The sequence below is a fragment of the Acinetobacter sp. YH01019 genome (assembly GCF_013420285.1).
GTDB lineage: Bacteria > Pseudomonadota > Gammaproteobacteria > Pseudomonadales > Moraxellaceae > Acinetobacter > Acinetobacter gandensis.
Genome location: NZ_VOYM01000006.1, coordinates 1 through 57671, shown reverse-complemented (window position 1 = coordinate 57671; position 57671 = coordinate 1). Strand labels below are relative to the sequence as shown.

53 protein-coding genes and 2 pseudogenes (1 of these 55 running past the window's edge) are annotated in these 57671 nt (G+C 38.6%); 36 read left to right on the top strand and 19 right to left on the bottom strand.

The features are described from left to right. From FTT84_RS02935 to FTT84_RS02910, 6 genes are all read right to left on the bottom strand, one after another. Positions 1-322, bottom strand: the 5' portion of a protein-coding gene (locus FTT84_RS02935) for a dienelactone hydrolase family protein (protein WP_180079854.1). The gene continues 419 nt to the left of window position 1, outside the view; only the first 322 of its 741 coding nucleotides appear in the window; it begins with the start codon at positions 320-322; its stop codon lies beyond the left edge, outside the window. Between the two features lie 193 nt (positions 323-515). Beyond that, entirely contained in the window at positions 516-1208 is a 693-nt protein-coding gene (locus tag FTT84_RS02930) for an FKBP-type peptidyl-prolyl cis-trans isomerase (protein WP_180079856.1), read from the bottom strand. Positions 1209-1262: 54 nt separating this feature from the next. Continuing rightward, positions 1263-1976, bottom strand: coding sequence for an FKBP-type peptidyl-prolyl cis-trans isomerase (locus tag FTT84_RS02925; protein WP_078191625.1), 714 nt, complete (start codon positions 1974-1976; stop codon positions 1263-1265). A gap of 246 nt (positions 1977-2222) precedes the next feature. Continuing rightward, complete coding sequence (locus FTT84_RS02920) at positions 2223-4415, bottom strand: polysaccharide biosynthesis tyrosine autokinase (RefSeq protein ID WP_180079858.1); 2193 nt, start codon at positions 4413-4415, stop codon at positions 2223-2225. 16 nt (positions 4416-4431) lie between these two features. Then, entirely contained in the window at positions 4432-4860 is a 429-nt protein-coding gene (locus tag FTT84_RS02915) for a low molecular weight protein-tyrosine-phosphatase (RefSeq protein ID WP_180079860.1), read from the bottom strand. Then, entirely contained in the window at positions 4860-5936 is a 1077-nt protein-coding gene (locus tag FTT84_RS02910) for a polysaccharide biosynthesis/export family protein (RefSeq protein WP_180066617.1), read from the bottom strand. Before FTT84_RS02910 ends, FTT84_RS02915 begins: the two co-directional genes overlap by 1 nt. A 399-nt stretch (positions 5937-6335) precedes the next feature. Between FTT84_RS02910 and tviB the strand changes: the two genes are divergently transcribed. The 32 genes from tviB to FTT84_RS02750 all read left to right on the top strand — a co-directional run bounded on the left by tviB (position 6336) and on the right by FTT84_RS02750 (position 40580). After that, positions 6336-7613, top strand: coding sequence for a Vi polysaccharide biosynthesis UDP-N-acetylglucosamine C-6 dehydrogenase TviB (tviB, locus tag FTT84_RS02905; protein WP_180066608.1), 1278 nt, complete (start codon positions 6336-6338; stop codon positions 7611-7613). Positions 7614-7627: 14 nt separating this feature from the next. Next, entirely contained in the window at positions 7628-8653 is a 1026-nt protein-coding gene (locus tag FTT84_RS02900; protein ID WP_180079862.1) for an NAD-dependent epimerase/dehydratase family protein, read from the top strand. 10 nt (positions 8654-8663) lie between these two features. Continuing rightward, on the top strand, positions 8664-9836 hold the full coding sequence (locus FTT84_RS02895; RefSeq protein WP_180079864.1) for a lipopolysaccharide biosynthesis protein: 1173 nt from the start codon (positions 8664-8666) through the stop codon (positions 9834-9836). Then, positions 9836-10429, top strand: coding sequence for a DapH/DapD/GlmU-related protein (locus FTT84_RS02890; RefSeq protein WP_180079867.1), 594 nt, complete (start codon positions 9836-9838; stop codon positions 10427-10429). Before FTT84_RS02895 ends, FTT84_RS02890 begins: the two co-directional genes overlap by 1 nt. A 120-nt stretch (positions 10430-10549) precedes the next feature. Further along, positions 10550-11098, top strand: a complete 549-nt coding sequence (locus FTT84_RS02885) for an acyltransferase (protein ID WP_180066601.1) — start codon at positions 10550-10552, stop codon at positions 11096-11098. 31 nt (positions 11099-11129) lie between these two features. Further along, the gene (locus FTT84_RS02880) at positions 11130-12248 is read left to right on the top strand and encodes a glycosyltransferase (protein WP_180079869.1); all 1119 of its coding nucleotides are present in this window, start codon (positions 11130-11132) and stop codon (positions 12246-12248) included. Next, positions 12245-13339, top strand: coding sequence for a glycosyltransferase (locus FTT84_RS02875; RefSeq protein ID WP_180079870.1), 1095 nt, complete (start codon positions 12245-12247; stop codon positions 13337-13339). Before FTT84_RS02880 ends, FTT84_RS02875 begins: the two co-directional genes overlap by 4 nt. Continuing rightward, positions 13336-14475 (top strand): glycosyltransferase family 4 protein, encoded by a 1140-nt coding sequence (locus FTT84_RS02870; RefSeq protein WP_180079872.1) that lies wholly within the window; start codon positions 13336-13338, stop codon positions 14473-14475. The genes FTT84_RS02875 and FTT84_RS02870 overlap by 4 nt, the downstream gene beginning before the upstream one ends. Before the next feature lie 32 nt (positions 14476-14507). Beyond that, positions 14508-15047 (top strand): serine O-acetyltransferase, encoded by a 540-nt coding sequence (locus FTT84_RS02865; protein ID WP_180065144.1) that lies wholly within the window; start codon positions 14508-14510, stop codon positions 15045-15047. A 154-nt stretch (positions 15048-15201) separates the two neighbouring features. Then, positions 15202-15810, top strand: a complete 609-nt coding sequence (locus FTT84_RS02860) for a sugar transferase (protein WP_180079874.1) — start codon at positions 15202-15204, stop codon at positions 15808-15810. Beyond that, a complete protein-coding gene (locus FTT84_RS02855) occupies positions 15803-16459 on the top strand; it encodes a NeuD/PglB/VioB family sugar acetyltransferase (RefSeq protein ID WP_180079876.1) in 657 nt (218 codons plus the stop codon). The genes FTT84_RS02860 and FTT84_RS02855 overlap by 8 nt, the downstream gene beginning before the upstream one ends. A 35-nt stretch (positions 16460-16494) precedes the next feature. Continuing rightward, the gene (locus tag FTT84_RS02850; protein ID WP_180079878.1) at positions 16495-17679 is read left to right on the top strand and encodes a DegT/DnrJ/EryC1/StrS aminotransferase family protein; all 1185 of its coding nucleotides are present in this window, start codon (positions 16495-16497) and stop codon (positions 17677-17679) included. A 38-nt stretch (positions 17680-17717) separates the two neighbouring features. Further along, positions 17718-19562 carry a nucleoside-diphosphate sugar epimerase/dehydratase gene (locus FTT84_RS02845; RefSeq protein WP_180079881.1) on the top strand — a complete coding sequence of 615 codons (1845 nt, stop codon included), beginning with the start codon at positions 17718-17720 and terminating at the stop codon, positions 19560-19562. A 120-nt stretch (positions 19563-19682) separates the two neighbouring features. Next, positions 19683-20963, top strand: coding sequence for a flippase (locus FTT84_RS02840; protein WP_180079883.1), 1281 nt, complete (start codon positions 19683-19685; stop codon positions 20961-20963). Positions 20964-20982: 19 nt separating this feature from the next. Continuing rightward, positions 20983-22110 carry a polysaccharide pyruvyl transferase family protein gene (locus tag FTT84_RS02835; RefSeq protein ID WP_180079885.1) on the top strand — a complete coding sequence of 376 codons (1128 nt, stop codon included), beginning with the start codon at positions 20983-20985 and terminating at the stop codon, positions 22108-22110. Then, positions 22107-22826, top strand: coding sequence for a 2-C-methyl-D-erythritol 4-phosphate cytidylyltransferase (locus FTT84_RS02830; protein ID WP_180079887.1), 720 nt, complete (start codon positions 22107-22109; stop codon positions 22824-22826). Before FTT84_RS02835 ends, FTT84_RS02830 begins: the two co-directional genes overlap by 4 nt. 2 nt (positions 22827-22828) lie before the next feature. Continuing rightward, positions 22829-23884 carry an NAD-dependent epimerase/dehydratase family protein gene (locus FTT84_RS02825; RefSeq protein WP_180079888.1) on the top strand — a complete coding sequence of 352 codons (1056 nt, stop codon included), beginning with the start codon at positions 22829-22831 and terminating at the stop codon, positions 23882-23884. Beyond that, the gene (locus FTT84_RS02820; protein ID WP_180079890.1) at positions 23877-24701 is read left to right on the top strand and encodes a phosphorylcholine transferase LicD; all 825 of its coding nucleotides are present in this window, start codon (positions 23877-23879) and stop codon (positions 24699-24701) included. The genes FTT84_RS02825 and FTT84_RS02820 overlap by 8 nt, the downstream gene beginning before the upstream one ends. 183 nt (positions 24702-24884) lie before the next feature. Continuing rightward, on the top strand, positions 24885-25358 hold the full coding sequence (locus FTT84_RS02815; RefSeq protein WP_180079892.1) for an adenylyltransferase/cytidyltransferase family protein: 474 nt from the start codon (positions 24885-24887) through the stop codon (positions 25356-25358). Between the two features lie 99 nt (positions 25359-25457). After that, positions 25458-26537 (top strand): CDP-glycerol glycerophosphotransferase family protein, encoded by a 1080-nt coding sequence (locus tag FTT84_RS02810; protein ID WP_180079935.1) that lies wholly within the window; start codon positions 25458-25460, stop codon positions 26535-26537. 13 nt (positions 26538-26550) lie between these two features. After that, a complete protein-coding gene (locus tag FTT84_RS02805) occupies positions 26551-27864 on the top strand; it encodes an O-antigen polymerase (protein WP_180079894.1) in 1314 nt (437 codons plus the stop codon). Between the two features lie 16 nt (positions 27865-27880). Beyond that, entirely contained in the window at positions 27881-28894 is a 1014-nt protein-coding gene (locus FTT84_RS02800) for a glycosyltransferase (protein ID WP_180079896.1), read from the top strand. A 2-nt stretch (positions 28895-28896) separates the two neighbouring features. Continuing rightward, the gene (locus FTT84_RS02795; RefSeq protein WP_373684985.1) at positions 28897-29934 is read left to right on the top strand and encodes a polysaccharide biosynthesis protein; all 1038 of its coding nucleotides are present in this window, start codon (positions 28897-28899) and stop codon (positions 29932-29934) included. A gap of 1 nt (position 29935) precedes the next feature. Continuing rightward, positions 29936-31048, top strand: a complete 1113-nt coding sequence (locus tag FTT84_RS02790; RefSeq protein ID WP_180079898.1) for an NAD-dependent epimerase/dehydratase family protein — start codon at positions 29936-29938, stop codon at positions 31046-31048. A gap of 11 nt (positions 31049-31059) precedes the next feature. After that, a complete protein-coding gene (wecB, locus tag FTT84_RS02785) occupies positions 31060-32190 on the top strand; it encodes a non-hydrolyzing UDP-N-acetylglucosamine 2-epimerase (protein ID WP_180079900.1) in 1131 nt (376 codons plus the stop codon). 16 nt (positions 32191-32206) lie between these two features. Then, positions 32207-33391 (top strand): glycosyltransferase family 4 protein, encoded by a 1185-nt coding sequence (locus FTT84_RS02780; RefSeq protein WP_180079902.1) that lies wholly within the window; start codon positions 32207-32209, stop codon positions 33389-33391. Positions 33392-33407: 16 nt separating this feature from the next. After that, positions 33408-34028 carry a sugar transferase gene (locus tag FTT84_RS02775; RefSeq protein WP_180079904.1) on the top strand — a complete coding sequence of 207 codons (621 nt, stop codon included), beginning with the start codon at positions 33408-33410 and terminating at the stop codon, positions 34026-34028. A gap of 94 nt (positions 34029-34122) precedes the next feature. Beyond that, entirely contained in the window at positions 34123-34998 is an 876-nt protein-coding gene (gene galU / locus FTT84_RS02770; protein ID WP_180079906.1) for a UTP--glucose-1-phosphate uridylyltransferase GalU, read from the top strand. A gap of 12 nt (positions 34999-35010) precedes the next feature. After that, entirely contained in the window at positions 35011-36264 is a 1254-nt protein-coding gene (locus FTT84_RS02765) for a nucleotide sugar dehydrogenase (protein WP_180079908.1), read from the top strand. After that, positions 36264-37937 carry a glucose-6-phosphate isomerase gene (pgi, locus tag FTT84_RS02760; RefSeq protein WP_180079910.1) on the top strand — a complete coding sequence of 558 codons (1674 nt, stop codon included), beginning with the start codon at positions 36264-36266 and terminating at the stop codon, positions 37935-37937. Before FTT84_RS02765 ends, pgi begins: the two co-directional genes overlap by 1 nt. After that, positions 37930-38946 (top strand): UDP-glucose 4-epimerase GalE, encoded by a 1017-nt coding sequence (gene galE, locus FTT84_RS02755; protein ID WP_180003583.1) that lies wholly within the window; start codon positions 37930-37932, stop codon positions 38944-38946. Before pgi ends, galE begins: the two co-directional genes overlap by 8 nt. A gap of 176 nt (positions 38947-39122) precedes the next feature. Further along, positions 39123-40580, top strand: a complete 1458-nt coding sequence (locus FTT84_RS02750) for a capsule assembly Wzi family protein (RefSeq protein ID WP_180079912.1) — start codon at positions 39123-39125, stop codon at positions 40578-40580. A gap of 102 nt (positions 40581-40682) precedes the next feature. Here the strand turns inward: FTT84_RS02750 and FTT84_RS02745 are convergent, their stop codons facing one another. From FTT84_RS02745 to FTT84_RS02705, 9 genes are all read right to left on the bottom strand, one after another. Beyond that, positions 40683-42053 (bottom strand): phosphomannomutase CpsG, encoded by a 1371-nt coding sequence (locus FTT84_RS02745; RefSeq protein WP_180079914.1) that lies wholly within the window; start codon positions 42051-42053, stop codon positions 40683-40685. A gap of 57 nt (positions 42054-42110) precedes the next feature. Further along, complete coding sequence (glmS, locus tag FTT84_RS02740; protein ID WP_180079916.1) at positions 42111-43949, bottom strand: glutamine--fructose-6-phosphate transaminase (isomerizing); 1839 nt, start codon at positions 43947-43949, stop codon at positions 42111-42113. Positions 43950-43961: 12 nt separating this feature from the next. Further along, a complete protein-coding gene (glmU, locus tag FTT84_RS02735) occupies positions 43962-45326 on the bottom strand; it encodes a bifunctional UDP-N-acetylglucosamine diphosphorylase/glucosamine-1-phosphate N-acetyltransferase GlmU (protein ID WP_180079918.1) in 1365 nt (454 codons plus the stop codon). Between the two features lie 21 nt (positions 45327-45347). After that, complete coding sequence (locus FTT84_RS02730) at positions 45348-45824, bottom strand: phosphatidylglycerophosphatase A (protein WP_180056358.1); 477 nt, start codon at positions 45822-45824, stop codon at positions 45348-45350. Between the two features lie 22 nt (positions 45825-45846). Further along, positions 45847-46764, bottom strand: coding sequence for a thiamine-phosphate kinase (thiL, locus tag FTT84_RS02725; RefSeq protein WP_180079920.1), 918 nt, complete (start codon positions 46762-46764; stop codon positions 45847-45849). A 20-nt stretch (positions 46765-46784) separates the two neighbouring features. Then, positions 46785-47234 carry a transcription antitermination factor NusB gene (nusB, locus tag FTT84_RS02720; RefSeq protein WP_067765594.1) on the bottom strand — a complete coding sequence of 150 codons (450 nt, stop codon included), beginning with the start codon at positions 47232-47234 and terminating at the stop codon, positions 46785-46787. A 4-nt stretch (positions 47235-47238) separates the two neighbouring features. Next, a complete protein-coding gene (gene ribE, locus FTT84_RS02715) occupies positions 47239-47709 on the bottom strand; it encodes a 6,7-dimethyl-8-ribityllumazine synthase (protein WP_067765591.1) in 471 nt (156 codons plus the stop codon). A gap of 11 nt (positions 47710-47720) precedes the next feature. After that, positions 47721-48842, bottom strand: a complete 1122-nt coding sequence (gene ribBA / locus FTT84_RS02710) for a bifunctional 3,4-dihydroxy-2-butanone-4-phosphate synthase/GTP cyclohydrolase II (RefSeq protein ID WP_067765588.1) — start codon at positions 48840-48842, stop codon at positions 47721-47723. 333 nt (positions 48843-49175) lie between these two features. Continuing rightward, entirely contained in the window at positions 49176-49730 is a 555-nt protein-coding gene (locus tag FTT84_RS02705) for a TetR/AcrR family transcriptional regulator (RefSeq protein WP_180079922.1), read from the bottom strand. A 152-nt stretch (positions 49731-49882) separates the two neighbouring features. Here FTT84_RS02705 and FTT84_RS02700 point away from each other — a divergent pair, with 152 nt between their 5' ends. Together FTT84_RS02700 and FTT84_RS02695 are read left to right on the top strand one after the other, a co-directional pair. After that, positions 49883-50626: an SDR family oxidoreductase gene (locus FTT84_RS02700; RefSeq protein ID WP_180079925.1), complete on the top strand. Its 744-nt coding sequence runs from the start codon at positions 49883-49885 to the stop codon at positions 50624-50626. Between the two features lie 48 nt (positions 50627-50674). Next, positions 50675-51268 carry a 2-hydroxychromene-2-carboxylate isomerase gene (locus tag FTT84_RS02695; protein WP_180079927.1) on the top strand — a complete coding sequence of 198 codons (594 nt, stop codon included), beginning with the start codon at positions 50675-50677 and terminating at the stop codon, positions 51266-51268. Positions 51269-51361: 93 nt separating this feature from the next. On the opposite strand, the gene FTT84_RS02690 is transcribed toward FTT84_RS02695, so the two are convergent. Further along, positions 51362-52873 (bottom strand): aldehyde dehydrogenase family protein, encoded by a 1512-nt coding sequence (locus tag FTT84_RS02690; protein ID WP_067765576.1) that lies wholly within the window; start codon positions 52871-52873, stop codon positions 51362-51364. A gap of 221 nt (positions 52874-53094) precedes the next feature. Here FTT84_RS02690 and FTT84_RS02685 point away from each other — a divergent pair, with 221 nt between their 5' ends. Continuing rightward, a complete protein-coding gene (locus FTT84_RS02685; RefSeq protein WP_067765573.1) occupies positions 53095-54279 on the top strand; it encodes a transcriptional regulator in 1185 nt (394 codons plus the stop codon). Positions 54280-54322: 43 nt separating this feature from the next. On the opposite strand, the gene FTT84_RS02680 is transcribed toward FTT84_RS02685, so the two are convergent. Beyond that, complete coding sequence (locus FTT84_RS02680) at positions 54323-55285, bottom strand: alpha/beta hydrolase (protein ID WP_180079929.1); 963 nt, start codon at positions 55283-55285, stop codon at positions 54323-54325. A gap of 245 nt (positions 55286-55530) precedes the next feature. Further along, a complete protein-coding gene (locus tag FTT84_RS02675) occupies positions 55531-56742 on the bottom strand; it encodes an iron-containing alcohol dehydrogenase (RefSeq protein WP_180079931.1) in 1212 nt (403 codons plus the stop codon). Between the two features lie 422 nt (positions 56743-57164). Between FTT84_RS02675 and FTT84_RS02670 the strand changes: the two are divergent. After that, positions 57165-57554 (top strand): annotated as a pseudogene (locus tag FTT84_RS02670) (NAD-dependent malic enzyme); the annotation flags it as partial. 17 nt (positions 57555-57571) lie between these two features. On the opposite strand, the pseudogene FTT84_RS02665 reads toward FTT84_RS02670, so the two are convergent. Next, a pseudogene (locus FTT84_RS02665) lies at positions 57572-57671 on the bottom strand (IS1 family transposase); the annotation flags it as partial.

Below are 57671 nucleotides of genomic sequence, written 5' to 3'. Positions count from 1 at the left end.
GTGCCAAAGTGGTTAAAGCGGCAGACGCACGGGTCACAATTGTGTCTGCATGATCAAAGGTTTGCATCATCCATTCATAAGCTTGCTTGGCATCTGTGGTGACTTTTTTGTCACCATACATATCCAAAGCGAAAGCAGCATAGCCTTGTTCAGCCAATTCGCGCGCACGTTGTTCGGTATATTCATTGCGTCCCCACCATTCAGGGGCAACTAACACACCTGCGATCGCAGTGTCTGACTCTGGTGCGGCAAAATAGCCAAAAAGTTGAGTTCCATCAGCTGCTGTATATTGAATTTCGCGAGTCTTAATTTTAACGGTCATGGTCAAATCCTTATGTGCGGCTACGCAGTTGATGAAGATTTAAAATAAATGGAAATTGGTTTTTGTGAAATAAATATAAGATATCAATGTGAATTTTAAGTCAAATCAATCAAAAAAATTGTAAAAGAAAATAATGGAAAGAAGAAATATTGAGGAGCACCGAGATTTGTCGATGCTCCTGAAGGGAGTCTTGTTATTTCGGGAGCACTTCAATGAGTTCTACATCAAAAATCAGCGTGCTGTTTGGCTCAATGACGTCTGCTGAACCAATTTGCCCATAGCCCAAGTTTGCAGGAATGAAGAAGCGATATTTTGCACCTTCTTTCATCAACTGGAGACCTTCTGTCCAACCCTGAATGACTTGGCTTACCTGGAACATCGCAGGTTGGTTGCGTGCAATTGAACTATCAAAAACAGTGCCATCAATTAAGCGACCTTCATAGTGAACTTTCACTGTTGAATTGGCTTTAGGTGACTTACCTTTGCCAGCTTGAATGACTTGATACTGCAGGCCAGATTTCGTGACCTGAATGCCCGGTTTTTTGGCATTTTCAGCAAGGAAAGCTGAACCAATGGTGGCATTCGCATCCGCTTTTTGCTTCAGTTCAATCAGTTGTTTCGCTTCGGTTTGCTTTTTATATTGGGTTAAGGCACGGGTCATTTCTTCATCTGTTAATGACGAAGCTTGACCTTTAGATGCTGCCTTTAAACCTGCAACAAATGCATCAATATCCAAATCCTTAATGGATTCAGCATTACTGCGTCCCATTAAATAACCAAAACTATAACCCACTTGTTCTGCAGCACTACTTTTATTACTGACATCTTTGGCAAATACAGTGCTTGAGCAGAGTGCCAAACACAATATACTGATCTGTAATTTCATGACCGAGTCTCAAAATAAAGCAGGAGAGCGAAAAGCTCTCCTGTACCGGTTTTATTATTTAACTTCAATGAGTTCTACATCAAAAATTAAAGTACTGTTCGGTGGAATCGTTCCTGGAACACCTTGAGCACCATAACCTAAGTTTGAAGGAATATATAAAGTGGCTTTACCGCCTTCTTTCATTAACTGTAGACCTTCAGTCCAACCTGGAATTACTTGGTTCAATGGGAATTCAATTGGCTCGCCGCGCTGTACTGAACTATCAAATACTGTGCCATCCACTAACTTACCTGTGTAGTGAACTTTAACAACTGATGTGGCTTGCGGTTGTTTACCTGTACCTTCTTTCGTTGTTAGGTACTGTAAACCAGAAGCAGTGGTTTTAACCCCAGCTTTACTTTTGTTTTCTGTTAAGAAATTATCGCTGCTACTTTGTGCTTGCTTATTGCTTTCGAGCTGCTTGTTTTGCATTTCTTGCTGGAACTCAGCATATGCTTTTTGTAATTCTTCTTCAGTATATGCAGGTTTTGCACGAGCATGACCCGCACGAACGCCAGTGACAAAGCTATCAATATCTAATTCTGGAGGCGTTTGATGGGCAACTTCATAACCAAGTGCATAACTGATTTTAGCGACAGCAGAAGCATTTGCAGCTGGTTGAGTTGATGTTGCTGATTGCGTAGCAGGTGTTTTAGTTGCATAGTAAACAGGAACAAGTGCGGCACCGCCGAGTAATACAGCGACAGCGATAGGTAGGGCCTTACTCATATATTTTCCCACAATTATTTTATATGTAAAAAGTTGCTGAAATTCTAGCAGACTTTTCCTGTTCAGCGCTTACCTATCTCTATGATCAGGTAAGGTGCAGGAAAGATCATCATAGTCATGTTCTTATTTTTATACTATAACGGTATGAATATATAAAACATTTTTTATACAGAATGATGCATGCAACATAAATTTCGAAAATAAAAAAAACCACCGTATTCGGTGGCTTTTTTGAATAGGCTTGAATTAGTCTTGGTCTTTTGAAGCTTTATAACCATAAGAATAGTTATAGCCATAACCATAACCATAACCAGCTGAGCTACGTTGAATGTCGTTTAAAATAATACCATTGACCTTCACACCCACTTGTTCAAAGCGGTTCACGGTTAACTCTAGTTCTTTCAACTGAGTTTTGGCATAACGAGCAATCACCAAATTCACACCAGCATATTGCGAAATAATGATACCGTCTGTCACCGCAAGTACAGGAGGGGTATCAATGATCACATGATCAAACATCGGTGAAATCAAATCTAAGAATTCTTTGAATTTACCAGAACTTAAAAGCTCAGATGGATTAGAAGGGCTTTTACCACGAGTAATCACACTCAAATTTGGAATTTCAGTGGTTTTAATGATGCTGTCTAGATCACGCTGACCATTTAAATACTCAGAAAGACCTGGTTGGTTGTCATGATTGAAGTATTTGTTCAAATAACCACGACGTAAATCGGCATCAATAATTAAAACACGTTTATCGCTTTGCGCAAGAATCGTAGCTAAATTGGTTGAAATAAACGATTTACCAACTTCTGGTGCTGGCCCCGAAATCATGATCAGGTTATTTTTTGCAGATGTCAGTGCAAAGTGAATGGCAGTACGCATACTGCGCAGGCTTTCAATTGCAATATCATCGCTATTTTTAACCGCAAGTACAGGAATGGTCTTTTTCTTCTTCAGTAACTTGATGCGACTTTCCTGAATAGGGGAACGTGGCACAGTGGCATAAACCGGAAGATCAAGGGTGTTCTCAATTTCTGAAGAATCTTTGATTCCTGAGCGTAGCATGTTACGTAGTAGTGCAAGTAATGTACCGAGGAAACCACCAAGAAAAATTGAAAGTATCAAGATTTGTAGTTTTTTTGGTGCAATTGGTTCAATAGGCTCTACGGCAGTATCCACAATACGGACATTACCAATTTCACCAGCTTTGGCAATACGAAGCTGTTGGTAAGAATTCAACAACGCTGTATAAAGTTGTTGTTTCACTTCAACTTCACGATAGAGCTGTAAATAACGACGTTGTAGGTCTGGTAATTTTTTTAAGGTGGCATTTAGTTCAGCAATTTTGCTATTGATTGCACCCAATTGAGCATTCATTTGTTGCATCACTGGATGCTCACTGGTGTACTTCGCAGAAGCTTCAGCAACTTTTTGCTCTAATTCAGCTTTTTGAGTTTCAAGAGTGACACTTTGAGTTAAATAGAGTTCAGATTCTTTAGTGACATCGACAGTATTAAACTCTTGACGGAATTTGTTAAATTCACGTTCTGCGACATCAAGCTGTTGTTTTAATTCAGGGAGTTGTTCGTCTAGGAATTTTAATGTTTGTGCACTTTCAGCCGAACGTCTTTCAATATTTTGATGGCTGTAGGCTGCTAAAATGGCATTTAAAACTTTTGTAATATGTTCTTTATCTTGGCCCTGATAGTTAAGGCCAAGCACGCCCGTCATTTTTCCTTTTTCAGCAACCGAATAGTTTGCCAAAATGCTGTCCACAGCAGCTGGTAAAGATTGCTTTTGAATCAAATAATGATCATTGAGTTGGTCACGGGTGTAAATAGCAATATCCCACTGTCCGTCAGCGGTGCGTAATGAATTATCTTGGTTTAATTTACCCGTTAAAATGATTTGCTCAGTTTTAAGATCAGTTAATGTAAACTGATTATCTTTAAAGCTGAGATCAATATTTTTATCTCGATATACTGCTGGAATATTAAACTGTCGAATATCAAAACTTTTTTCATTGTCTTTGAAAATGACTGATTTATTTTTATATTCAGTCACATAATCATGTGGAGAAAATAGGCGATCAATAAATGAATTCTCTGTACCCGAAACTTTAAGATCAAGATGCAAATTTTGAATCACAGTACCTAGAACTAAGCGTGATTTTAAAATTTCAATTTCTGCTTGAGCTGGTTGCTTTTGATCAATCATGCCTGATAGATCACCCAAGAGTGCTGCTGAAGTTCCTTTACTTTCTTCAACCTGTACCAGTGCATTTACTGCGTAGGTATCAGGCGTGGTTCTTAAATAAAGTAGGGCACAAACGAGACTTAAAATTACACATAAAGCAATTAACTTCCATTGTGCAATCAGAGAGAAAAATAATTCTTTTAAATCAATTGTATCTTCTGTATTGGTATTTTGGCTCATAATCGTACATCAAAAGTTAAATATGTTTAGTCCAATCTGCAACGCAGGATTGGATCAGTTCTGAGGTTTGGTCAAAAAAGGCTTGATCGTGCTGGTATGGGTCAGGCACATTTTTACCTTGCCAATGACCTAAACGAAAAGTCTTACCCTTTGCAAATGGCCATGTTTGTTCAATATGCTTTTGTTGATTTGAACTCATGACTAAAATTAAATCTGATTTTTTGATCAGTTCAGCATTTAATTTTTGGGCAATATGTCCACTCATATCGACGCCAATTTTTTGCATACAGTATTGGGCTTTATCGTCTGCTGCGTGTCCAATCATCCCTGCGATTCCCGCTGAATAAATATTCAGATTGGGATGATTTTTTTTCAGAAGATATTCTGCCATAGGGCTTCGGCAGATATTACCTACGCAGACCACCAAAATATTTTTAAATAACATTATTGGCCCAATCTGTCCATGTTGTAGATCATATTTGAGAAAGGAATCACTTGATTGATCACACGCTGCCAGCGAGCTAAACCAGATGCATCAACATACACAATATCGTTGCTACGCATTTTGAACTGGTTTGCGAGCCCAAAGTCACCGATACTGGTTAAATCTAAATGGTAAATTTCAGTCATTGGGCTATTCATATCGCTACGCACTACGTAGATTTTACCTCGACTTGCTGAAAGCGAATTTAGCCCTAGGCTCTCTCCGAGCACATCACTGAGGCTCATGCCTTGATCCCGCATAGGGACAGGTTTATTTTGACCAGATTCACCCATCACATATATTTTTTGATTTTCGCGTGAATTGACATAAATCGTATCATTAGGTTGGATGAGCAAATTATGTAGTGAATAGCCCGCTTGTTCTAATTGGATACTGTTTAAGTTATAAGTTTGCCCCTGGCGTACTAAGGTAATAGACGTATTGTCACCAAGTTGCGTATTTACGCCGCCAGCAAGACCAAGTGCAGTGTATACACTGGTTGGTTGGTCGGTCAGATTAAACTGACCACCTTTCATCACATTACCTTGGACCGAAAAACGTTGGCCTTGATAGGATAGGACGCGAACAATCACATCTGGGGTTTTTAAGTAACGAGCAAGTTGGCTGCGTAATTCCTGATTGACTTGTGTCAGCGATTTTCCTGCAGCTTTATATCGGCCAATAATAGGGAATTGGATATAGCCACTTTGATCAATTTGGTAGCCGTTTGATTTAATCGCTTCTTCATTGCTTATTGTATTTGTGGGTGGGGTTATTTCAGGGTATGCCCATAAATAAATAGATAAAATATCACCTGAGTTTAGACGATAATTTTGTTGTTGTTGATTGAACAGATGGGCAAAATTTTGCTGATTTACTTGGGCGGGTTGAACAGCTACTAAATTTTCTTGAGTCAGTTTAATAACATTGACTGTCGAGCCTAAATCAGTCTGAAATGTACCTTCTTTAGGAAGGTCATAGGTTTGTAAGCCTGAAGTAATGGCACAACCCGTCATACTTAGACTCAAAGCTAACATACAGCTATAACGATAGTAACTCACTCGAATACAAATCCTATTTATAAAATTTTTGAATCATTAAAATGCGGGTTTAAGTACCCAAATTACTCATTTTAGAATGTTAAGTTTATACTATTCACCTTGTAGAATATAGCTTTACATTTGTTTTAAATCGTAAGTTTAATCAAGACTTGCATGTATGAATATCTTTTAAAGATCTTGTTGTTAGTTGATTTTTTTTTAAATGAGTAATGTTTGTTTTATAGGGGAAATTGTTTAATCCTATAAATATTCTTGATTAAAATTACAGTCGTCATAGAACATCATTACACAATCGAAATTTGATTTTCTGATATAATTTAACGCTATTTACAACATAACGATGATTGATAGTTCATCGATGACATAGGCTTCAGTATGTTACAACTCTCCGAATTAAAAATTGCCATAATCGGATTAGGTTATGTCGGTTTACCTCTAGCTGTTGAGTTTGGAAAAAAAGTTCCCGTGGTGGGCTTTGATATTCATCAGAAGCGTATTGATGAATTACGTAGCGGACGTGATCATACTTTAGAAGTCTCTCCTGAAGAGTTAGCACAGTCGGCTCAGTTAAGTTACAGCGCAAATTTAGAAGACTTAAATGACTGTAATTTTTTTATTGTTACTGTTCCAACTCCTATTGATGAATATAAACAGCCAGATTTAACCCCATTGGTAAAAGCTTCAGAAAGCATTGCTAAAGTGCTGAAAAAAGGTGATGTGGTTGTCTACGAGTCAACAGTTTATCCGGGTGCAACAGAAGAAGTCTGTATTCCTGTTTTAGAGAAGAACTCAGGCTTAATATTTAATCAAGATTTTTATGCAGGCTATAGCCCTGAACGAATTAACCCAGGCGATAAACTGCACCGTGTGACGAATATTTTAAAAATCACCTCGGGTTCTACGCCTGAAGTCGCTGATTATGTTGATGCAGTTTATAACCTGATTATTGAAGCAGGTACACACAAAGCAGCCAGCATTAAAGTTGCAGAAGCAGCCAAGGTGATTGAAAATACCCAGCGCGATGTGAATATTGCCTTAATTAATGAATTGGCGTTGATTTTCAATAAAATGGGCATTGATACCGAAGCGGTATTACAAGCAGCGGGAACAAAATGGAACTTCTTACCGTTCCGTCCAGGTTTAGTTGGCGGTCACTGTATCGGTGTTGACCCGTACTATTTAACGCATAAAGCCCAAGCGATTGGCTACAACCCTGAAATTATTTTAGCGGGTCGCCGTTTAAATGATGGTATGGGGGCTTATGTGGTCACTCAGTTGGTGAAAGCCATGCTGAAAAAACGCATTCAAGTAGAAGATGCCAAAGTTTTAATTTTAGGTTTAAGCTTTAAAGAAAACTGTCCGGATATCCGTAATACCCGCATCATTGATATTGTGAAAGAATTGAAAGAATATCATATTGATGCCGATATCTATGACCCTTGGGTGGATGGAGCTGAGGCTGAACATGAGTACGGTATTAGCCCTGTGCAAGCGCTGGAAAATGCCAAATATGATGCTGTAATTTTAGCAGTTGCCCATCACCAGTTTAAAGATATGGGCGTAGATGCGATCCGTGCTTTGGGTAAAGCTGATCATGTGCTGTATGACTTGAAATACGTCTTATCTCAAGCTGAATCTGATCTTCGTTTATAAGAGGGCATACCATCATGAATCAATATCAACAGGTATGTGAAAACCTTAAAACAGCGCCTAAAACATGGCTGGTAACAGGTGTTGCGGGCTTTATTGGCTCAAACCTTTTAGAAACCTTACTCAAGCTCAACCAAACCGTAGTGGGTTTAGATAACTTTGCCACAGGTCATCAGTACAATCTTGATGAAGTACAAAGCTTAGTGACGGCTGAACAATGGGCGAAATTCAGTTTCATTGAAGGTGATATCCGCAAATTAGAAGATTGCCAAAAAGCCTGTGTAGGTGTGGATTATGTGCTGCATGAAGCAGCTTTAGGTTCTGTACCGCGTTCGATTGCCGATCCAATTTTGACAAACAGTGCAAATATCACTGGTTTTTTGAACATGATGGTCGCTGCGCGTGATGCCAATGTATCAAGTTTTACTTATGCTGCCAGCAGTTCGACTTATGGTGATCACCCCGCATTGCCAAAAGTAGAAGAAAACATCGGTAAGCCATTATCTCCATATGCAGTGACGAAGTACGTCAATGAATTATACGCAGACGTATTTGCAAAAACGTATGGCTTTAAAACGATTGGCTTGCGTTACTTTAATGTCTTTGGTCAGCGCCAAGATCCGAAAGGGGCTTATGCGGCGGTGATTCCAAAATGGACTTCATCGATGATTGCTGGTGAAGACGTGTTTATTAATGGTGATGGTGAAACCAGCCGTGATTTCTGTTTTATTCAAAATGTTGTGCAAGCGAATATTTTAGCTGCGACAACGCAAAGCGATGAAGCAAAAAATCAAGTCTATAACGTGGCTGTGGGTGACCGTACTACGCTGAATGAGTTATATCGTGCTATTCAAGAGGCACTTGCTGAAAATGCGGTGAACTTTGAGCGTGATCCTGTGTACCGTGAATTCCGTGCAGGCGATGTACGTCATTCACAAGCCAGCATTGCCAAAATTGAGCAAGGTTTGGGTTATGCACCGCAGTTTAAAATTGCCGAAGGCATTCAATTGGCGATGCGTTGGTATGTCAACAATTTAAAATGATCTTGAACCGATGATTGCGAAACTCTTCGCAAAGTATCAGTCTATTGGACTGATTACCTTAAGTTTACTGGCAGGTGCGATAATGACATTTATCGCACTTCCTGTTTTAACACGCCTATATTCTGTTGTTGATTTTGGCGCGTATGGCATTGCTTTGGCGATTGTCAGTGTACTTTCAACAGTAGCCAATTTGCGTTTGGATCAAGCGCTGTTGGTCGCTGAGGAACAAGATAAAAAGAGTCTGATCTTTGAAGGGGTAGTATTTTCAACAGCAATCGCTGTGATGAGTGGCATTGTCATCAGCGTGATTTTAAATGTTGAAATGGCGTTTGCTGTGGCAACGGGTGTGCTTGCCAATACCTTGCTTCAGAGCGTTTATAATTATCAATTTGCTGCGCACAAAGAATATTTTTGTGCAGGCTTGAATATTTTTAGAAGTGCGATCGTCGTTGCGGTGCAATTGAGTTTGCCCCTGTTCATGCAGATCAGTCTGGTCAATAGCTACAATGTCAGTTCGATCCTGATGATCGTGGCGATGTTGCTCTACCTATTGAAGTATCAGCTCTTTCAAGTCAGTTGGCAGGCGTTTAAAAATTATCAAGATTTTATTTATGCCAATACCCCGCATGCCTTGCTGAATAGTTTTTCACATAACTTGCCATACTATGTGGTGTCGCATTTTGTGGGTGTGCAGGCGATGGGTTTCTATGCCATTGTCGAGCGGACTTTACGTGTGCCGATCAATCTGATTTCACAAACCTTACGTCAGTTTTTTATCCGTAAGTTTAAAACTACAGATTCAAATAAAAATGCCTTAAAGGCAAGTGTGCTTTTAAGCTTGTTGTCACTGCCTCTTTTTGCAATTTTCTTTATCTTACCTGAATCGCTATATCTCTGGATTTTCGGTTCTGAATGGGTTGGCATCTCAACTTATTTCCAAATTTTGGCTTTGGGCTATTGGGCGATTTTCTGTAATCCGCCAAGTTCGGCCTATTTAATTGCCAAGCGCAATAGCCAAGTATTATTTAAACTGCAAATCGTAGAGCTCATGATTAAGTTTGCTTTATTTGCAGGCTTATATGTTTTATGTGCCGATAAAATTTATATGCTCTTGGCGGTGCCTGTGGCGCTGATCATTTATAACTTTGCCATTTTATATGTGGTGTGGAGAAACAAAAGCTGATGTTTTTTAAACTGTTAAAACTGATGAATTGGTTCACTGCACAATGCCGTCAGCAATTTTATAACCTGGCTTTTGGTACGAAATTTCGTTATTTCGGTAAAGCCTGTACGGTCGAAATTAGTGGACAAGTGAAGATTGGTCAGAATGTTTATATTGGCGATCATGTCAGTTTAATTGTCGAGCAAGGTGCAAGCTTAGAAATCGCAGATAACAGTTTTATAGGTGAAAGTTGTTATATCAAATGCTTTGGTGGCAAGGTTTCGATTGGCAAAGACGTCAGCATTAACTCGAAGTCATTTATCAATGGTTGTGGCGGTGTGAGCATTGGCGATAACACCCGCATTGGCACGCAAAGCATCATCATTGCCAGTAATCATAAATTTGGTGAACCTGATGTGTTGGTGAAAGATGCGATTACCAAACAAGGCGTGAGTTTGGGTGAAAATATTTGGCTTGGTGCACGGGTGACGGTACTTGATGGTGTGAAAATTCCAAGTGATTCGGTGATTGGCGCGTGTAGCCTCGTCTCGAAACCTTTGGATGAATCAGGTGTCTATGTCGGTAGTCCTGTTAAAAAAATCAAATCGCTCTGATCTTTTTTTTCATCCTGTATCGTGACTGCGGTTTCCATATCGTAAAGTAGATTTTCAGCGTAAAATATTCAGCTTAATTTTCTCCCTTTTGATTTTCTGATCCTGACATAGGTCATGCGTATGGCATTTATAGTTTCTGCTTTTCGACAGCTGTTTGATCTTGCTTATTTTATGGCGAAGGGCAGTGTGGCTTATGCACGCAAAAAAGGTGTGAAAGTCGGTGAAAACTGCCGAATCTATATTAAAAGTTGGGGCTCAGAACCGTTCTTGGTTAGCATTGGCGACCATGTGACGGTCACTTCAGGGGTGAAATTTATTACCCATGATGGCAGTACCTGTCTAGTCAAAGATGAGCAAGGGAAGCGCTATCAACGCTTTGCCCCAATTCAAGTTGGTTCGCATGTGTTTATTGGGGTCAATACCATTGTAATGCCAGGCGTGAGCATTGGCTCAAATGTGGTGATTGGTGCAGGCTCAGTGGTGACAAAAGATATTCCTGATCATAGCGTGGCGATTGGTGTGCCTGCCAAAGTGGTATCCAGTTTTGCTGATTATCAAGCCAAAATTCAAAGCACCTGTGCCAGTGACAGTGAGCTTGCTGGCATCACGGATTATCGTGAGCGTGTTGAGCGTGCCATGGCGATTCAAGCCTCAAAAACACTGCATTAATATTCTCCCATTTTAAAATTTAGGTCTGCATATGTTGAATAAAGTCATGTTCTTTTTGCCGAGCTTGGGCGGTGGCGGTGCAGAACGTACAGTCATTCAACTCGCCAACAGCTTTGCGGAACAAGGTCTAAATATTCATTTGGGCGTGTGTAATGTCACAGGTGATAAAGCTAAGCTGTTGCCTGAAGTCAGCCCGAAAATTCAATTGGTGAATTTTAATTGCGGTCGGGTGATGAATAGCATCACGCCTTTAAAAATAAAAATGAAAGCTGAGCAATACGACTGCTTAGTCGCAACGCAAACCCACACCAATATTGTGGCAGGTATTGCGAAAAGACTAGCAGGTGTTAAAACGCGATTAATCTTCCGTGAAGTATCTACGCCGTCCAAAAACTTAAAATTGCAAGGTCTTGCCAAATTTTTGCTGAAAACTTTGGTGAATTGGACTTATCCCATAGCACAGCAAGTGGTCTGTGTCTCGAAAGGCGTAGAAACAGATTTTCGTGAATACTACAGCTATAAGAAAAATAACCTGAGCACCATTTATAACCCTGTATTGGACGATGCCTATTTTGAAAAGCTCAAAGCACCAGTCACACACAAATTTTTGAACAGTGACCATAAAGTGATTTTGGCAGTGGGGCGTCTCACTGAAGCAAAGAACTTTGGTTTTCTGATTCGCTCTTTTAAAGCCTTGCATGATCAGCATCCTGAAACCCGATTATTGATTTTAGGTGAGGGTGAACTGCGTGCAGAGTTCGAAGCTCTAGTGGCTGACTTGGGTCTAAAAGACGTGGTGGATTTGCCAGGCTTTGATGCTAATCCATACGCTTATTTTAAATATGCATCGCTTTTTGTTTTAAGCTCAAATTGGGAAGGCTTACCAGGGGTTTTGATTCAAGCCTTAGCCTCTAAAGTCAAAGTGGTCAGTACCAACTGCCCAAGTGGGCCGATGGAAATTCTAGAAAACTCTAAGTTTGGTTTATTGGTCGAATGCAATGATCAGGCAGGTCTGACCCAAGCCATGCAACAGGCGATTTTTGCAGATTATGTGCAATATCAGGAAGCTGATTTTGAACTGCATATTCAGCAGTTTCATAAGCAAACCGTACTCAAGCAGTATTTGCGAATAATGGAGTCGGCATCATGACTAAACCCTTAATGCTACATGTCATTACCAACTTTGCAGGCGTGGGCGGTGCAGAGATGATGCTGGCACGTTTGATCCAATGCACAGAGCAGCAGTATGAACATGTGATCATTGCATTGATGAAAACCTCTGAGGTTTATCAAAGTACTTTAGATAGCTGTCAGGCGCATTATGCGCTGGGTTGGAATGGTATAAATACGCTGGGCACCATTCAAAAACTGCGTGGTTTACTCAAACAACTGCAACCTAAAACCGTGCAATGTTGGATGTACCATGCCAATGTGTTGACCAGTCTCAGTGTCATTGGTTTAGCGAAAAAACCAAAAGTTGTGTGGGGCATTCATCATTCGCTTGCTTCTCCTAAAGAGGAATCCATCAGTACCAAAATTGCCTTGGGTTTAAGCAAAATACTGTCACAGCAAGCTAGTGCTATTATTTATTGTGCGCATTCGTCCATGCAACAGCATCAGGCGTTCGGCTTTAAAAATGGCAATAGCCAAGTGATTGCCAATGGTGTTTTTCTCGATAAGTTTCAGCCAAATTTACAGTTAAATGAACCAACCGTGATTGGTTTTGCAGGACGTTATCACACCGCCAAAGGGTATCCGTATTTGTTTGAAACCATGGGTTTACTGAAAGATAAAAACATCATCTTTAAAGTCGCAGGTAGTGGTGCAAGCTTAGATAACGTGGAAGTGAAAGCTTTATTTGAGCAGTATCAGTTAGATACTCAAAAAGTGCATTTGCTTGATCAAATCTCGGATATGCCTGCTTTTTATCAATCCATTGATGCATTCCTCATGACCTCAATTACCGAAGGTTTTCCGAATGTGTTGGTGGAAGCGATGGCATCGGGACTGCCATGTATCAGTACAGATGTTGGCGATGCCAAATATATTGTGCAGGATTTAGGAAGTATTGTTCCACTACGTAATGCGCAAGCTTTGGCGGATGCCATTTTGGCATATGTACAAAAGACAGAAGCACAAAAACAAAGTTTAAAACAGGCGACGCGTGAACGGGTAGAGCAGAATTTCAGTATTGAAACTGTCAGCCGTCAATATATGCAGGTGTGGAGCCAACAGGCATGAAGTTTTTAATGATCAGCAGTTTTTTGCCATCTGTACTCAATTTTCGTGGCAAGTTATTAGAAGCGATTTCTGCCCATGGCTATGAAATTCACATCATGGCGCCTGAGTTTGCATCATTTCCTGAAGAACAGCAGAAACTGCAAGCCCTTGGCTATCATCTGCATGAAATTCCCATGCAGCGCACAGGCACCAATCCGCTGGCGGATTTAAAACTGTTAAAACATCTCTATCAGAAGATCCGTCAAATTCAGCCTGACTATGTGCTGTCCTATACCATTAAACCGGTTATTTACGGTACGCTTGCGGCTTGGCTTGCGAAAGTACCGCATCGTTTTGCTTTAATTACAGGTCTGGGCTATGCCTTTCAAAATGTGGAATCTGGCAAGCGTAGTCTGTTTCAAAAGCTGGTGCATGGCTTATATGCCCAAGCGCTCAAACGTAGCGATAAAGTCTTTTTTCAAAACCCAGACGATTTAAAGCTATTCCAAGACATGCATTTGCTTGATGCCAATAAACCAACGGTGGTGGTGAATGGTTCAGGGGTGAATGTGCAAGACTTTGATGTCATGCCTTTACCCAAAAATGAACAAGGGCAGGTCAAAGCCTCATTCTTACTCATTGCACGCCTTTTGGGTGATAAAGGCGTACGTGAATATGCTGAATCGGCACGTATCATCAAAGAAAAGCATCCTGAAGCGGAATTTCAATTGGTCGGTTGGATTGATGATAATCCATCAGCTATTTCTAGAGCCGAACTCGATACTTGGATTGCAGATGGTCGCCTCAAATATTGGGGCAAACTCAGTGACGTTCGTCCTGCAATTGCTGAAAGCTCGGTCTACGTGTTGCCCTCCTACCGTGAAGGCACGCCACGTACGGTATTAGAGGCGATGGCTATGGGACGAGCGATTATTACCACTGATGCACCAGGTTGTCGCGAAACGGTATCGCACGGTGTGAATGGTTATTTGGTTGGAGTCAAGTCTGTAGATGATTTGGTGCAAAGCATGCAATACTTTATTGAAGATCCAAAACTGATTGAGTATATGGGACAGCGTTCGCGAGAAATTGCGCTGAATAAATATGATGTGCATCAAGTGAATAAGCACATGATGGCTGAAATGGATATTCATTAAAGGCGATTTACCCAATTTTAGAGACGATCTAGATGACCTTAAAATATATAAAAAGTGATTTATACCGTTATACCGGTCATGTCAGTTTAAAAACATTTTTGAAAACTTATTTTTTCAATCGCGGTTTTAATTTTTCATTTTGGCTGCGTTTAGCCAGCGCTCAAAGCACGTGGGCAAAACTGGCCTATCCTATCTATTATTATAAAAAAAAGCACTACGGCATTGATATTCATATAACAACAAAAATTGGTTATGGCTTGTTTATTGGGCATGGCGGGCCGCTAGTTGTTAACCCTACGACTGTGATTGGCAATAATGTGAATTTATCGCAATTTACTACCATTGGTGCAAATGGCGGCCGTCAAGCCGCAGAAATTGGCGATAATGTTTATATAGGGCCAAATGTCTGCATTATTGAGCATGTCAAAATTGGCAATAATGCCACTATAGGTGCGGGCAGCGTGGTGACAAAAGATATTCCTGAAAATGCAACTGCGGTAGGAAACTACGCAAAGGTGATCAGCATGAATAATCCGGGTCATGCAGTTAATCGTCGTTGGACAGATCTCTAAACGGCTATATGGTTTAGCAGCTTTTAGAATGGGGAATACTTGAATCCCTGTGATGTTGAAATATTTTACAAATCTGATGGCTTTGGACAGGGTATAATCATTGCTAGAAATGAATATTGACTCCGCCATTTTTATCTAACCTCAAGAGTGAACCATGTTAAAGCGCTTATTGGATATTGTGATTGCATCATCTGCGCTAGTGCTGCTGTCTCCTGTATATGCTTTTGTGGCGCATAAGGTGAAAAAGAATTTAGGTTCACCGGTGCTGTTTCGTCAGGTGCGTCCGGGTTTACATGGCAAGCCATTTGAAATGATCAAGTTCCGCACCATGAAAGATGCACTTGATGATAATGGCAATCCATTACCGGACAGTGAACGTCTTACCCCATTTGGTAAAATGCTTCGTGCAACCAGTTTGGATGAAATGCCAGAACTATGGAACGTGATTAAAGGCGATATGAGTATTGTCGGACCACGACCACTGCTGATGGAATATTTACCCCTCTATAATGAGCAACAAGCCAAACGTCATAACGTGCGTCCGGGCATCACAGGGTATGCGCAAGTGAATGGTCGTAATGCTATTTCATGGGAAAAGAAATTTGAGCTAGACACATGGTATGTCGAAAACCGTTCATTATGGCTCGATTTTAAAATCATGCTGAAAACGGTGCAGAAAGTATTGTCTAAAGATGATATTAGTGCCGAAGGTGAAGCGACCATGAGTAAATTTACGGGTACTTCGGAGCCTAAAGATGACTAAGCTCTATGCAATTTATGGCGCTTCAGGCTGCGGGCGCAGTTTAATGCCTGTTGCACGCCAGCAATTAGCACGTGAAAGTGATGCTTCAGAAATCATATTTATTGATGATGCCTTGGAATCGGTTGCAGAAGTAAACGGTCATCGCGCCATGAATTACCTCACATTTTTAAATGAAACGGCTTCAGAAAAATACGTGCAAATCGCGATTGCCAATAGTCATGTACGAGAAAAGATCGCTCAGAGTTTAGAGATGGATGGCATTCACCTTTGGTCGATCATCGCGGACAATGTAGTTCTAATGGATCAGCTTGAGCTCGCTAAAGGCTCTGCTTTAAGTCCATTTGTCACCATTGGCTCAAATGTCAGAATCGGTAAGTGTTTTCATACCAATTTATACAGTTATGTCGAGCATGATTGCGTGATTGGGGATTTCGTTACTTTCGCGCCAGGCGTAAAATGCAACGGCAATATTCATATACACGCGCATGCCTATATTGGCGCGGGTGCGATGATTAAGCAGGGCACACCTGATCAGCCTTTAGTGATTGGTGCAGGTGCTATTGTTGGTATGGGTGCTGTCGTGACTAAAAGTGTGCCTGCGGGCGCAACAGTGGTGGGCAATCCTGCCCGTCTTGTGACGAAAAAATAGATTTTTAAACTCGATTTTGAGACTAGGAAAACTCCATGTTAAACAGTGCATTTGAACCTTGGCCAAGCTTTACTCAAGCAGAAGCCGATGCGGTATCAAAAGTCCTTTTATCCAATAAGGTGAATTATTGGACAGGTCAAGAATGCCGTGAATTTGAAAAGGAATTTGCACAGTTTGCAGGAACCAAGCATGCAGTTGCCGTTGCCAATGGTACAGTCGCATTGGATGTAGCATTAAAAGCCTTAGGTATTGGTGCAGGCGATGATGTGATTGTTACCTCACGTACGTTTTTAGCTTCGGCAAGCTCGATTGTGACTGCAGGTGCCAATCCTATTTTTGCTGATGTAGAGCTAGATTCACAGAATATTTCTTGCCGTACCATTGAAGCAGTGATTACGCCGAATACCAAAGCGATTATCTGTGTGCATTTGGCAGGCTGGATGTGTGATATGGATCCGATCATGCAATTGGCTGAGGAAAAAGGCATCTATGTGATTGAGGATTGTGCCCAAGCACATGGTGCAATGTACAAAGGCAAATCAGCAGGTTCAATCGGGCATATTGGTGCATGGTCATTCTGCCAAGACAAAATTATGACTACAGGTGGTGAAGGCGGCATGGTCACTACCAATGACGAAAGTTTGTGGAAAAAAATGTGGTCGTATAAAGATCACGGCAAAAACTTTGATAGCGTGTATAACAAGCAACATCCGCCGGGATTCCGCTGGCTGCATGACTCATTTGGCACCAACTGGCGCATGATGGAAATGCAGGCGGTGATTGGCCGTTTACAGCTCAAACAAATGCCCGAATGGACTGCAAAACGTAATGCCAATATGGCACGTATCCAAGCGGCGTTTGAAAATAGTCCGTATTTTACTGTAGCAAAACCATCTGTTGAATATGTGCATGCAGCCTATAAATGCTATGTGCAAGTGAATACTTCAGCCTTGCCTGAAGATTGGTCGCGTGATCGCATCATGGCAGAAATCAGTGAGCAAGCGGTGCCATGTTTTAGCGGTTCATGTTCAGAAGTGTATTTAGAAAAAGCATTTGATCGTACACCATGGTGTCCAGAAACACGATTAGCCAATGCGAAAGCTTTAGGTGAAAGTAGCTTAATGTTTTTGGTGCATCCAACTTTGTCTGAACAAAGCCTACAAAAAACCTTAGATGCAATTCAAAGCGTTATTGTAAAGATTGAATCATTCAAAGCCTAATCAGCATTAGCTTTATATTATTTGGAAATATTTCTTAAGTGAAAAAACTCATCCGATCGCTTGCCTCCTTACCACGTTATCAAAAACAAATATTTTTGGTGATGGTGGACATCTGTGCCTTGCCGATCATGATGTGGTTGGCTTATGCGATTCGTTTGGCTCGTCCCAATGTACAGATCATGCAAGGGCTTGAGGCATGGTATATCTATGTTGGGGTGTTTGGCATTGGTGTGTTTATTCTGTTAGGGGTGTATAGCGCCATTGTGCGTTCCTTTAACGAAGATTATTTACTCCGTATTTCCATTGGAACATTTATTCAGATTGTGGCGTTATACACGATCAAAAAGCTGAATATTGCCTTTATCCCCATGAGTATTCCCCTCATGTACGGCTTTATGCTGTTTTCCTATATGTGGTGGAGTCGCGCAGTGATTCGTTATGCGACGCTTAAAACCTTTGCTAAAAAACAAACCCGTAAACGCGTGGCGATTTATGGCGCAGGACTTGCAGGACAACAAATTGCGGCAGCCTTAAACCGTTCTGATGATTATCTACCAGTCTGTTTTATTGATGATAAAACATCACTCAAAGGTCAGTCTTTAAGTGGTTTAAAGATTTACTCACCGAAAAAAGCACAGAAAAAACTCGGTAAATTTGGCATTGAAGAAGTTTTACTTGCTATGCCATCGGTGGGACGTGCCCGTAAAAAGGAAATCATTGAATCCTTTGAAGCCACTGATGTCAAAATCATGGAATTACCAGGTGTGACACAATTGGTCGATGGTAAAGTCAAAGTCTCTGATATTCGTGAAGTGGATATTATTGATTTACTTGGTCGTGATCCTGTACCTCCCAAACCTGAGCTTTTAGAGAAAAATATTAAAAACAAAGTCGTGATGGTGACTGGGGCAGGGGGCTCGATTGGCTCTGAACTGTGTCGTCAGATTGTCAAACATCAGCCGAAAATGTTGGTGCTATTTGAAATGTCTGAATTTGCCTTGTATTCGATCGATCGAGAATTACAAATCTCAGGTGTACAGGTGATTTCTGTTTTAGGTTCTGTGACGAATCAAGCCAAATTGGAACGGATTTTACAACAATACAGCGTGCAAACGGTCTATCACGCGGCGGCCTATAAGCATGTGCCTTTGGTAGAAGCCAATCCATTTGAGGGGATTTATAATACGTCTATTGGTACGCAGCGCAGTGTGGATGCTGCTGTTGCACAAGCAGTTGAAACTTTTGTCTTGATTTCGACTGATAAAGCGGTGCGTCCCACAAATGTGATGGGTGCATCTAAGCGTATGGCAGAGCTATATTGTCAGGGACTCGCTTCTACGAACCCTACAACCCAAATCAGTATTGTGCGTTTTGGCAATGTTTTAGGATCATCAGGTTCAGTGGTTCCACTGTTTAAGAAGCAAATTGCGCAAGGTGGTCCTGTTACAGTCACGCATCCTGAAGTAACGCGTTATTTTATGACCATTCCTGAAGCTGCACAGCTCGTGATTCAAGCGGGTGCAATGGGTACAGGTGGTGATGTGTTCTTGTTGGATATGGGGGAGTCGGTAAAAATTGTCGATTTAGCTAAACAAATGATTCGTTTAAGTGGTTTTAGATGTATTGATGAAAATGGGGTGGGGGATATTGAGATTCAGTTTACAGGGTTGCGTCCCGGTGAAAAGTTATATGAAGAATTGCTGATTGATCAAGAAGGTATCGAGAAAACCAAGCATGAAAGAATTCTAAAATCATTTGAGTCATTTATAGAATGGATTGAAATAGAAAAAATTTTCATAGATATGAAAAGTGCTTCACATTCAAATAATATAGATTTGATTTTAATGATTTTAAGATTATATGTAGATGGCTATGAAAGATAAAATAGCATACTTATTTTAGTTTGGTATAGTATCTTTAAATTAATGGAATAAATTTAATTTCTATTGAAATGAGATATAAAATATTTATTTTGGTAATGAAATTATTCGGATGGGATGGGCTTGAAAGTTAACTTAATTAAAAATGGTATTGCAAGTATTTTTATTAAACTATCTGGTACTGGTTGTAGTTTAATAACAGCAATTATTTTAGCTAGAAATTTAGGTCCAGAGCAATACGGGTATTACTCTTACATTCTGGCCATAGTATCAATATTAGCAATTCCAGCAATGTTTGGATTACCAAATCTTTTAGTGCGTGAGACAGCAAAGAGTGAAGCTAATAAAGATTGGGGATTAATCAGTGGACTATGGTCTTGGGCTAATAGTTTAACATTTAAGTTGTTAATATTTATTTTGATTATATTTATGGGCTATGTGTTTTTTAATAAGAATAATATATCAATGTCTGATTATACAACTCTTTTATGGGGGGCTTTACTTATTCCCTTATCTGCTTTTGCTGCATTAAGATCAGCTTCTTTGAGAGGGTTAAGAAAAGTTACTCAAGGTCAGCTTCCAGAGCAGGTAGTTAAGCCATTAATTTTTTTGTTATTTTTAGTAATTCCTATATTTTTAATTAATACAGAAGTAAATGCTTCATTTGTAATGATGTTAAATGCATTATCAACAGGGTTAGCATTTATTTTTGGGGCTTGGTTATTGGTGAAAGCAAAACCTCCTCAATTAAGTGGTGTTCAAAAAAAATATGAGATCCGTTCCTGGTTTAATAGTGTAATGCCATTAGCAATGATTTCTGGTTTAGATATTTTAGTTGTAGAGACAGCGACTATTATGTTAGGTTCATTTCGTTCTGTGGCAGAGGTTGGAATTTATAAAATTGCAGTTCAAGGCGCTATGCTAGTCATTGTTGGGGTTACAGCTATGAATACGATTATTGCCCCACATATATCAAAATATTCTGCTGAATCAAATATTGAATCTACTTTTCATATTGCTAGAAAAAGTGCAAGATTCTCCTCAATAATTGCATTAATAGGATTTTGTTTCTTTCTTTTTTTTGGTAAAAAACTTATTGTGCTAATTTTTGGACAAGCTTATGAAGCTGCATATCTACCTTTATTATGGCTTTCCGCCGGCCAATTAGTTCATGCAATAATTGGGCCTGGAGGGATTATCCTGACAATGAGTGGTTATGAAAAAGCAACTTTATATACTTTACTACTCGCAGCAATTTGCAATATTTGCTTAAATGCACTTCTTATTCCACATTATGGAATTAACGGAGCTGCCATAGCTACATTTTTGTCCATATTTTTAAGAAAAATAGTAGTTTGGTATATGGTTTACACTAGGTTTAAAATGAGTTCTGCAATTTTTTAATTTAATAAAAGGGTTCCTAATGCTGGTTGGTATTTTTAGTTATAATAAATATTCCTTATATATGAATTTTGGCGCTGCTCTTCATTCTTTTGCTTTTCAAAAAGCTTTGGAAAAAGAAGGGATAGAAAGCCATATTGTAGATTATCGATCAAAACATGTTGAAAATTTTGATTTTAATCACTTGGCTGTTACAAATTTCAAAACGCATAAATCGATAAAAAGCTTTTTATTTGGTTTAATCAATGGCCCATCACTGAAAAAAAAATACAAGAAATTCCAGAAATTTTATAATGATAATTGTATTATGTTTTCTGATAATGGTCTTCCATTTAAATACTCTTCTTTTATCAATAATGAGTATAAACATTTTCCTTTTACAAGTGTGGTTTGTGAAAGTGATGTAACATGGAGTCCTTTAACAAATAAAGGTTTTGATCGAGTTTTATTTTTTGATTTTGATTGTTTTTCTAATATAAATAAAGTAGCTTATTCACCTAGTATTAGTAATACCATTCTCAATAATGATCAAGAGCAAGAATTTAAAGTATTACTTGAAAATTATGATCATTTATCTTCACGTGAAGATGAAACAGCAAAATATGTTGAAAAGTTAACAGGCCGAACCTGTCATTGGGTGCTGGACCCTGTATTATTACTGAGTAAAGAAGAATACTGTCAATATATTGAAGAAATGCCCTATAAAAATTTTGTAGTTGTTTATAATTGTATGAAAAATGATAAAAACCTACTGCTGCAGGCACAAAAATATGCAGATGAAAAAGGTTTAAAATTAATAGAAATTAGTGATTTTAGTCAAAATAAAATTAAATATAATCATGAAGTTTTAACTGATTTAGGTATTGGGGAATTTTTATATATGTTTAAAAATGCTGAATGTATATTTACTAACGGATTTCATGGTGCATGTTTCTCTATTGTTTTTAATCGAGATTTTTATTTATTTGCAAGAGATGGATTTGATATAAAAATAAAAAGCCTGCTAAAGATGTTTGATTTAAATAATCGTTTTGTTGATTTTAATTCTGGTCCAAAAAATCAAGAATCTATTAATTATGATAAAGTTAATAAAATTTTAGATATTGAAATTTCACATTCTATGAAATATATCAGAGAAGCTCTTGTATGAATGTAGCACTAATTTTTGCTGGCGGTGTTGGTAGTCGTATGAATAGTTTAGCTAAACCTAAGCAGTTCTTAGAGTTGCATGGAAAGCCAATTATTATTTATACATTAGAGATTTTTCAATCTCATGCAGAAATTGATTCAATCGTAGTAGTTTGTGTAGCGGATTGGACTGATTATATGAAAAAACTGCTTGTTCGTTATGAGATTACCAAGGTTGTAGAGGTAGTCGAGGGAGGATCTACAGGTCAATGCTCGATTTATAATGGTTTACGATCAATTGAGAAAAAGTTCTCTCCTGATACAACAGTAATTATTCATGATGGGGTAAGACCGTTAATTGATCATTCAATAATTTCAAAGAATATTGCTCAAGTTAAATTAACAGGAAATGCAATTACTACCGCACCAACAGTCGAAACTTTTGTTGTAGTCGATGATGCGATGAGAGTTACAGAAGTTCCTAGTCGTAGTCACTCGCGCCTTGCTAAAGCACCCCAAAGTTTTTTATTAAAGGACATATTAAAGGTGCATCGCCAAGCTCTAGATAAAGGAATAACTGATTCAGTTGATTCCTGCAGTCTTATGCAACAATTTGGATATGGTTTAACTTTGGTAGAAGGGGCGAATCAAAATATAAAAATTACCACCCCTACAGATTATTATATTTTCCGTGCTATTGTGGAAGCTCGTGAAAATAGTCAAATTTTCGGAGGATAAAGATGATAAATTATGGTCATTCCCAAGTAAAAAGGGATTTAGATGAGATTATTAATTTAGATCTACCCTTTGAGCAATTAAAAAATAAAACTATTCTAATCACTGGTGCTACAGGTATGTTGGCATCATATTTTGGATTCTTATTGCTTCATTTAAATGAACATCTCAAACTAAATATACAGCCTATTTTTTTGGCGAGAAATTATGAGAAGTTAAAGGCTGTATATGGCGAAGCATTATCCACTGCTTACTACTTAGTCCAAGACGTTTGCGAACCAATTCATTTTGATGGAGAGATTCATTATATTTTTCATGCCGCAGGCGGTGCGAGTCCTTATCATATCATTAATGATCCTGTTGGAGTGATTAATGCAAATGTTTTAGGTACAAAAAATATATTGGAATGTGCAAGAACTTCGAATACCGAAAAAGTTATTTTTACATCTACTCGTGAAATTTATGGATGTGTAGAAGGAGTAAATATAATAAATGAAAGTAGTATGGGAGTATTGGATCCATTAAATCCACGCGATTGTTATCCAGAAAGTAAGCGTTTAGCAGAATCCATGTTGCAAGCATATTATCAGCAATATAAGATTTCTTTTAATACCTTACGTATAGCTCATAGTTATGGGCCGGGTATGCAGATTCAAAATGATGGTCGTGTAATGGCTGACTTGATTAATGACGCGGTTAACAATAGAGATATTATATTAAAAAGTGACGGTACAGCGGAACGTGCATTTTGTTATATTACTGATGTTTTAACAGCAATCATTTATATAATGATTAAAGGGGCGCCATGTAAGGCATATAATATTGCCAATGAATTACAACCAATTAGCATATTGAATTTGGCTAAAATGTTGCAAAAATTAGTTAATTTTGGTAATGGGGTATCTATACAGTTAAATGAGTATAGTAAAGTGGGGTATACGAGCTATGAGCGTAAAATGTTAGATACAAACTTATTACAACAATTAGGATGGATGCCTAATATTCCTTTAGAGCAAGGTCTAATACGTACTTTAAATACTTTAGGAGTATTTAATGAATAATCATCCAAACGATTTACTAATGGAAGATTTTTCGAGATATAATGGTGAAGGAACAATGTTGCGTAAAGCACAAAAGCGTTTACTTGAAATGCTTATAGATTTTGACCATATATGTCGAAAATATAATATTCAATATTTTTTAAGTGGAGGAACCTGTCTTGGCGCGGTAAGACATGGGGGATTTATTCCATGGGATGACGATGTTGATATTGATATATGGTATGAAGATTACCAGAAACTAGTAGATGTATTGAACAAAGAAGCGTCGGTAAAATACTTTGTACAAACCTACAGTAGTAATAAAGCATTTGGGCGCACATACATACGCTTAGTGGATCGGTCCTCTAAAGTAATGTATAAAGATAATAGTACTCGTGACAATTTTCTATATCATGGTTTATGGTTGGATGTATTACCACTCAAGAAGTGTTATTCATATCGATTAAAGAAAAATATAGATCGATTCTATGTTGCATCAATGATGCACAAAGCTGCATATGTTAAGCGAAGTCATATTAAAAGATTTGTGGCATTCATGATTTATCCTATAATTAAGTTTTTGGTTTTAATATTTCAAAATTTATTTTCTAGATTTGCTCCTGAAAATAAAATAAGTCACATCTTTGGTACAGGTATTACTCCAAAATTAAATAAAAGTCATTGTTTTCCTGTTAAAGAAATATTCTTCGAAGGACATGCCTTTTTAGGTCCTGCTAATCCTCATAAGTATTTAGAGAATCTATATGGAAAGGATTATATGGTATTGCCATCAGAGCAGAATCGTAAGCAACATGCATTATCTATTGAGATAGGCTAAATAATATTTGCGTTTTAAATATTTTTTAATAATAACCTTATAAAGTAAAATTTATTTGGTTTTTTTATATTAATATAATGATCAAATATTGTTCTATGGGTTAATTTAAATTTAAATTAATGAAATTGTTCTAAATTTATATTATAATAAAAAATAATTTCACTATATTTATATGAGTTTAATGTGAGTATTCAAGGGAAAAAAGTAGTAATTACATATGGCACTTTTGATCTTTTTCATATTGGTCATTTAAATTTATTGCAAAGAATGAAGGCCTTAGGAGATTATTTAATAGTGGGTGTCTCCACAGATGAATTTAACTCTTTGAAAAAAAAGAAAACAATTATAAAATTTGAAGATAGATTGCAAATTGTTCAAGGTCTTAAATGTGTTGACTTGGCGATACCTGAGTCGGCCTGGGATCAAAAAGTAAAGGATATAAAAAAATATGGAGTCTCAATTTTCGGTATGGGACATGATTGGGCCGGGCATTTCGATGAATTGAAAGAACATTGTGAAGTAGTTTATTTACCTAGAACCGAAGGGATTTCTAGTACACAGTTAAAACAGTCTTTAAATGTGTTAGATAAATCTCATATTGAAAGATTGAAAGATGCTTTGGATACGATTTCAAGTATTGTGGAAAAATTAGATTAATTTTATGGGTTTTATGATGAAATATATTAAGCCTTTTGCATCAGTATTTTTATTATCATTTTATTTTTTAATGTGCTTAATTACATTTAAAAAAAAAGAATATGTTTTCTAAGTTTTCCTGATGCTAGTGATAATAGTTGGTATCTATATAATTATTGCATAGAAAATAATATAGATTATGAATTAGTCTGGTTAGTAGATGAGGAGAATGTAGAAATAAAAAATAAAATTTTATCTATAAAAAAATCTGTTGAAGTTAAAATTGTTAAAAGGTGGAGCTTAAAAGGTTTTATATATTTTTGTTCATCAAAATTTGTATTTCATACTCATGGTACTTATTTCTTTATCCGTAAAGTATTTAGAGCACCGATAATTGTGAATCTATGGCATGGGATGCCAATTAAGGCTATTGGGTTTTTAGATAGTAAAGATAATCTAGTAGACTGCTCAGATTTTTCTATTTCAACTTCTATATTTTATCAAGACATTATTGCAGAATCTTTTGGATTAAAAAAGCAAAATGTTTTGATTTCTAATTTACCTCGAAATGATGTTTTATATAATGGAATTAGCTCTAAAGAAAAAGAGAGTATTTATAAGAAATTAGGATTGAATCAGGGAGTTAAAATTATTATTTGGTTGCCAACTTATCGTGTATCTAACACAGGAGATATAAGACGCGATAGTGCATCAAATTCTTTTCTAAATGATCTAGATAATTTATTTCTAGAAAAATTAAATAAAATTTGTTATTTAAAGAAATTCTATGTATTGATAAAATTACATCCTATGGATGCTTTAAATATATTAGATTATCAAGATAAATATTCATATATAAAATTTTATGATTCAGCTACCTGGAGTAGTTTGGGGATAGAATTATATGACTTATTGAGTATGTCTAATGGTCTAATTTCTGATTTTTCATCAGTGATTATTGATTGTATTCCGACATCAATACCCGTTGGTATGATTGAGGGTTCTGAAAATAATTATTCTAGAAAAATAGTTACTCCTTTAAAATTAGTAAAAGAAAATATATTCACTATTAGTTCTGCAGAAGATATTGGAGAATTAGTTTTTTTTAGAAAAAGAAACTTATCTAAATCTATATTTGTAGATGAAAAAAGTTGTGGAGCGTCCAGTAATTTTATTATTGATAGATTGCTCGGTAAATAGGAATAATATATTTATGAAAATTAAAGTTTATAATTTATTTTTTTTGTTAGGTTCTCTATTTACATTTATTTCATTAATTTATTTAATGGAATTGAAAATAGATATTGTAGGTTTTAGTTTTATTTTTAATATTCTAGTTTCAATATTTTTGTTGTTTTTTTCACTAAAGAGTGGTGTTAGGGTAATACTTTTTTATTCTATATTTAATTTAATGTTTATGTCATTTATTCCTTATTTAAACTATACGGAAAATGTATTAATATGGGTTAATAATGATTTTAATAATTTTGATTACATTTATACAAATATTATTATTTTTGTATTTAACATAATTGTTTTTGTTTCATACTTTTATTCATCTAAATCTTTTTATTTTATTGGAGGCTCGGGGGGGGGGCAGAGTAATTCTTTTAATAATGGTAAAACTCATAGTCAAATAAAGGCTCTATGGGTTATTTTAGTCAGTATTTTGTGTTTTTTGATTTTATTTTATGCTAAAAATTTCGATTTTTATAGAATGCTTGTGAGAGGGATAGAAGGGGATGTGTATGAAAGTAGTCATAAAAATCCATTGCTCTCTATCATTATAATGATTTGTAGATTAATTCCAGCATTTTTACTTATGAGATTAATAGTAGAGAAGAGATATTACTTATCATATTTTGTCTTTTTTATACTTTTAATTTGTAATTTTCCTAGTGCGATTCCGCGTTTTTTAGTTGGTTTCATATATCTTCCTTTACTATTACTTATATTTCCTAATTTTAGAAAACCTGTAAATATTGCATTAACTCTAATACTTTCTATAGTTTTTGTTTTTCCTTTTTTAAATCAATTTAGATACTTTTCTAAAGATCAAAAAATTTCTTTTGTTCCTGAGTTAAGTTTTTTCAATCAAGCTCATTTTGATGCCTATCAAAATTTAGCAGATGTTTTACGAAGTGATTTTGTAACTTATGGTTATCAATTGCTTGGGCCAATGTTTTTTTATATACCTAGATCGCTATGGGAGTCAAAGCCCTATGGTAGTGGTTATCAATTAGCTATGAATAATAACTATACTTTTTCAAATATATCTATGCCTTTTATTGGTGAAGCATATATTAATTTTAGTTATTTTGGCATTGTGTTTTTTGCATTAATTCTTGGTTTTTTAATGAAAAATATTGATATGAAATATTTACTAGGTAATATTATAAATTATAATTATTGTAAAGGCTTGTTTTTGTGTTCTGCTGTGTTTTTTTTATTAAGAGGTGACTTAATGTCTTCTTTTTATTTTTTGATTTGTGGAATAATTTCTTTTAAGATAGTTGAAAAAATTTAGATTAAAGGTTATGTGAATGAAAAAATTTTTAATTGATTCATGCTATATTAATGATGGCGGAGGATTTGTTCTTTTAAAGTATTTAATCTCATATCTTGAAAAAAATAAATTGAATGTTTTTTATTTATTAGATAGTCGATGTGAGAAAGATTTTTTAAATTTAAAAAATTGCTCTTTTATTAATGCCTCTATGATAGAGAGGTATAAGTTTTATTCTAAAATTGATAACGATTTTGATTCGATTTTATGTTTTGGAAATGTCCCGCCACCTGTCCGTGTAAATGCTAAAACAGTTATTTATTTTCATCAACCTCTTTTTCTCAGTATTCCAGAAAATTTTTCATTAAAAAATAAAATCATTTATAAATTGAAACAAATGGTTTTATCAACTTTAAGGAAAAATGCAGATATATGGTTAGTTCAAAGTGAATATATAAAACAAAAGTTTTCTCATAAATACTTGGGAAATAGTAGTGAGAAAGTTCTTAAACTACCATTTTATCCCCAAATCAACTTTTCAGGATTTCAAATCCAAAGAGAGAAGGGGGGATTATTATATGTTAGTAATAGTTCTCCACATAAAAACCATGTTAAATTAATAGAAGCATTTTGTTTAGCATATGATGAGATTAGAGCGGGTCATCTAACTCTTACTGTTCCTCAAAATGATGAGATACTGTGTAGTTTGATTAAAGAGAAAAAACTTTTAGGTTATCCGATTTTTAATGTTGGTTTTCAGCCAAGAGAAAAATTAACGGAGTTATACTTAAGACATGAGTATTTAATTTTTCCTTCTCTAGCTGAAAGCTTTGGTTTGGGATTAGCAGAGGCTATTGATGGGGGGTGTAAAGTTATTGCTTCTGATTTGCCATACACTTATGAAGTTTGTAAACCTTCTTTAATATTCGATCCTAATAGTCTTGATTCTATCAAACTGTCTATAATAAAGGCCTTGGAAGAAGAGCTACCTTCTCCTTTAAAGTTAATCGACAATGATATATCTAAACTTATCAATATCTTAATGGAATAATTGTGAATTTTTCAAATAAAACACTTCTTATTACTGGTGGTACAGGTTCATTTGGTAATGCGGTTTTAAAACGTTTTTTACAAACCGATATTAAAGAAATTCGTATCTTTAGTCGTGATGAGAAAAAGCAAGATGATATGCGTAAAAAATACAATTCATCTAAGTTGAAGTTCTATATTGGTGATGTACGTGATTATAACAGCGTATTAAATGCAACACGTGGCGTGGACTATATCTACCATGCTGCCGCACTAAAACAAGTTCCATCATGTGAATTCCACCCGATGGAAGCTGTTAAAACCAACGTTCTAGGTACAGAGAATGTTTTAGAAGCTGCAATTCAAAACCGTGTCAAACGTATTGTCTGTCTAAGCACAGACAAAGCAGTTTACCCAATTAATGCAATGGGTATCTCTAAAGCGATGATGGAAAAAGTCATTGTGGCGAAATCGCGTAATTTAGAAGAAACAGAAACTACTATTTGCTGTACACGTTATGGCAATGTCATGGCATCACGTGGCTCAGTAATTCCATTGTTTGTAGATCAAATTCGTGCAGCCAAACAAATTACCATTACAGACCCAAACATGACACGTTTCATGATGACTTTAGATGATGCAGTTGACCTAGTTTTGTATGCTTTTGAACATGGTGAAAATGGCGATATCTTTGTACAAAAAGCACCAGCCGCAACCATTCAAGTATTGGCTCAGGCCTTAACAGAGCTACTTTCCGTGCCTGAACATCCGATTTCAATTATGGGGACACGTCATGGGGAAAAAGCATTTGAAGCACTGCTAAGTCGTGAAGAAATGGCAGTTGCGTATGATCAAGGAAATTACTTCCGTGTTCCAGCAGATCAGCGTGATTTAAACTATGCGAAATATGTAGAAGATGGTGATCATAAAATTAAGCAATTTGAAGACTATAACTCGAATAATACCGAACGTTTAGACGTGGAAGGCATGAAAAAGCTATTGCTTAAACTTGATTTCATTCGTGCGCTCATTGACGGTCAATATATTGATCCCGAGGCATAACATGAAAATACTCGTCACAGGCTCAAATGGCTTTATTGCAAAAAATTTGATCCAATTTTTATATGAAAAAGATGACATCGAAATTTTAAAGATTAACCGTCAATCTAGCGATGCTGAATTAATAACTGCTGTGACCGAAGCCGATTGGATTATCCATTTGGCTGGGGTCAATCGACCGGTCAATGAACAAGAATTCATTGATGGAAATGTGAGTTTAACGCAAAGAATTACGCAATGTTTGGTGGATGCTCAAAAACTAACACCAATTATTTTGTCTTCTTCCATTCAGGCTGAGCATGAAAATGCCTATGGAAAAAGCAAACTCGGTGGTGAACAAGTACTGTTGGATTTACAGCAGTCAAATGGTAATGCTGTCCATATATGTCGTTTAGCCAATGTCTTTGGTAAATGGTCACGTCCGAACTATAACTCTGCTGTAGCGACCTTCTGCTATAACACTGCCAATGATCTACCTATTCAAATCAATGATGAAAATGCAGTAATACGATTGGTGTATGTCGATGATGTGGTCGAGACTTTCTGGAATATCATCCAAGGGAATATCACCGTCACTCCAACATTTGAAATAACGCCTGAATATCAAATCACAGTCGGTGATCTTGCAAAAATTTTGCAGGGTTTTAAACAGTCACGTGATTCACTCATCAGTGATCGTGTTGGGGCAGGGTTGGCTCGTGCATTGTATTCAACCTATTTAAGCTTTTTACAGCCCCATCAGTTTGATTACAGCGTACCAAAATATGGTGATCAGCGTGGTGTATTTGTGGAAATGCTGAAAACACCCGATGCAGGACAATTCTCCTACTTTACTGCACATCCAGGCATTACCCGTGGTGGACACTATCATCACAGTAAAACTGAAAAATTCTTGGTGATTAAAGGCAAGGCACTGTTCAAATTTAAACATGTGATCACAGGCGAATTCTATCAATTAGAAACCACAGGTGAAGAACCTCGAATTGTAGAAACTGTACCCGGTTGGACACATGACATCACCAATATCGGTGATGATGAAATGGTGGTGATGCTGTGGGCTAATGAAATTTTTGACCGTGAAAAACCAGATACCTTTGCCATGCCTTTAACAGATTAAGAGTTGAAACTGTGAAAAAATTAAAACTAATGACCGTGGTTGGCACGCGTCCTGAGATTATTCGTTTGTCCCGTGTGATGTCTGCATGTGATCAATATTTTGATCATGTTCTGGTACACACTGGACAGAATTATGATTATGAACTGAATGAAATTTTCTTTACTGATTTAGGTATTCGTAAGCCTGACTTCTTTTTGAATGCAGCGGGTGCGACAGGCGCAGAGACGATTGGTAATGTCATTATTGCTGTAGATAAAGTGTTGGAAGAAGTCCAACCTGAAGCCTTGTTGGTCTTAGGCGATACCAATAGCTGTATGGCGGTGATCCCTGCCAAGCGTCGCAAAATTCCGACTTTCCATATGGAAGCCGGTAACCGTTGTTTTGATATGCGTGTACCTGAGGAAATCAATCGTCGTATTGTCGATCATACAGCAGACATTAATTTAACTTACAGTACCATTGCACGCGATTATTTACTTTCAGAAGGTTTACCTGCAGATCAAGTGATTAAAACAGGTAGTCCAATGTTTGAGGTATTGAGCCATTATCAAGCTAAGATTCAGTCTTCTGATATTCTTCAGCAATTAAATCTTAAAGAACATGAATATTTTATTGTCAGCGCACATCGTGAAGAAAATATCAATTCAGATCAAAATTTCCTAGATTTGGTGGAAATGCTCAATTCAGTTGCAGAAAACTATCAGTATCCTGTGATTGTTTCAACACATCCAAGAACACGTAAACGTATTGAGCAGATGAATATTGAATTTCACCCACTTGTGCAATTGTTGAAGCCTCTTGGTTTTAGTGATTACAATAAGCTTCAATTATCTGCAAAAGCAACGTTATCTGATAGCGGTACAATTAATGAAGAATCCTCTATTCTGAATTTTCCTGCATTGAATTTGCGCCAAGCACATGAGCGCCCAGAAGGCATGGAAGAAGCAGCAGTAATGATGGTGGGCTTGAAAGCTGAACGTATCTTGCAAGGTTTAGCGATTTTAGATCATCAATCACGTGGATCAGATCGTTTATTGCGTCTAGTTTCAGATTACAATATGCCGAATGTGAGTGAAAAAGTTGTACGCATTATTTTAAGCTACACAGATTATGTGAATCGGGTTGTTTGGAAAAAGTATTAAGTAAATGCAGGTTAACATGAAAAAGATTTTTTTAATTTCGGAATATATTCTCCCTGAACAAAACACGACAGGATATTTATTCCATAAACTGCATGTTAGCTTAAAAAAACACTATGGTGAGCAGCTGAAATTAATTGTAAAAGAAGACCCTCAACATACAATTGAAGAAAATGTCATCCTAGTTAAAAATGTTAACCTGAATAAGCAAAAGTTAGTTCAAAGATTAATCTTTGAACTAATTATTTCTTTTAAATTTTTATTAAAAATAATGTTTAATGTTCAAAAAGGAGACATGGTTTTTAGTGGTACCACACCGATATTATTGTTACCCGTGATATTTTTCGCTAAAAAAATTAAAGGTTTTAATTGGATTCTTTTAGTACATGATGTATTTCCTGAAAATTTAATTCCCGCAAAGGTAATAAAAAAACATAATTTTTTTTATAAAATTTTGAAATATTTGTTTGATCGATTTTATTCCGCTGCAGATGAGAGAATTGTTATTGGCATAGACATGAAAGATTTAATTGATCATAAAGTTAACAAAAAAGATTCAATAGTGATTCAAAATTGGATTGATCATACAGATATCCAAGTTCAAATCAAACAAAACAATTCTATTCTAAAAAAAATGGGTTGGGAAAATGAAGGACCTATATTTACCTTTTTTGGGAATATTGGTCGAGTGCAAGGCATTGATAATATTATAGAAGCGCTTAAAATTTTACCTAAGGGGGGTAGACCCAAGGTTTTATTTATAGGTAGTGGAGCTTATGAAAATGATTTAAATCAAGCAATACTTCAATTAAACGACGATAATATTAAATATTTTGGAAGTCTAGAGCCCTCTAAGAAATCAGATGGTTTAAGTGCTGGAGATATTGCAATCGTTACTTTAGCCGATGGTATGTATGGACTTGGTGTGCCAAGTAAAGCTTACTATTCAATGGCAGCAGATAAACCTATTTTGTCAATAATGGATGAGCATTCAGAGGTGTCATCTATGGTAAAGCATCATAATATAGGATGGACTGTACCAACAGGTAAACCAGAATTATTGGCGAGGAAGTTTATTGAAATTAGTAATCTGTATAAAGAGTCAAATTATTCCCCACGTGATATTCTCATAAAAAATTATTCTGAGAAAATTGCTATGCAAAAAATCATTAATGTGATTGACGAAAATTTCGTAAATAAGTGAAATCTAGAGTGTGAATATGAAACGACTTATAGATATCTTTATCGTATTGATTGCACTTGTATTGCTTTGCCCTATTTTTCTTTGGGTTGCATATAAGGTAAGAAAAAATCTGGGTTCGCCGATTTATTTTTATCAAGAACGTCCGGGTAAAAATGCCCAAGTATTTAAAATGATGAAATTTCGTTCAATGCTTCATGCCGTAGATAAATTTGGTAATCCTTTACCTGATAATGAACGAATTACACCATTTGGTCATAAATTACGTTCAAGTAGTCTGGATGAAATGCCCCAACTGATTAATGTGTTAAAAGGGGATATGAGTATAGTGGGTCCGCGTCCCCAAATGAAGGAGTTCTTAGAGCACTATACTCAAGAACAAATGCGTCGACATGAAGTTAAGCCGGGTATGACAGGTCTAGCGCAAGTGAGTGGACGCAATAATTTATCATGGGAAGAGAAATTCGCTTTAGATGTTGAATATGTTGAGAAACAGAGCATTTGGCTAGATTTTAAGATCATGTTTAAAACAGTCGTTGTAATGCTAAAAAAAGAAGGAATCAATGCCCCAGATCAAGAAGTTGGTGCAAGTCGTTTTTCAAGCAATCAAAAAACGAAGTCTGAATCCTCAACTCATTAATAATTTAATTTCATGTCTTCTGATAATTTTATCTATATCAGTCGATATAAAATTAAGTTACAGCTGATGTATTTTTTATTATTGGGCAATGTTTATGATCAAAAAAGCCATTCTTCCAGTTGCGGGTCTAGGCACGCGTTTTTTACCTGCGAGCAAGTCTATTCCCAAAGAAATGGTCACAGTAGTTGACCGACCAGCGATTGAATATGTCGTGAAAGAAGCAATTGCTGCTGGCATTGAACAAATTATTCTTGTTACCCATTCTTCCAAAGCTTCGATTGAAAATTACTTTGATCGCAGTTTTGAACTAGAAACCACTCTAGAAAATAAAAAGAAATTTGATTTACTCAAAGAAATCACTGAAATTTTACCGCCACATGTGAGTGTAATCAGTGTGCGTCAACCACAGCCACTTGGTTTAGGTCATGCTGTACTGTGTGCAAAAGCTGTAGTAGGTGATGATGATTTTGCTGTGCTATTACCAGATGTTCTTGTAAAAGATTCATCAGAAACCAATGATTTGAGTTTAATGATTCAACGTTTTGAAGAAACCCATGCATCACAAATTATGGTGGAAGCTGTACCAGATCATTTAGTAGATCAATATGGTATTGTCGATGTTGCCTCTATACCTGCCGAAGGGCATAGTATTCAAATGCAAGGTATCGTGGAAAAACCTGCTGTCGACGCTGCACCATCAAATTTATCGGTAGTGGGTCGCTATATTTTACCTGCCAAAATTATGCAATTACTTGAAAACACGCCTAAAGGGGCAGGTAATGAGATTCAGCTGACCGATGCAATTGCAGCTTTGCAAGCGACCGATACGGTGGAAGCCTATCGGATGAAAGGTCAAACTTTTGATTGCGGCAGTAAATTGGGCTATCTCAAAGCAGTCTTACATTATGGCGTAGACCATTCAAAATTAGGTGAGGAATTTAAAGCGCTGATCAAAGAACTAAAACTATAAAAAGAGACTGATATGAAGGTTGCAGTATTTGGACAAACATTCTTTTCAGGTGTATTTGCTGCTTTACTGGCAGAATGCGGTCATCACGTTTTTTGGTATGAACCACTGAAAACGTATGAAAGCGAACAAATGTATATGCAAGATGAAGCTGTAAAAAATCTACTCAACAAACAACAAAGTAGTTTTTTAAAATACTGCGACTTTAATGATATTCCACTAGATGCAGATGCCTATTTCTTCAGTTTTAACCCAGCTGAAGAAAAGCAATGTATTGAGATTCTTCAAAACATCAAACAACGTCCTATTATTCACCCTAAACTGATGATCAATGCGTCTACTTTAGGACTGCATGGGACAGAAAAGTTTGTAAAAATTTTGCATGAAGATGAGTGGGTCTATTTACCCGACATGATTCAGGAAGGAAACGCGTTACAAAGCTTTGCCCAAGCCAAGCAGTTGATTGTTGGGGCTGCATCGAATGTTGCTCAAAGTAAAATTAAGGAACTCTTACGCCCTTTATTCCCACGTCAGCAGCAATATTTATTTATGCCCATTTTAGATGCTGAATTTACCAAGTTGAGTATCTCTGGCATGTTGGCGACACGAATTAGTTATATCAATGACTTAGCAATGGTTGCTGAGAAATTAGGCATTGATATTGAGTCAGTTCGTCAGGGGATGGCTGCGGATAATCGTATCGGAGGATCTTATCTCTATCCGGGGGCAGGCTTTGGTGGAGAAAACTTTTCACATGATATTCAGACCCTAACGCATACGGTGTCAGGTGTGGGTGCAAATAGCCAACTCCTTGCTCAAGTTTGGGACATTAATGAGCAGCAAAAAGAAGTTTTATTCCGTAAATTGTGGAATTATTATCATGGTGATTTAAGAGGGAAAACTGTTGCGATATGGGGCGCTGCATTTAAAGAAAAAACGTCCAGTACGCGACAATCTCCTATTCATGCCATGTTGGCAGCACTATGGGCTCAAGGTGTAAAAGTTAAATTACATGACCCTCAAGCCTTGGATGAAATTAAAAAAATATATGGTGAGCGACCTGATCTTATATATTGCATAGAGCAATATGAGGCAGTGCAAGATGCACATGCTTTGTGTTTATTGACTGCATGGAAACAATATTGGAGTCCAGATTATACAGAATTGCTTAAAACCATGCAGCATCCGCTTATTTTGGATGGGCGCAATATTTATGATCCAGCATATGTGAAGTCTCAAGGTTTTGCATATATGGGGGTAGGACGTTAATGGCTGTTAAAACTCAACCCTATACGGTCGAACATTTAGATTCAGTTTTAGGCAGTCTTCATAGTTTGAAAACTGAATTTGAAAATAAGCATTTAACAGAACTCTTTGCTGAAGACCCTCAGCGATTCGAAAAATTCTCTGTGCCTTTAGAGCCGGTGGTTTTTGATTTTAGTAAACATAGAGTCAATCAGCCCGTTGTCAAAAATCTAGTCCAGTGGGCACAGACACAAGATTTAACGTCGTGGATAAAGCGTTTATTTTCTACTGAAGAAATTAACTATACCGAACAGCGTGCAGCCATGCATTGGGCGCTACGGTTACCTAAAGATGATCAGTCTCATCCTGAATTAGCAGAACAAGTGCATACACAACTTGAGCGTATGTATGCTTTGGTAGAAAAAATTCATGCTGGCCAGTGCCGCGGCGCAACTGGTGAAGTCATTCAAGATGTGGTCAATATTGGTGTCGGAGGGTCAGATTTAGGACCACTGATGGTGAGCCATGCCTTATCTGATTTCAAAAAATCCACACATAAGCCACTCGATGTACATTTTGTTTCGACCATTGATGGTAGTCAGCTTTCAGATTTATTGCATCAACTTCGCCCCGAAACCACGCTATTTATTATTTCTTCAAAATCGTTCGGGACCATTGATACCTTATCCAATGCGCAAACAGTGCGTTTATGGCTCGAAAAAGCACTTGGACAAGAATCTCAAATTTTAAAACACCATTTTATTGGTGTATCGACCAAACCTGAAAAAATGACCGCTTGGGGAATTGCACCTGAAAACCAATTCTTACTTTGGGATTGGGTCGGTGGTCGTTATTCTTTGTGGTCTTGCATCGGTTTGCCAATTGCTTTAACCGTGGGTGTGGATGGTTTTAAGCAATTATTGGCAGGGGCGTATGCCATAGATCAGCATTTTCAAACAGCGCCTTTTGCTCAAAATCTGCCTGTGCTGATGGGGTTGCTGGGTGCTTGGAATACGAATTTCTTAGATATTCAAACCCATGCGGTATTGCCTTATGATGGCCGTTTAAAATATTTTGCCTCTTATCTGCAACAATTAGAAATGGAATCGAATGGTAAATCGATTCAAAGAGACGGCAAGAAAGTAGATTTAGATACGTGTCCGATTGTGTGGGGCGAAGTAGGACCCAATGCACAGCATGCTTTTTATCAGTTATTGCATCAAGGGACGCAGTCCGTCAGTTGTGATTTTATTGCGCCAGTGCAGCGCTATCAGGCCCAACAATTTACCTATGTCGATAATGCAGAGGCGCTGGTAGAACAGCATCATTTGGCCTTATCCAATTGTTTGGCTCAATCGCGCTTACTGGCATTTGGTAATCAGGCTTTGGATCAACAAGAAGTACAAGATTTGCCGGAATATAAACAATATGAAGGCAATCAACCAAGTTCAACCATTTTATTGCAAGAGCTAAATCCATATAGTTTGGGTATGTTGATCGCAATGTATGAACATAAAGTTTTTGTACAGTCGGTGCTTTGGAACATTAACCCGTTTGATCAATGGGGTGTAGAAAAAGGCAAAGAAATTGCCAATCAGCTACTTCCAATATTAAATGGTGATCGAAAGGTTATTTCGGATTTAGATGGTTCAACGCAAGGCTTACTACAAATATTATTAGGAAAAACCAATGGCTAAAATTTTAGTAACAGGTGGTGCAGGTTATATTGGTTCACATACTTGTATTCAACTTTTGAGCGCAGGGCATGACGTTGTTGTACTGGATAATTTGTCGAACAGTTCTGTCGAATCTTTAGCACGTGTTCAAGCGTTAGCAGCTAAAAAATTAGATTTTGTTGAAGGTGATATTCTCGATCAGCAAATTTTAGATCAAATTTTTCAGCATCATTCTATTGATGCAGTGATTCACTTTGCAGGCTTAAAAGCTGTGGGTGAAAGCCAAAAAGAGCCACTAAAATATTTTGAAAATAATATCTCAGGTTCTATTAGCTTAGTTAAAGCGATGGAGCGTGCTCAAGTCTTTAAGTTGGTCTTTAGTTCATCTGCAACAGTTTATGATGAAGCCAATATTTCACCCTTGAATGAAACCATGCCTACAGGTATGCCAAGTAATAACTATGGCTATACCAAACTGATTGTTGAGCAATTACTAGAGAAATTATCGGCTGCAGATGAACGCTGGTCAATTGCATTGCTGCGTTATTTTAACCCGGTAGGTGCACATCAAAGTGGTCAAATTGGTGAAGACCCACAAGGGATACCCAATAATTTGATGCCTTATGTTACACAGGTGGCAGTCGGCCGTCGTGATAAGTTGTCAATTTTTGGCAATGATTATGACACGGTAGATGGTACAGGTGTGCGTGATTATATTCATGTGGTCGATTTGGCGAATGCACATTTATGCGCTTTGAATCATCGTTTAAAAACGCAAGGATGCCGCGCTTGGAATATTGGTACAGGCAATGGGATTTCAGTAAAACAGATTCGAGATACTTTTGAAAAAGTGAATGGAGTTGAGATTCCATTTGAATACGTACCTCGTCGAGAAGGTGATGTTGCAACCTCATTTGCTGATAATGCCCGCGCTGTCGCAGAGTTAGATTGGCAGCCTCAATATGGTTTAGAAGATATGTTGAAAGATAGCTGGAACTGGCAAAAGCAAAATCCGAATGGTTATAACTAAGATTAAAATTTAGTGTGTAAATTCATTAAAGACAGTGTGGCGAATTTTGTATTTGCCATACTTCTCAATACTTAACTTAAGTCGTGTATTGATTGTGCAAAAATAATGATAGATCTTATCTTTTGTTTGAAAAAAATCGTTATCATATGTGAAAGATAAATTGATTGAAATAATATATGAAATATCAAGCTCTTAGAGTTTTATCATTTGCCATTTTTTCTTCTCTAGCTCTGCCAGTTTACGCTCAAGGGATCATTTTGAATAATAATGATCTACGTACAGATCTAAATTGGCTGAATCAGCAAGGTGTGATCCAAATCAGCACTTCGACTTGGCCATTGAGTGGTGAAGAAATTCAGCGTGCATTATCTACTGCCAAAATTGAAAATAATGCTCAGCAGAAAGTTATCAATTCGGTTAAAGCAAGTTTAGATGCAGAAAATACTCCAATTAAGCTGGCTTTATTTGCTGAAACAGATCCACAAAACATTCCACAAAAATTTGCAGATGAGCAAAAATCGCAATATCAAGCCGCACTTGAATTGAATGCAGGTGGAACGCAGTGGGATGCAAGACTGCGAGTCAATGCTGAAAAAGATCCAATCATTGACCATGGACATGATGTCAATTTAGAAGGTTCTTATATTGCAGGAAAATTGTGGAATCAATGGTTGATTGCGGGACAAATCCCAACCTATTGGGGACCTGGACATGAAGGAAGCCTAATCCGTGGTGATGCAAGCCGCCCAGTTTATGGTTTGACCATGCAGCGTGCTGAACAACAGGCCTTTGAAACAAAGTGGCTGTCATGGATTGGTCCTTGGCAATATCAAGCTTTTGCTGGCCGATTAGATGATTATAAAGCCGTTCCTGATACGAATTTATTAGGCCTACGCTTAACTGCACAGCCATTGCCTTATCTTGAGCTCGGTGCCTCAAGAACTTTTCAAATTGATGGTCAAGGGCAACCAGGTAGCTTAAAAGCATATTGGAATGCTTTTGTTGGGAAAGATAATGGATGTAATGATGGTGTATGTGTTGGTGAAGACAATGCATCGAATCAAATAGCAGGTTTTGATGCGCGCTTGAATCTGAATCATTTTACAGGCATCCCCATGAGTATGTATGCTCAATATGTGGGTGAGGATGAGGCAGGACTTCTACCTTCTAAGAAAATGTATTTGGCTGGAGTTGATTATTCCTCTCAACTGAATAGCATGCCTTATCAAATTTATGCAGAGTGGGCAGATACACGAACCAATGGTGATGCGCTTGGTATTTCTTACGATCATCATATATATACAGATGGCTATTACCAACACGGCTTCCCGTTAGGGCATACCATGGGTGGGGATGGTCAAATGCTAAGTCTCGGTGGAGACATTCGCTTTGATGTTATGAATCGCTTAAATGGACGTGTGTTGATGGCAAAAGTCAATCAGTCTAATTCAAGTACCAATCATGCATTTGCGCAAAAGGATAAAATTAAAGCTTTAGATCTTACTTGGACACATTACTTAAAACCAAATGCGCCATTGAAGCTGAATGGATGGGTGAGTGATTCTGATGTCTATGGTCAAGATGCGGGAGTGTCTATCGGAGTCGAAATTCCATTGGATCGTTCACTATTTTAATCAGTCGTCAGCTTGGATAGAATTTCTTTTGAGTTAAGCTAAAAATAAACCATTCAACTTATTGAATAAGTTGAATGGTTTTTTATTAGCATGCAGAAAAATTTACCCTTGAATCAACTGTGTTAATTCATCGACATAATCTTGCATTGGTTTTGGATTTTGATCTTTTCGACTCTCAATATTTAAGCGCAATAATGGCTCTGTATTTGATGCTCGAACATTGAAGCGCCATGCACCAAAATTTAGACTGACACCATCCGTTTCATCAATCGCAGGATTTTGATCGGCAAAGTGATCAAAAATCTTTTGAATGGTGGCTTGAGTATCCGCGACTTTAAAATTGATTTCACCCGAACAAGGGAACTTTTCAATCATTTCTTCAACCAGTGAAGACAATGTTTGCTGGGTTTCTGAGAGTACAGAAATTGCCAATAACCAAGGAATCATACCACTGTCACAGTAAGCAAAATCACGGAAGTAATGATGCGCTGACATTTCACCGCCATACACTGCATTGTGCTCACGCATTTTTTCTTTAATGTATGAATGCCCTGATTTAGACTGAATCGCTTCACCTTGGTATTGTTCAATCACATCAAAGGTATTCCATACAAGACGTGGGTCATGCACAATTTTTTCACCAGCTTGCTTGAGTAAAAATGCTTGAGCTAAGAGTCCAACAATATAATAGCCTTCAATAAATTGACCTTTCTCATCAAACAGGAAACAGCGGTCAAAGTCACCATCCCAAGCAATGCCCATATCCGCAGCATGTTCAAGCACTGCATTTTGAGTACTGTCACGATTTTCAACTAAAATTGGGTTGGGAATACCATTAGGGAAAGTACCATCGGCATCATTGTAAATTTTGACAAATTCAACAGGCATATTGAGCTGTTTAAATTTTGCTTCAATGGCATCAACCACATGGCCCGCAGCACCATTACCAGCATTCATGACTAATTTGAGTGGGCGAATTTTGGCAGGATCAATATAAGACATTAAATGATCAATATATTCAGGAAGAATATTGTATTTTTCAGTTTTGCCTTTTGTGGTAACTTCATTAAAGTTGCCTGATTCAGCCAATAAACGAATTTCTTTTAACCCTGAATCCGCTCCAATCGGACGTGCATTTTCACGGACCAATTTCATGCCGTTATAGTCCATCGGGTTGTGGCTTGCCGTGATTTCGATCCCACCTTGAACATCTAGATGAAAGGCACCGAAATAGACTTCTTCAGTCCCCGTCATACCTAAATCTAATACATCAACACCCGCATCATTCAGACCTTTGATGGTGGCTTGTTTTAAATCTTCACTGCTTAAGCGGATGTCGCAGCCAACCACAATTTTTTTAGGTTGATAAATTTGCCCATAAGCGCGACCGATTTTATAAGCAATCTCTTCATTGAGTTCTGTACCGAGTTTGCCGCGGATATCATAGGCTTTAAAACAAGTTAGCATTGTCATGTTTATTTCCAACTATAGAAAAAAGGGCTGGAAATTCCAGCCCTTGATCAAAAATTATTATTCCACCGTCACTGACTTCGCCAAGTTACGTGGCTGATCGACATCAGTTCCACGCAGCACGGCAACATGGTATGAGAGTAATTGCACGGGTACGCTGTATACGATTGGTGACAATATTTCATTCACACTTGGCACATAAACCACGTGTTGACGATCTTTCGCTTTGATGCCGCTGTTTTCATCTGCAAAAACAAACAACTCACCACCACGCGCTTGCACTTCTTCCATATTCGATTTGAGTTTATCCAACATGTCATCTTGTGGAGCAAGAATCACCACAGGCATATCATTATCAACCAGTGCCAATGGACCATGTTTTAACTCACCAGCCGCATAGCCTTCAGCATGGATGTATGAAATCTCTTTAAGTTTCAAAGCACCTTCAAGGGCGATAGGGAACTCAGTTCCACGACCTAAGAATAAGCAGTGATTCTTTTCAACAAATAGCTCAGATAAACGCAAAATTTCTGCGTTATTTTGCAGTGTGTCTAAAATCACTTTTGGTGTGTGCCAAAGTTCAGCAATAATTTCAGAAATACGGTCAGATGAAATGGTTTGCTTAATTTGACCAATTTTCAATACCAACAGCATGAGTGCTGCAAGTTGAGTGGTAAATGCTTTGGTCGAAGCGACACCAATTTCAGGACCAGCAAGTGTTAATAAGCTGTAGTTGGTTTCACGTACCATTGAAGACGTCGCAACGTTACAAATGGTCATGGTGGTAATGTCTAAACCCTTAGCGCCAGCACGCTTTTGTGTATCACGCAGTGCAGCAAGCGTATCGGCAGTTTCACCAGATTGAGAAATACACACATACAGGGTGTTATTCACAATCACAGGCGAGCGATAACGGAACTCACTGGCAATTTCAACTTGGCAAGGTACGTCAATGAGTTGCTCAAACCAATATTTGGCAATCATACCAGCATGGTAACTGGTGCCGCAGGCAATGATTTGCACTTGCTGAATTTTAGTAAAAGCATCAGTCGCATTGATTAAGAAATCATCACGTAGTGCATTGCCATTTAATGCCTGAGAGATCGTTTGCTTAATCGCTTCAGGTTGCTCATAAATTTCTTTGAGCATGTAATGCTTGTATTCACCTTTCGATGCGTTACTTACCGTTGCATCTAGCTCTTTAATTGGGCGGTTCACGAGTTGACCATCAACAAATACTTCAATGGTATTACGGGTTAAACGCGCAATATCACCTTCTTCAAGGTAAATGAAGCGATTGGTAATTGGAAGTAGTGCCAATTGGTCAGAGCTAATAAAGTTTTCACCAATACCTACACCAATCACAAGTGGTGAACCTTCACGTACTGTGATTAATTCATCAGGATGATCTGTGTGTACGATACCCAGTGCATAAGCACCTTTGAGTTGAGGAACAACTTGCTTTACCGCTTCCAATAAACTTGGCGTACTTTTTAGGGCATCATTGACTAAATGTGCAACAACTTCGGTATCGGTTTGTGAGGTAAATACATAGCCTAAAGCTTCAAGATCATCTTTAAGCTCTTGATAGTTTTCAATAATACCGTTATGCACAACAGCAACTGTGCCAGAAATATGTGGATGGGCATTATTCTCTGTTGGCTTGCCATGGGTTGCCCAGCGCGTATGTGCAATCCCGACAGAACCTGTAATGTCAGCTTCTTCTACAGCTTGCTCTAAATTTGCAACTTTACCAACACGACGTTCGCGAAGGACGTGACCTTTATTGATCAGTGCTAATCCTGCTGAATCATAACCACGGTATTCAAGGCGTTTTAAACCTTCTACTAAAATATTGGTAATACTACGTTCTGCAACGCCACCGACGATACCACACATAATTTTATCCTCTTATTTCTTCAATTTTTGGGGACGTTGATAGTTTTCTTTGGCAAATTGCTTAGAACGTTCTACCGCAAGGCTATTGTCTGCCACGTCACGTGTAATGGTTGAGCCAGCACCCACTGTTGCACCATGACCAATGGTGACAGGAGCGACTAATGAGCTATTTGAGCCGATGAAGGCTGAGTCACCGATAATGGTTTTAAATTTGTTTGCGCCATCATAGTTGCAGGTAATGGTGCCTGCACCAATATTTGAGCCAGCACCCACTTCAGCATCACCTAAGTAGGTGAAGTGATTGGCTTTAGAGCCTAAGCCAATGCTTGAATTTTTTACTTCAACAAAATTACCAATATGTACTTCTGCAGCTAATTTTGCGCCTGGGCGTAAACGTGCAAATGGACCGATTTGAGCTTCTTCACCAACAATGGCGCTGTCAAAAACGCTATATGGTTGAACTTTAGTGCCTGCTGCAATCTTCGTGTTTTTAATCACACAACCTGCACCGATTTCGACATTGTCACCGAGCTCACAATTACCTTCAATGATCACATTAATGTCAATGCGAACATCTTGACCGGCTTTTAATGTGCCACGTAAGTCAAAACGAGCAGGGTCGATGAGGTGAACGCCTTGTTGCATCAGTTGTTTGGCTTGAAAATTTTGAAATTCACGCTCTAATGCCGCTAATTGTACGCGGTCATTCACACCTTCGACTTCGAATGCACGCTCTGGTTCTACAGATGCAACTTCGAGACCGTCAGCAATCGCCATGGCAACGATATCTGTCAGGTAATATTCACCTTGCGCATTATTATTGCTCAATTTTGGCAGCCATTCATGCAATTTGGCATTGCTCACTGCATAAATACCGGTATTAAATTCTTTGATTTTACGTTGTTCTTCAGAAGCATCTTTATGTTCAACAATGGCTTGAATCTTACCATTTTCACGCACAATGCGCCCGTAACCTGTCGCATCAGCAACCGTTAGAGTTACTAAGCCAATACCTGTTTGAGTAGATGCATTGAGTAGTTTTTGTAACGTATCTTCACTAATGCATGGGACATCACCAGATAAAATCAGTGATACACCTGTTTTAGCCAAAACGGGCAGGGTTACTTTCACTGCGTGACCTGTTCCCAATTGTTCAGCTTGTTCAACCCATTTTATATTTTCATGGGCAAATGCTTTTTGTACTTGATCACCGCCATGCCCATAGATGGTAATTATTTCTGCTGCTTGTAGTTTTTTTGCAGTGTGAATGACATGGCCGAGTAAAGGTTGTCCTGCAAGTGGTTGTAATACTTTGGGTAAATTTGAACGCATGCGTGTTCCTTTACCTGCAGCAAGAATAATAACGCTCGTAGACATTTTAAATCCTAGGTGTTTCTATTACATAGACAAAATATAAAAATAAATACAGATGCAAAGCGCAGCCCAAAGGCCCGCAATAATATCGTCAAACATGATGCCAAAACCGCCACCCACTTGACGATCAATGACACGAATAGGCCAAGGCTTCCATACATCGAATAAACGGAATAGGGCAAAACCAATCAGTGCCCAAGTCCAGTTCATTTGTCCGAGGTATAAAACGGGAAGGAAAGTAATAGACTGTCCTGCAAACTCGTCCCAGACAATGCGCCCATCGTCATGCACGCCCATCACTTTCGCGGTTTGACCACAAATAAATATGCCGACAATTGACATGATGATCATGACAATAATGGAGTTGATAAATCCAATTGCAAGCCAACCAGGAATAAACAATAAAGCAAACGCAGAGCCAAATGTTCCCGGTGCTTTGGGAGCAAGACCAGAACCAAAGCCCACGCCACAGAATGCGATTATTCTGTTGGCCCAAGACATTTGTTTGAAGTTAATGGCTGGTTTATGCAAAATGCTGATATCCCTGAAATTTTAGTATATGGTCAGTGCCGTAGTTTTTGTAACGCAGCCCGAGTGGCTCAGTAATTTGACCAATTTTATGAATGTTTACATCTAATTCTAGTTGCAGAAGTTTTTGATAATTCTGCGGGCTTATTGTAAAGCATAACTCATAGTCATCACCACCCGCGAGTGCATACTGCCATTGGGATTCTTGTTGTAATTGTTTTACATGGTCGTCGATAGGAAGTTGATCTAACTCGATTTCTGCACCCACTTTAGAGGCATGCAAAATATGTCCTAAGTCCTGAGCCAAGCCGTCAGAGACATCGATCATGCTATGAGCTAAGCCTTTGAGCTGTTGACCAAGTTGGCAACGTGGTGTTGGATAATCTAAACGCTTTTGCAGTGGGTGTCCTAAATGCTGTAATCCATATGCAGCATCGCCAACTTGTCCGCTGACACAAATGAAATCACCAACTTGAGCGCCTGAGCGGGTTACTGCTTTGCCTATATCGACCCAGCCTAATGCTGTGACTGAAATCGTCAGATGAGGACTTTGAGTGGTATCCCCACCGATTAAACTCACACCAAATTGATCGCAACAATCATATAAACCCTGACTAAAGCCTTTGAGCCATTCATGATCAATTTGGGGTAGGCTTAATGCCAGTAAAATACTATGCGGTTTGGCGCCCATTGCAGCAATGTCAGAAAGGTTGACGGCTACAGATTTCCAGCCAATAGCATGTGGGTTGGTGTCGAGAGGAAAATGACGTCCAGCAACGAGCGTATCGGCACAGATGACCAATTGTTGCTGTGGAGGAGGGGTGAGCAAGGCTGAGTCATCACCGACCCCTAAATCGACAGCACTGCTGCTGTGACGATTAAAATAGGTATCAATGATAGAGAACTCAGCCATACAACGTACTACTTAATAAATTAATTAGCTTGTTGCTTTTCTGCTGCACGCAATGTAGTCGCTAAACGATCCAATACACCATTGATGTACTTATGGCTGTCTGCACCGCCAAAATGTTTAGCTAACTCGATCGCTTCATCGAGTACGACACGGTAAGGAATCTCAAGGTGTTCTTTGAGTTCATACGCGCCTAAACGAAGGGTTGCAAGTTCAACGCCATCTAAGGCTTCAACTTCGCGATCGAGTACAGGGATTAAAAGCGCATCCAATGCTTCATGATTGGCAACAACCTCGGTCAATAACTCGTGGTAATAGCCGAGATCTACCTTGTGCATGGCATTTTCCACACGCGTACGTGCTTCAATCTCATGCACAGGATTGCGGCTCATTTGCCATTCATAAATTCCTTGTACAGCAAAGCGACGTGCTTTACGTTTTGCTGCATAAGTTGCTTGAAGTGTTTGCGACATAGCGTTAAATAGCCTTTAACAAGTTAACCATTTCAATAGCAGTCAAGGCAGCTTCACTACCTTTATTACCTGCTTTTGTACCCGAGCGTTCAATCGCTTGTTCAATACTATCCGTAGTCAATACACCATTAATTACTGGTAAGCCAGTGTCTAGACCAACAACGCCTAAACCTTTGGCACATTCGCCAGCAACAAAATCGAAGTGAGGCGTGCTACCACGAATCACTGCGCCAAGCGCGATGATGGCATCGAAACGATCTGAAGCTGCAAGTTTCTTTGCAACCACTGGAAGTTCCCAAGCACCTGGTGCATGAACAACAGTGATATTATCCTCTGATACGCCATGACGTTTCAATGTATCAACGGCACCTTCTAGCAAATGTTCAACAACAAAGCTATTAAAACGACCAACTAAAATCGCATAACGGTCTTCGTTCGCGAGATGTAACATACCTTCAATACGGCGAACTGCCATAGCAACCTCGATTATTTCTCTGATGTTTGATTTGCGGTGATGTATTCCACCACTTCTAAGTTAAAACCTGATAATGCATTAAAACGTAATGGCGAGCTAAGAAGCTTCATTTTTTCAACGCCTAAATCACGTAAAATTTGTGCGCCGACACCAATGGTTTGATACTGCTGAGACAGTGCCGCATTGGATTTAACATTTTTCGGTGCAGTTAAATTTTCTAAAGCAGGGCCTAAGTCCTGTAAATGACGCTGACCAATCCACACTAAAACACCACGATCGCTGGATGCGATTTCTTTGAGTGCTTTATCGAGATTCCACGCCGGAGCGCCATCTTGTTTATTCAGTTTTAATAAGTCACGAACTGGGCTGAAACCATGCACACGAACTGTGGTTACCCCTTGTTTCGGTTCGCCTTTAACCAGTGCTAAATGAATATCTGGATTACCAATTTCACGGTAACGGAACAATTCAAATGTACCGTATTCTGTATCTAGTGTTTGCTGGTCTAGACGTTCAACCGTTTGTTCATTGGTCATTCGGTAGTGAATCAGATCTGCAATGGTCCCCATTTTTAAGCCATGCTTTTCAGCAAACACTTCAAGGTCTGGGCGACGCGCCATAGTGCCGTCTTCATTGATGATTTCACAAATCACAGATGCGGGTTCTAGGCCGGCTAAACGCGATAAATCACAGCCTGCTTCAGTATGACCTGCACGGTGTAGTACACCACCTGGCTGCGCCATAAGCGGGAAAATATGGCCTGGCTGAACAATATCAGCGGGTTTTGCATGTGCTGCTACAGCAGTTTGAATGGTATGTGCACGTTCAGCAGGAGAAATACCAGTTGAAATGCCATTTGCTGCTTCAATCGATAATGTGAAGTTTGTACCGTGCTGTGCACCGTTTGCATCGACCATTAAAGGTAAATTTAACTGCTGGCAACGCTCTTTACTTAAGGTTAAGCACACAAGACCACGCGCATGCGTAATCATGAAGTTGATATCTTCAGGGCGTACGTGGGTCGCAGCGATGACAAGGTCGCCTTCATTTTCACGATCTTCATCATCCATCAGGATGACCATTTTACCTGCACGAATATCAGCTACGAGCTCTTCAACAGTATTGAGCGGCATCAATCTTCACCTTTTTGTTTGTCTCGAATGACATTTACTTGCATTGATTGTTGCATAGTCTAACGTTTTTTTGCGTCCTTTGCCTATGCTTATGAGTTTCCTTTACTGGCTCATTGTTATACACAGTCGTCAGAACCTTGAAAAGAGGACTTTATTTGAATTGTGCCATTTATGCTGAATCTTTAAACACTTGAAAAGCATAAAAATGGGTAAGCTTATACAGATTTTAAATAATTCAAATGAAAGAGATGAGCAGTCTGTCGGAAAACTATCGGTCTTTAACTCCATGAACTGTCACATAAAAATCAATCACGTTGATGCAGTCACATGACTCTATAAATATTGCCGAATCATCATCTTATTGGCGTCTAAAATGTTTTTTTGCAAATGTGGATCAGTAGCTGCTCGCGCAATTAAAATTGCACCAGCAAGTTGGCAGATTATGGTCCAAGCGAGTTCTTCGCTACCGAGATGCTGACTAAATAAAGCGTGACCACGCAGTAATTCAGTTTCATATACCAACTTAGTGTCCTGATCTGCACGCGCTACTTCACTCGCAAGCGTGGGGAGTGAACAACCTTGCTCGGGATGCTGAACATGTACAGGGGTTAAATAGCGGTCAAGCTCAAATTCAATCCAATCCTGCGCATTATCATGTGGATTGTTTTGCCACATATCAAAACTGTGTTGTAACTCATGTTCAATTAAGGCTTTAAGTAGCTCTTGTTTAGACGAAAAATGTGAGTAAAAGGCACCACTGGTGACGCCGGCGGCTTTCATGAATCCATCCACACCTGTTGCGGCAAAGCCGTCTTTTTTCGCAATTTGTCCGCTGATGGTTAAAAGTTCTTGGCGTTTTTTTTGTTTGTATTCGGGTTTGTAGCGCATCTGCAACACCCTTGAAAATAAGATTGACGATAAATTAACCATAACATAGTATTCGTTATAGTAACGATCGTTATTTAATAATGTGTGGTTTAAAACCGACGCTTAAATAAAATGAGCATGGAATAAAAATAAAACAGCAATGGAGTGAGACTATGCAACAACTCAATCGGACTTCGTCAAAAGTCGCTTTAGTGATTGGTGCAGGTGATGCAACTGGTGGTGAAATAGCCAAGCGTTTTGCCCGAGAGGGTTATATTGCCTGTATGACACGACGAAATGCAGACAAATTACAGCCTTTAATTGATGAGATTGAACAACTCGGTGGCAAAGCCTATGGTTTTGCTTCTGATGCACGTAAAGAAGAACAAGTCATTGAGTTGGTGGAGCAAATAGAGTCCAGTATTGGTGCTATTGAGGTGATGGTCTTTAATATCGGTGCCAATGTGCCATGTAGTATTTTGGAAGAAACCGCACGTAAATATTTTAAGATTTGGGAAATGGCATGTTTCTCGGCATTTTTAACTGGTCGGGAAGTGGCGAAGCGCATGGTGAGCCGTGAATCTGGCACAATTATTTTTACGGGTGCGACGGCTGGGGTTCGCGGTGCCGCAGGCTTTGCTGCTTTTGCTGGCGCAAAACATGCGCTTCGTGCCTTGGCACAAAGCATGGCACGTGAACTTGGACCAAGAAATATTCATGTGGCACATGTAGTGGTTGATGGTGCAATTGATACCGATTTTATCAAAGATACATTCCCTGATCTTTATGCTAAAAAAGAGCAAGATGGTATTTTAAATCCAGTACATATTGCGGAAAATTATTGGCATCTCTCACAGCAACCACGGGATGCATGGACGCATGAATTAGATTTGCGACCATGGATGGAACATTGGTAAGCACTGATTTAAAAATATTAGGAAAATAAGCAAAAAAGGACGAAAAAAATGAAAGTAATCGAGTTTTATTTTGATGTTGGCAGTCCATATAGCTACATCGGATTTCACCGTATTCAGCACATTGCTGAGCAATATCAGGCAGAGATTATCTGGAAACCGATGTTATTGGGTGGGGTGTTTAAAGCTACTGGCAACAGTAGTCCGATGGCTGTGCCTGCAAAGGCACGCTATTCCATGCGGGATCTTAAGCGCTGGTCAGATCTATGGCAGATTCCCGTGCAAATGAATCCGTATTTTCCAATCAATACTTTGCAGTTGATGCGTTTGATAACCGCAGTCCAGTTATTTCAGCCTGAAGCATTTCTCAATGTGCTGACGGGTATTTTTAACGCGATGTTTGGTCAGCCACGCAATTTAAATGATCTCAATGAATTAATTCAATTGATGCAAGAGCTTGGATTGGATGAAGTGCAGGTTAAATCATGGCTTGAGGATGAAAAAGTAAAGTCTGAGCTTAAAGTTATTACCGAAGAAGCTATTGAACGTGGTGTGTTTGGGGCGCCAAGTTGGTTTGTCGATGATGAATTGTATTGGGGTGTCGATCATTTACATTTTGTTGAGCATGCCTTGTCTGCAAAATGAATGACCCAGCGCAGCAAATTGTTCATTCAATTTAAACGTAGTTCTAATAAAAAAGCGAACCGAAGTTCGCTTTTTGTTTTTCAATATTCAGACTTAGAAGAATCCCATTGGCTTGGTGTCATAGCTCACCAACAAGTTTTTGGTTTGTTGATAATGATCAAGCATCATTTTGTGGTTTTCACGGCCAATACCTGATTTTTTATAACCGCCAAATGCTGCATGGGCAGGGTAAATGTGGTAGCAGTTGGTCCAAACACGGCCCGCCTGAATCGCACGGCCTGCACGGTAAGAAGTATGCGCTGAACGTGACCAAACACCTGCACCTAGACCATAAATGGTGTCATTGGCAATTTTAATGGCATCATCAAAGTCTTTAAAGGTTGCTACTGAAAGCACAGGGCCGAAGATTTCTTCTTGGAAAATCTTCATGTCATTGGTGCCTTTGAAAATGGTTGGTTCAATATAGAAACCTGTACCGACTTCATTGCGTGGATCACCACCAGTAATGAGCTGTGCACCTTCATTTTTACCTGTAGCGATACAGCCTAAAATTTTGTCTTGCTGCTCTTGCGATGCCTGTGCACCAATCATGGTGTCTGTATCAAGTGGATGACCCGTCTTAATACGTTTCACACGCTCTACTGCCATTTCCAAGAATCGATCTGCAATGCTTTCTTGTACCAACGCACGTGAAGGACATGTGCAAATTTCACCTTGGTTGAGCGCAAACATGGCAAAACCTTCGAGTGTTTTATCTAAGAATTCATCGTCTTTGTCCATGATGTCTTCAAAGAAAATGTTCGGTGATTTACCACCGAGTTCCAATGTCACAGGAATGATATTTTCAGTGGCATATTGCATGATCATTTGTCCCACAGCGGTTGAACCGGTGAAAGCAATTTTGGCAATACGTGGATTCGTCGCCAATGGACGACCAACTTCTACACCATAACCATTGACGATGTTGAGTACGCCTGGTGGTAGAATATCTTGAATTAATTCAGCTAAAACTAAAATACTCACCGGTGTTTGTTCTGCAGGTTTCAATACAATACAGTTACCTGCAGCAAGAGCCGGTGCAAGTTTCCATGCAGCCATCAAGATAGGGAAGTTCCATGGAATGATTTGCCCAACCACACCCAACGGCTCGTGAAAATGGTAAGCAATGGTATTTTCATCAATTTCAGAAATACCACCTTCTTGTGCACGGATACAGCCTGCAAAATAACGGAAATGATCAATACACAGTGGAATATCTGCAGCTAGAGTTTCACGGATCGGTTTACCGTTGTCCCATGTTTCAGCCACTGCCAGAAGCTCAAGATTCTCTTCTAAACGATCAGCGATTTTTAACAAAATATTGGAACGCGTGGTTGGTGAAGATGCATTCCACTGCGCTTTTGCTTTGTGCGCAGCATCGAGAGCCAATTCAATGTCTTCAGCTGATGAACGTGGCACTTTGGTAAAGACTTTACCATCTACAGGGGAGATATTTTCAAAGTATTCGCCTTTGACAGGTGCGACCCATTCGCCACCAATCAGGTTTTCATACTGAGCTTTAAACTGAACTTTTGAACCGGGTTGATTAGGATCGACATAACGCATATAAATCTTCCTTTGCTTGTTTATTATGATCTGGTCTTGCTGCTTTACCTTAGCTGTCTACAGCTTTGGTATAAGGTACTTTTGTACATTATTTGATTAGCATAGCTTGTATAAGGTTGGAAAAAGGTTGGAGACAAGAAGGTTTACAATATTTTTTTCAGCCCTTAAAACAAAAGCCGTTAAAATGGATTTTCAGTCATGAATTGTTGTGAGAATAATGAATGATGATGCAGCAGGATTTATTAGAAAAACGACAGAATATTGAACGGTTAAGGCAGCGAACCAGTCTGTCTAAGCAGCAAAATTCGCAGCTCAATGAGAGTATTGCGAGCTCTTGGCAACGCTCTGCACAGGCGGAAATTCCTGAGCATCGTGTTGCTGCGCCTTTACTTCCAATTCCTTCAAATTCGCAACCAACGGCCTTACAGCATGCCTTACAGCATTGCGCTGATGAGTTGAAACATATTGCCCAGCAGTCTTCGATGGTGCTTGCAGTGGGTGATGTGGGCAGTACCATTATTTGGAGTGCTTCAAGCCGGCAAATGCAAAGCGCTGCTGAAAGCGTACATTTTATTGCAGGTGGGCAGTGGCGAGAAGAATTGGTCGGCACAAATGCGCTGGCATTGACACTTAAAACACAGCAATCGAGCTGCGTATTTTCCAATGAGCATTACATGCCTTCGGTACATGATTGGGTTTGTTATGCTGCCCCAATTATTGATCCGCATACCCGACAAATTTTGGGGGTCATTGATTTATCAACAGTGTGGAAAAACCATAATAGTCTGGGTTTATTGGCCGCAGAACGTTGTGCTTCGATTATTCAATCAGCGTTATTAGAGTTTCAAAAGCAGCATTTATATATACGAGCATTTTCAGTGCCGCAAGTGCTCTTTAATGGCAAGGTGATGGTACTGACGCCGCGTCAGATTGAAATACTCACGATTTTAGCGTTGTGCCCGCAAGGCATGACTTTGGATACATTGCATCAAGCTTTATATGGCGAACGCAAAGTCAGTATCGGTACTTTAAAGGCTGAAATGTCGCAGTTGCGCGATATTTTGGGTGGTATGTTAGGTTCACGACCATATCGCTTATTGGCGCAAGTGGAAGCCGATTTTTTGCAAGCTGAACAGGCACTCGATGCTGGTTATCTCGATTCGGCCTTAAAACTGTGTTCAGGTATCTTCTTGGCGAAAACTGAAAGCCCATTTTTATGTGCATGGCGAGATTGTTTGGAATCACGTCTGAGTCAGGCGATTTTTAATGCCAAAGAAACCGATGTGCTGTTAAAACATGTGGCACGTTTCCCTGAGGCGATTGATGCTGTTGAGCGTTTAATTGAGTTGATGCCGGGCAATCATCCAATTCATCAAACTTTATTAAAATTTAAACAGCATCCATAGCTTATTCATTTGTGAAACATTCGTTATTTAAGCGTTGATTGGTCTATAAACCTTTACTGTTCAGCCATTGGAATAAATTGTGATAAACCTGTTCGCGTGCTGATTTCTCAGAAAGGACCAAGTCATGTAAACCATTTTGGATACTTTGAATAGTTACATCGCCCTGAATTTTTTTGGCATATTTTTGAATGTCTTTTACCCCTAAAATCACATCACTGCTTTGAGCCGCTTTGCCCCATTTTTTGGGATTTTTAGTTTGATGTGAATGCATCACTAATACCGGTACATCAATCGTCACACCTTGATGAATTTCCTTTTGAGCTTCATAAATACTGCGGACGAAACTGATGTATACCATTGGGTAGCGTGTTTTTTTCCAGTCTAAATTAAAGTCCCACTCACCTTTTAAATCTTGATGTAGGCTCGCCGTATACCATTTATTCAGCTCACTTGGGAATTTTAAATTTGGAAAAGTCTTTGCCAATTTACTGAGCTGTGGAATACCCAGCGCACGCTTAATCGGATTCATATTAAAGTCATAAAATGGGCTGTTACACCACAAGGCTTTAATTAGAGGATGATTGGGATGATGGGCTGCATATAAGGTCGTGGTGAGGCCACCTGTGGAATGACCGCAGAGCAGTAAGGCATCGTGACCTTCAGCGGAGATAATCTCAAGGGCCTGGTCAATTTCAGCATCGTACTCGGAGAGGTTGTGCACATTATAATATTTTTGATGCGGTAGAATTGATCGTCCATACTTTCTTAAATCTAGTGCGTAAAAGTCGAAGCCATGCTGATTAAATTGTTCGGCCATTTCGGTTTGGAAAAAATAATCAATAAAGCCATGAATATACAGAACGGCTTTAGATGTGGACTTTGCTGCTTTTTTTCGAACTAATGTGGCAACAACAGCACCTTCGTAATCATCCGGAAAATGAAGTGTGGTTTGTTCATAGCCCGTGCCTAAAATGTCGGGTTGATAGTGCACTGCTGAATGCGTCATTTTTATAGTGTTCCATGTTCTTGAATTTATACTTTATCCTTGATGAGACATGGCATTTTGTCAAATTAAATAATGAAGGTAGGTGGAATAATTTAGAAAGAGAAAAAGAACAACCTGAGCATGAAAGTGACCCGTCCTTGGTCAGCCTTTCCTGAATGAATGTGAAATGGATACTCAGTTGAGCCTGCAAAAGCTGAGATTTTGCAGGCACTCAGGTTGCTAGCATGAAGCAAGAAATATAGAACTTAAATAGCTGCTTTGAAGTCAACAACAGATGCACTTGGTTTTAATGCTGCTTTAAAGATATCGACCACTTGAGCATGAGTCGCTTTACGTGGGTTGGTCAGCATGCAGGCATCTTTTTGTGCATTTTCAGACATTACGCTTAAGTCTTGTTCTTTCACACCGAGTTCAGACAGACTTGATGGAATACCAATGGATGCTGAAAGTTCACGAATTGCTGCAATTGCTGCATAGGCTGCTTCAGTCACAGTAAGACCATCAGTTGGAACACCCATCAACTGTGCAATACGTGCATAACGATCAGGGCAAGCGATCAAGTTGAATTCACAAACGTGCGGTAATAGTACGGCATTACACACACCATGAGGTAGGTTGTAGAAGCCACCCAGTTGGTGTGCCATTGCGTGAACATAACCAAGAGACGCATTGTTAAATGCCATCCCTGCAAGATACTGTGCATAGCTCATCGCATCACGCGCTTCTAGGTTTTCACCATTGGCTACCGCAGGACTTAACCATTCGCTAATCATTGAAATAGCTTTTTCTGCGCACGCATCGGTAATTGGGTTTGCAGCAGTTGATACATAAGCTTCAATGGCATGCGTTAAGGCATCCATACCAGTTGCAGCAGTTAATGCCGCAGGTTTAGCAATCATGAGTTTTGGATCATCAATTGCGATGAGTGGTGTGCAACGCCAATCGACAATGGCCATTTTTACATGGGTTTCAGTATTGGTAATGATACAGAAGCGGGTCATTTCAGATGCTGTACCAGCAGTGGTATTAATCGCAATCAGCGGAGTCATTGGCACTGTACTTTTATCAATGCCTTCATAATCACGAATATGCCCACCACCTGCAGTCACTAAACCAATGCCTTTGGCACAGTCGTGTGAAGAGCCACCACCGAGAGAAACAATAAAATCACAGCCGTTGCTGTTATAAGCGTCAACACCACTGTGTACGTTCGTATCCGTTGGGTTAGGTTCTGCGCCTGGGAAAATGTGACAGTCAACGCCAGCTTCTTTTAAGTAGCCAGCAATTGTGTCTGCCACGCCAAATTTAAATAATCCAGCATCGGTAACGATGAGTGCTTTTTTTGCACCTAAATTTTGAGCCTTGGCACCAATCTCTTTGGCACAGCCTGGGCCAAAAAGTGAAACGCAAGGGATGTAAAAACCGTTTGTTTGATCTGCAATATTTTTAAAAGCCATGGTGCGATTCCTTCTACCATCATTTTGAGTTGTTATGGGTGATACTCACCTGAAATGAGTATTGCGAGGGCACGCAAAGAATGACACCTACCAAAGACCTACCAAATTTATGGATTTGTATTAACACCTATTAAGTTTTTGATTTTATACTTTATTTATAAAAATAATATTGAACGATATTCGCTAAAAGTCGTAGTCATTCTGCGTCATTTGAATCAAAAGATTAAAATAAATGTGTTTGAAATTGGTATGAATCGCTTTGGTCTTATCAGATTATAAAATCTTGCTTAAAGTAGTATCAATTTACTAAATGCCCCAAAGAGCCCAAATCAGGATAGGCTATACAAAACAAAGAGATTCAGAACCGTTAAATCTTGTGCTGAAGACATTCAGCGAGAAAGATTAATTAAATGAGTTAAATAATGCCCAGTCAAAATGTAAATACCAAACGTCCTTTATATATTCCTTATGCAGGGAACACACTTTTAGAACTCCCACTTTTAAATAAAGGTTCTGCATTCACTGAAGATGAACGTAAGAGCTTTAATCTACACGGTTTAATTCCTCATGTAACAGAGTCCATTGAAGAACAAAGTCAGCGTTCTTATCAGCAATATTGTGCTTTTAATAGTGACATCAATAAGCACATTTATCTGCGCAATATTCAAGATACCAATGAAACGCTGTTTTATCATTTAATTGAAAATCACCTCAGTGAAATGATGCCGATCATCTATACCCCAACGGTAGGTGAGGCATGTCAGCGTTTCTCGGATATTTATCGTCGTCATCGCGGGATTTTGGTGGTGTTTCAAAAAGTATGCTGACATTAAATGAAACCATTATTGATGTAAAAAAAGGTTAAGTCGAAGGCTTTAAAATGGTTTTCAATCTTTTTGGAGAAATTACAACTCTTTCTAAAACCGCGC

Coding starts and splice junctions, on each gene's coding strand:
- FTT84_RS02930 (WP_180079856.1), bottom strand. CDS start 1,208: ATGAAATTACAGATCAGTATATTGTGTTTGGCACTCTGCTCAAGCACT.
- FTT84_RS02925 (WP_078191625.1), bottom strand. CDS start 1,976: ATGAGTAAGGCCCTACCTATCGCTGTCGCTGTATTACTCGGCGGTGCC.
- FTT84_RS02920 (WP_180079858.1), bottom strand. CDS start 4,415: ATGAGCCAAAATACCAATACAGAAGATACAATTGATTTAAAAGAATTA.
- FTT84_RS02915 (WP_180079860.1), bottom strand. CDS start 4,860: ATGTTATTTAAAAATATTTTGGTGGTCTGCGTAGGTAATATCTGCCGA.
- FTT84_RS02910 (WP_180066617.1), bottom strand. CDS start 5,936: ATGTTAGCTTTGAGTCTAAGTATGACGGGTTGTGCCATTACTTCAGGC.
- tviB (WP_180066608.1), top strand. CDS start 6,336: ATGTTACAACTCTCCGAATTAAAAATTGCCATAATCGGATTAGGTTAT.
- FTT84_RS02900 (WP_180079862.1), top strand. CDS start 7,628: ATGAATCAATATCAACAGGTATGTGAAAACCTTAAAACAGCGCCTAAA.
- FTT84_RS02895 (WP_180079864.1), top strand. CDS start 8,664: ATGATTGCGAAACTCTTCGCAAAGTATCAGTCTATTGGACTGATTACC.
- FTT84_RS02890 (WP_180079867.1), top strand. CDS start 9,836: ATGTTTTTTAAACTGTTAAAACTGATGAATTGGTTCACTGCACAATGC.
- FTT84_RS02885 (WP_180066601.1), top strand. CDS start 10,550: ATGGCATTTATAGTTTCTGCTTTTCGACAGCTGTTTGATCTTGCTTAT.
- FTT84_RS02880 (WP_180079869.1), top strand. CDS start 11,130: ATGTTGAATAAAGTCATGTTCTTTTTGCCGAGCTTGGGCGGTGGCGGT.
- FTT84_RS02875 (WP_180079870.1), top strand. CDS start 12,245: ATGACTAAACCCTTAATGCTACATGTCATTACCAACTTTGCAGGCGTG.
- FTT84_RS02870 (WP_180079872.1), top strand. CDS start 13,336: ATGAAGTTTTTAATGATCAGCAGTTTTTTGCCATCTGTACTCAATTTT.
- FTT84_RS02865 (WP_180065144.1), top strand. CDS start 14,508: ATGACCTTAAAATATATAAAAAGTGATTTATACCGTTATACCGGTCAT.
- FTT84_RS02860 (WP_180079874.1), top strand. CDS start 15,202: ATGTTAAAGCGCTTATTGGATATTGTGATTGCATCATCTGCGCTAGTG.
- FTT84_RS02855 (WP_180079876.1), top strand. CDS start 15,803: ATGACTAAGCTCTATGCAATTTATGGCGCTTCAGGCTGCGGGCGCAGT.
- FTT84_RS02850 (WP_180079878.1), top strand. CDS start 16,495: ATGTTAAACAGTGCATTTGAACCTTGGCCAAGCTTTACTCAAGCAGAA.
- FTT84_RS02835 (WP_180079885.1), top strand. CDS start 20,983: ATGCTGGTTGGTATTTTTAGTTATAATAAATATTCCTTATATATGAAT.
- FTT84_RS02830 (WP_180079887.1), top strand. CDS start 22,107: ATGAATGTAGCACTAATTTTTGCTGGCGGTGTTGGTAGTCGTATGAAT.
- FTT84_RS02825 (WP_180079888.1), top strand. CDS start 22,829: ATGATAAATTATGGTCATTCCCAAGTAAAAAGGGATTTAGATGAGATT.
- FTT84_RS02820 (WP_180079890.1), top strand. CDS start 23,877: ATGAATAATCATCCAAACGATTTACTAATGGAAGATTTTTCGAGATAT.
- FTT84_RS02805 (WP_180079894.1), top strand. CDS start 26,551: ATGAAAATTAAAGTTTATAATTTATTTTTTTTGTTAGGTTCTCTATTT.
- FTT84_RS02800 (WP_180079896.1), top strand. CDS start 27,881: ATGAAAAAATTTTTAATTGATTCATGCTATATTAATGATGGCGGAGGA.
- FTT84_RS02790 (WP_180079898.1), top strand. CDS start 29,936: ATGAAAATACTCGTCACAGGCTCAAATGGCTTTATTGCAAAAAATTTG.
- FTT84_RS02780 (WP_180079902.1), top strand. CDS start 32,207: ATGAAAAAGATTTTTTTAATTTCGGAATATATTCTCCCTGAACAAAAC.
- FTT84_RS02775 (WP_180079904.1), top strand. CDS start 33,408: ATGAAACGACTTATAGATATCTTTATCGTATTGATTGCACTTGTATTG.
- galU (WP_180079906.1), top strand. CDS start 34,123: ATGATCAAAAAAGCCATTCTTCCAGTTGCGGGTCTAGGCACGCGTTTT.
- FTT84_RS02765 (WP_180079908.1), top strand. CDS start 35,011: ATGAAGGTTGCAGTATTTGGACAAACATTCTTTTCAGGTGTATTTGCT.
- pgi (WP_180079910.1), top strand. CDS start 36,264: ATGGCTGTTAAAACTCAACCCTATACGGTCGAACATTTAGATTCAGTT.
- galE (WP_180003583.1), top strand. CDS start 37,930: ATGGCTAAAATTTTAGTAACAGGTGGTGCAGGTTATATTGGTTCACAT.
- FTT84_RS02750 (WP_180079912.1), top strand. CDS start 39,123: ATGAAATATCAAGCTCTTAGAGTTTTATCATTTGCCATTTTTTCTTCT.
- FTT84_RS02745 (WP_180079914.1), bottom strand. CDS start 42,053: ATGACAATGCTAACTTGTTTTAAAGCCTATGATATCCGCGGCAAACTC.
- glmS (WP_180079916.1), bottom strand. CDS start 43,949: ATGTGTGGTATCGTCGGTGGCGTTGCAGAACGTAGTATTACCAATATT.
- glmU (WP_180079918.1), bottom strand. CDS start 45,326: ATGTCTACGAGCGTTATTATTCTTGCTGCAGGTAAAGGAACACGCATG.
- FTT84_RS02730 (WP_180056358.1), bottom strand. CDS start 45,824: ATGTCTTGGGCCAACAGAATAATCGCATTCTGTGGCGTGGGCTTTGGT.
- thiL (WP_180079920.1), bottom strand. CDS start 46,764: ATGGCTGAGTTCTCTATCATTGATACCTATTTTAATCGTCACAGCAGC.
- nusB (WP_067765594.1), bottom strand. CDS start 47,234: ATGTCGCAAACACTTCAAGCAACTTATGCAGCAAAACGTAAAGCACGT.
- ribE (WP_067765591.1), bottom strand. CDS start 47,709: ATGGCAGTTCGCCGTATTGAAGGTATGTTACATCTCGCGAACGAAGAC.
- ribBA (WP_067765588.1), bottom strand. CDS start 48,842: ATGCCGCTCAATACTGTTGAAGAGCTCGTAGCTGATATTCGTGCAGGT.
- FTT84_RS02705 (WP_180079922.1), bottom strand. CDS start 49,730: ATGCGCTACAAACCCGAATACAAACAAAAAAAACGCCAAGAACTTTTA.
- FTT84_RS02700 (WP_180079925.1), top strand. CDS start 49,883: ATGCAACAACTCAATCGGACTTCGTCAAAAGTCGCTTTAGTGATTGGT.
- FTT84_RS02695 (WP_180079927.1), top strand. CDS start 50,675: ATGAAAGTAATCGAGTTTTATTTTGATGTTGGCAGTCCATATAGCTAC.
- FTT84_RS02690 (WP_067765576.1), bottom strand. CDS start 52,873: ATGCGTTATGTCGATCCTAATCAACCCGGTTCAAAAGTTCAGTTTAAA.
- FTT84_RS02685 (WP_067765573.1), top strand. CDS start 53,095: ATGATGATGCAGCAGGATTTATTAGAAAAACGACAGAATATTGAACGG.
- FTT84_RS02680 (WP_180079929.1), bottom strand. CDS start 55,285: ATGACGCATTCAGCAGTGCACTATCAACCCGACATTTTAGGCACGGGC.
- FTT84_RS02675 (WP_180079931.1), bottom strand. CDS start 56,742: ATGGCTTTTAAAAATATTGCAGATCAAACAAACGGTTTTTACATCCCT.